Here is a 55,811-nt window from a genome sequence, read left to right on the forward strand (position 1 = left end):
GGGTCCGGCTGCCGCTCGCGCGCCTCACGGTGGTCTCGCCGCTCGCCGGGTCGCTCGGGCAGTTCGAGGACATCCTCCGCGAAGAGCTGAACGTGAAGTCCGTGGAGCTCGTCCCGCTCGCCGAGGACACGGCCGTGGAGTATGGCATCGCCCACCGCCTGAGCGTCAACGCCCGCGCGGCGGGACCGCGCCTCGGCAAGGACGTGCAGAAGGCGATCCAGGCGGCGCGCTCCGGCGACTGGAGCGAGGTCGGCGGCGTCGTCACGGCCGGCGGCATCGTCCTGGAGCCGGCGGAGTACGACCTCGTGCTCGAGACGACGGGACGTCCGGAGGGGGAGGCGCTCGCGATCGTCCCCACCGGCGGCTTCGTGCTGCTCGACACGCAGACCACTCCGGAGCTGGAGGCCGAGGGACTGGCGCGCGATGTGATCCGCGCCGTGCAGGAGACGCGCAAGAACGCCGGCTTCGACGTGAGCGACCGCATCCAGCTGGTCCTGCGGTTCGGGGACGACCTGGACACCGCGGCCGTGGTCTCCGCCTTCGAACTGGCGGGCGTCGCCGCGGAGACGCTGGCGGAGGAGTACTTCGTCGTCGATGCGCAGGGAGACTCCATCTTCGGGCACGGAGCGGTTCTGGCCGCGGCCGGAGGAGTGACGCCCGAGTACACCGCGGAGATCCCGAAGGGGACCTACGCCAACCGCGGCGACTTCACGATCGCCGTCACCAGGATGGGAGCAGGCGCATGAGCGACAAGGATCGGGCGGACGCCGTCTACGAGGCCCTGCTGAGCCGTGCGGGGGAGCGCTGGGTGCAGCCGCGCAAGGAGCGCACCGCGCGCATCCTCGCCTTCCTCGACGACCCGCAGCGCACCTACCGTGTCGTGCACATCACCGGCACGAACGGCAAGACCTCGACGGCGCGCATGATCGAGAGCCTGCTGCGCGCGCATGATCTGCGCACCGGGCTGTTCACGAGCCCTCACCTCGAGCGCTTCACCGAGCGGATCATGATCGACGGCGAGCCGATCGCCGACGAGGCCGTGGCCGACGCGTGGGACGAGATCGAGCCGTTCGTCGACATCGTCGACGCCGAGTTCGAGGCCGCAGGTGACGCGCCGCTGACGTTCTTCGAGCTGCTGACCGTGCTGGCGTTCGTCGCGGTGGCGGATGCTCCCGTCGACGTGCTCGTCCTCGAGGTCGGCATGGGCGGGGAATGGGATTCGACCAACACCGCCGACGGCGACGTGGCGGTGTTCGCGCCGATCGACCTCGACCACGCGGACCGGCTGGGTGACACGATCGCAGCGATCGCCGAGGTCAAGGCCGGCATCATCAAGGAGGGCGCTGCCGTGGTCTCGGCCCAGCAACCCGCCGAGGCCGCCGAGGTGCTGCGCCGCGTCGCCGCCGAGCGCCACGCGACCATCGTGTTCGAGGGCGAGGAGTTCGGGCTCACCGATCAGAAGCTCGCGGTCGGCGGGCAGCTGCTGACCATCCGCGGGCTCGCGGGGGAGTACGCCGAGGAGTACCTGCCGCTGTACGGCGCGCACCAGGGCCACAACGCGGCCCTGGCGGTCGCCGCCGTCGAGTCGCTGATCGGGGGCGCCACGCAGCCCATCGCCGGCGACATCATCTCCGACGGCCTGCAGGGCACGACGTCGCCCGGCCGTCTCCAGCTGCTGGGGGTCGCGCCGACCGTGATCGTGGACGCCGCGCACAACCCGCACGGCGCCGCGGCCCTCGCCCAGGCGCTGGACGACAGCTTCGACTTCGACGAGTGGGGCCTCGTGCTCGGGGTCCTCTCGGACAAGGACGCCGCGGGCATCGTCGACCGGCTCGCACCCGCCGTGGCGCACGTGTTCGCGACCGCGCCCGACTCCGACCGGGCGAGCGATGCGGATACGATCGCCGACCTCGTGGAGCAGACCGGCCGCCGGGCGACCGTGCATCACTCCCTGGCCGAGGCCGCGGATGCCGCGCGGGAATGGGCGGCCTCGTCCGACCGTCGCGCCGTCGTCATCGCCGGCTCGGTCGTGCTCGCCGGCGAGGCCATCTCCCTCTCCGAGGAAGAGGACTGGAAGTCGGGGTGGCGCGCATGAGTGCGGATGCCGCGCCCGCGCGGGCACCTCGCCCGCCGCGCACGCTCGTGCAGAAGCTGGCGCCGATCGTGCTCGGGTTCGAGGCGATCGTGGTGTTCCTCGCCGGACTGACGGTCTTCGGCCTGCGCTCCCTCCCCGCGGGAATCGAGCAGTGGTGGGGGATCGTCGGCGGAGGCGTCCTCGGACTCGCCTGCATCGTCGTCGCCGGCATGATCACGAAGCCCTGGGCCATCACCGCAGGATGGGTGATCCAGGTCATCGTGGCGCTGTCGGCCATCCTCGTGCCGGCCATCCTGCTCGTCGTCCTGATTTTCGGCGGCATGTGGGCGTATGCGACCATCATGGGGGCCCGACTGGACGCACGACGCCCGGCCGAGCCCTCGACCGAGACTCAGACAGAGAGTGAATGACATGGCCACCGAAGAAACCCTCGTCCTCGTCAAGCCCGACGGTGTCGCCCGCGGCCTCACCGGCACGATCCTCGCCCGCATCGAGGCGAAGGGCTACGCGCTCGTCGACATCCGCCTCGTCGAGCCCGACCGCGACCTGCTCGCCGAGCACTACGCCGAGCACGAAGGAAAGCCGTTCTACGAGCCGCTGCTCGAGTTCATGCTCTCCGGCCCGTCGGTCGCGATCCGTCTCGCCGGCAACCGTGTGATCGAGGGCTTCCGCTCGCTCGCCGGGACCACCGACCCGACCACCGCCGCACCCGGCACGATCCGCGGCGACTTCGGTCGCGACTGGGGCCTGAAGGTGCAGCAGAACCTCGTGCACGGCTCGGACAGCCCCGAGTCCGCCGCACGCGAGCTGGGCATCTGGTTCGACTGAGACCCGTACACGAAACCCGCCGTCGATCCGAGGATCGGCGGCGGGTTTCGTCGTCGGCGGGGACGGGGCGGATCAGAAGATCATGCCGATGACCTCGCCGAGCAGGTCGAGGCCGCGCAGCTGCACCAGCAGGATGATGAACGCGTAGGCGAGGATCGTCGCGAGGGGGACCCACGGCATCAGCCGGTTCGCGCGCTCCTGGACCTTCTCGTTGCGGGTGAAGGTGCCGTTCCGCGTCAGATGGAGCATCGTCGCGAAGAAGGTGGGGATGGTCACCGACCAGGTCGCCATGCACCAGGGGCACAGCACGCCGAGGTTGGAGGCGTACAGGCTCTGGCCGATGAGCCAGATCACGAAGCCGAAGGCGAAGGTGACACCGGCGCCGAACGCGAGCCAGAACCAGCGCGGGAAGCGGGCGCCGGCGAGCAGAGCGACGCCGACCACCAGCGGCGCCATCCACAGCGTGACTCCGAGGATCGGGTTCGGGAACCCGAACACCTCACCCTGCCAGGAGTTGAGGTTGACGTCGCACTGGATCATCACGCTCACGTAGCAGTTCGACACCGCGTCGGGATTCTCCAGCTTGGTGATCTTCTCCATGATCAGCTGGAAGGCGGCGAACCAGCCCACCACACTCGCGAAGATCAACCAGACGGCGTAGACGACGGGGCGGGTGCGCTGCTCGCTCATACTGGGGATTATCCCAGTGACGGCTATGGATGGGGCGAGAACAGGCCGGGGAAAACGCGCTGGTCACGACGGGATGCCGTGAACCGGGCCACAAGGTGCGATAATGGCCTGTGATGCGATGAACGGCCCTGCCGCGACACGCGTCGACGCAGACTTCGGGGCCCCATGCCCCACGCGGTCAGAGCCATGAGCCGGTCGCACACCGAGTGAGTTCGCGGGACCCGCGGGTACCGCATGAGATTTCACGGAGCACCCAGTGCCCCGTGCAGGGAGTAAGCCAGAGATGGCCGATGAGAACAATGACAACAACGCCCCTACCCTCGACTTCCCGGCTGACGCCGCGGAACCGCTGACGGAGCCCACCGCTCCCGACGCCGCCGACCCGGACGGGCCGGCGAACGAGGCCGAGGAGTCTTCGGACGAGGCCGAGGTCGCCGCGGACGCTGCGGCTGACGACGTCGCGGCCGGTTACGCCGCCGCCGAAGACGCCGCCGCCGCTGCGGACGACGCGGCAGCCGCCGCCCGGGACGATGCCGCCGCCTCGGCCGCGACCGTCGAGGCCGCCGCCGAGGTCACGGAAGAGGCCGACGCCTCGACCGAGGCGCCGTCGGATGCGGCTGTCGAGGCCATCGCCGAGGCGATCGTCGAGGAGTCCGCCGCCGAGGAGCAGCCCGCCGCGGAGCAGCCCGCCGCGGAGGAATCCGCTGTCGAGGCGCCTGCCGCCGAGGAGCCCGCTGTCGAGGCGCCGGCTGCGGAGGAGACGGCCCCCGCCGCTCCCGAGGCCGTCACTGCCGTGACCCTGGGACTCCTGCCCGAGGTCTTCGTCTCGCAGGTCTCCACGCAGCTGCACTTCTACGCTCCCGAGGTCGTTCCGCTTCCGGCTCGCCCGGGCCGCGAGGAGCGCATCTTCGATCGCATCGCCGAGCGCGACCAGGAGGAGCCGGCATCCGGCCGCCGTGGTCGTCGCCGTCGTGGAGGGGCGGAGGGCGACGAGCAGCGCGACGAGCCTCGTCAGCGTCAGCGGGTCGTCGAGTACATCACCGAGCCGAAGGCCATCAAGGGCTCCACGCGTCTCGAGGCGAAGAAGCAGCGTCGTCGTGACGGACGGGATGCGGGGCGTCGTCGCCCGGTCGTGACCGAGGCCGAGTTCCTCGCCCGCCGAGAGTCGGTGGACCGCAAGATGGTCGTCCGCTCCAAGAACGGCCGCACGCAGATCGGCGTCCTCGAGGACGGCGTCCTCGTCGAGCACTACGTCGCCCGCAACCAGGATGCGTCGCTCATCGGCAACGTGTACCTCGGCCGGGTCCAGAACGTCCTCCCCAGCATGGAGGCCGCGTTCGTCGACATCGGCCGCGGCCGCAACGCCGTGCTGTACTCCGGCGAGGTGGACTGGGACGGCGTCGAGACCGGCAACCAGCCGCGTCGCATCGAGCTCGCCCTCAAGCCCGGCGACCGCGTCCTCGTGCAGGTCACGAAGGACCCCGTCGGGCACAAGGGTGCCCGTCTGACCAGCCAGATCTCCCTCCCCGGCCGCTACCTCGTGTACGTGCCCGGCGGGTCGATGAACGGCATCAGCCGCAAGCTGCCCGACAACGAGCGGGCCCGCCTCAAGCGCATCCTCAAGGAGGTGCTGCCGGAGTCCTCCGGCGTCATCGTCCGCACGGCTGCCGAGGGCGCGACCGAGGACCAGCTGACGCGCGATGTGCAGCGCCTCACCTCGCAGTGGGAGCACATCCAGAAGCAGGTGGAGAACCAGCAGGCCCCGGCTCTCCTGCACGCGGAGCCCGACCTGCTCGTCAAGATCGTCCGTGACGTCTTCAACGAGGACTTCACGAAGATGCTGATCCAGGGTGAGGACGCGCAGCAGACGATCCGCGCCTACCTGGAGAGCGTCGCGCCCGACCTGCTCGAGCGCGTCGAGGCCTACGAGGACGAGACCGACCCGTTCGACGCGTTCCGCATCACGGAGCAGATCGAGAAGGCCCTGGACCGCAAGGTCTGGCTCCCCTCGGGCGGATCGCTCGTGATCGACCGCACCGAGGCCATGACGGTCGTCGACGTCAACACCGGCAAGTTCGTCGGCTCGGGCGGAAACCTCGAGGAGACCGTCACCAAGAACAACCTCGAGGCCGCGGAGGAGATCGTCCGCCAGCTGCGTCTGCGCGACATCGGCGGCATCATCGTCGTCGACTTCATCGACATGGTGCTCGAGTCCAACCGCGACCTCGTGCTGCGCCGCCTCATCGAGTGCCTGAGCCGCGACCGCACGAAGCACCAGGTCGCCGAGGTCACCTCGCTCGGCCTCGTGCAGATGACCCGCAAGAAGCTCGGCCTGGGCCTCCTGGAGACCTTCAGCGAGGCGTGCGAGGTCTGCGCCGGTCGTGGCGTCATCGTGCACCACGACCCGGTCGTGAAGCACCGCTCCAGCAACAACGGCGGCGGCAACGGCAACGGTAACGGCAACGGCCAGAGCGGCCGCCGTCAGCGTGGCAACGGCGGGAACAACGGCGGCAACGGTCAGAGTCAGAATGCGCCCGCGGCCCCGAGTGTCACCCACAGCATCACCGAGGGCGCGAAGTCCGCTCTCGCGCAGATCGCGGCTTCGACGATCGCTCCGGCGGCCGATGGGTCGTCCGAGGGCGCGGTGGCCGAGGCTCCCGTCGAGGCGCCCGTGGCCGAGCGTCCGAAGAAGGCCCGCAAGAAGCGTGGCTCTGACCGCAAGTCGCCGAAGTCGCCGGCGGAGGCGCTGCTCGATTCGGTCCTCGATGCCCTTCCCGAGCCCAAGGCTCCGGGTCAGGGTCGTGGTCGTCGTCGGGTGAGCACGGCCGCGCTCACCGGCACTCCCGTCTCGGTGAACTCCGAGACGTCAGCGCCGGCGGTCCCGGCCGCGGACTCGGAGTCCTGAGGCGATCAGACGGCGCACCAGCTCCTTACCGCCCACATGCTGGGCACCGGCCGCGATGAGCCGGGGGACGAGGTCCTCCGGCACGTCGTAGTGGTCGAGATCGAACGCGCGCGCGGGGACGTCGTTCGCCTTCGCGAAGGCGTGCAGCTCGTCGACGCTCGCATCGCTCACCAGGTGCGCCCACAGGCGTCCGTGTGCGGGCCAGAGCGGGTCGTCGACGAGTACGGTCACCTCGCCAGCCTACGACCGCGCCGAGCGGCGGGGCCTGCGCGGCGCCGACGACGCGTCGGAGTCGGCTCGCTTTGCGACACTGCCCCGCATCCGGTAAAGTAGTCCCTTGGTGCGTATGCCGCGTCGTCCTCGTCGGCCGAAGCGGAGAGCCTTGCGTTCGCGCCCGCCGTTCTGCGGCGCATGCAAGCAACAGTCTTCCCCGTGAGATCTCGGAGCCGCGAGCTCCCCAACGAAACAGGTATGAAGTGGTTTACGCAGTAGTGCGCGCCGGTGGGCGGCAGGAGAAGGTCGAGGTCGGCACGATCGTTCAGCTCGACCGTGTCAAGGCTGCCCAGGGCGAGAAGATCGAGCTGGCCGCCGTGCTGCTCGTCGACGGCGCCACGGTGACCACCGACGCTGACTCGCTGGCGAAGGTCAAGGTCACGGCTGAGGTCATCGGCAACCTCCGCGGCCCGAAGATCATCATCCAGAAGTACAAGAACAAGACCGGCTACAAGAAGCGCCAGGGCCACCGTCAGGAGCTCACGCGCGTCAAGATCACCGGCATCAAGTAAGCCCGAGGGGACTAGGACATGGCACATAAAAAGGGCGCAAGCTCAACCCGTAACGGTCGTGACTCCAACGCTCAGCGCCTCGGCGTGAAGCGCTTCGGCGGTCAGCAGGTCCTCGCCGGCGAGATCATCGTCCGCCAGCGCGGCACGCACTTCCACCCCGGCGTCAACGTCGGCCGTGGCGGCGACGACACGCTTTTCGCTCTGGCCGCCGGTGCGGTCCAGTTCGGCGCGAAGGGCGGCCGCAAGGTCGTCAACATCGTCGCCGCAGCTGAGTGATCACAGCGCGACACTAAACATCCGGTTCGGGGCGGGCTTCGGCTCGCCCCGTCCGTGTATCTGCACACCGTAAGAACCACAGGATCCAGGGGAACTCGCACATGGTCACGTTCGTCGACACCGTCACACTGCACCTGCGTGCGGGTAAGGGCGGCAACGGCTGCGTCTCCGTGCACCGTGAGAAGTTCAAGCCGCTCGGCGGCCCCGACGGCGGCAACGGCGGTGACGGCGGCGACGTCGTGCTCGTCGCCGACCCGCAGACCGGCACGCTGCTGTCGTACCACCACTCCCCGCACCGGTCCTCCGGCAACGGCGGCCCGGGCATGGGCGACCACCGCTCCGGATTCCTCGGCGAGACGCTCGAGCTCCCGGTCCCGGTCGGCACCGTCGTGAAGAACACCGCCGGCGAGGTGCTGATCGACATGATCATCCCGGGGGAGCGCTACGTCGTCGCCAAGGGCGGCATGGGCGGGCTCGGCAACGCCGCTCTCGCCTCGCCGAAGCGCAAGGCTCCCGGCTTCGCGCTGCTCGGCACGCCGGGCCACGAGGGCGACATCGTCCTCGAGCTGAAGACCGTCGCCGACATCGCGCTCGTCGGCTACCCGTCCGCGGGCAAGTCGAGCCTGATCGGCGCGATCTCCGCTGCGCGCCCCAAGATCGCCGACTACCCCTTCACCACGCTGCACCCGAACCTCGGTGTCGTGCAGGTCGGGGACTTCCGCTACACGGTCGCCGACGTGCCCGGCCTCATCGAGGGTGCGAGCGAGGGGCGCGGACTGGGACTGGAGTTCCTGCGCCACGTCGAGCGCTGCTCCGCCCTGCTGCACGTGCTCGACTGCGCCACGCTCGAGCCGGGCCGCGACCCGATCTCCGACCTCGACGTGATCCTCGCCGAGCTCGGCGCCTACGAGGTTCCCGAGGGGCAGACGCCCCTGCTCGAGCGCCCGCAGTTCGTGGCCCTGAACAAGGTCGACGTCCCCGAGGCGCGCGACCTCGCCGAGCTCGTCCGTCCTGACCTGGAGGCCCGCGGGTTCCGGGTGTTCGAGATCTCCACGGTCTCGCACGAGGGGCTGCGCCCGCTGACCTTCGCCCTCGGCGAGCTCGTCGAGAAGCACCGCGCCGAAGCCGCCGTCGAGGCGCCGGTCGAGCGCGTCGTGATCCGGCCGCGCGGCTCCAAGAAGGAATTCTCCATCCGGGTCGAGGGTGGCACCTACGGCAACGTCTACCGCATCCTCGGCGAGAAGCCGGTGCGCTGGGTGCAGCAGACCGACTTCCAGAACGAGGAGGCCGTCGGCTACCTGGCCGATCGTCTCGAGAAGCTCGGCGTCGAGGATGAGCTCTTCCGCCTCGGAGCGGTGCAGGGCTCGACCGTCGTGATCGGCGAGGGCGACAGCATCGTCTTCGACTGGGAGCCCACCATGACGTCGGCGGCCGAGCTGATGAGCGCGCCCCGCGGCACCGACCCCCGTCTCGCACCCAACGCGCGCCGGACCACGTCCGAGCGCCGCGAGCAGTACTACGAGCGCATGGACGCCAAGGCCGAAGCGCGCGCAGAGGTGGAGGCGCAGCGCCTCGCCGCGTACCGCGAGGACGGCGAGTGACCGCACGCACCCGCGCGGACCTGGCGTCCGCATCCCGCATCGTCGTGAAGGTCGGCTCGTCGTCGATCAGCGGAGAGTCCTCCTGGAGGATCCCCATCATCGTCGAGGCCCTGGCCGCCGCTCATGCGCGGGGCGCCGAGGTCGTGCTGGTGTCGTCGGGTGCCATCGCCTCCGGCATCCCCTTCCTCCGGCTGGACGCACGACCCACCGACCTCGCCACGCAGCAGGCCGCCGCCGCGGTGGGGCAGAACATCCTCATGTACCGGTACCAGGAGTCGCTCCGTCCGTTCGACATCGTCGCCGGACAGGTGCTCCTCACCACCGGTGACCTCGAGAACCCGACCTCGCGGTCCAACGCCCGTCGCGCGATGGAGCGTCTGCTCGGTCTGCGCACGCTGCCGATCGTCAACGAGAACGACACGGTGGCGACGCAGGAGATCCGCTTCGGTGACAACGACCGGCTCGGCGCGCTCGTCGCCCAGCTGATCGAGGCGGATGCGCTCATCCTCCTCAGCGATATCGAGTCGCTGTACACGAAGCCGCCCACGGACCCGGGAGCCGAGCCGATCGACATCGTGGCGCCGGACGCCGACCTCACCGGACTCGAGTTCGGAGCGACGGTCGTGAACAGCGTCGGCACCGGGGGAGCAGCCACCAAGGTCTCCGCGGCACGGCTCGCCGCGGCCTCCGGCATCGGTGTCCTCGTCACGAGTGCCGACCTCGTCGATCAGGCGCTGTCCGGGGCCGAGATCGGAACCTGGTTCGAGCCCGCGACCTCCTAAACTGGGCGGATGACCGACCAGACCCCGCAGGTGCGCCTCGAGCGCGCCAAAGAGGCCTCTCGTGCCACGGCAGCTCTCACCAGCGATGACAAGACCCGCGTGCTCGAAGCCGTCGCGGTCGCCTTGCTGGAGGCCGCGCCGCGCATCATCGAGGCGAACGACCGTGACATCGCGCGCGGACGCGAGGACGGTATCGGGGAGTCCCTGATCGACCGGCTGCGGCTGGACGAGAAGCGGGTCGGAGCGCTGGCCTCCGCCGTGCGCGACGTGGCGGCCCTTCCGGACCCGGTGGGTCGTGTGGTCGGCGGACATCGGATGCCGAACGGTGTGGCGCTGGAGCAGGTGCGGGTGCCCTTCGGCGTGGTCGGCGCGATCTACGAGGCGCGACCCAACGTGACGGTCGACATCGCGGCGCTCGCGCTCCGCTCCGGCAACGCCGTGGTGCTGCGCGGGGGGAGTGCCGCCCGCGAGTCCAACACCGTGCTCGTCGAGGTGATGCGCGCGGCGGTCGAGGGTGCGGGGCTCACCCCGGAGGCCATCCAGACGGTCGACGACTTCGGGCGCGAGGGGGCGAAGGCGCTCATGCACGGTCGCGGTCTCATCGACGTGCTGGTTCCCCGGGGCAGCGCGGGGCTCATCGAGACCGTCGTCACCGAGTCGACCGTGCCGGTCATCGAGACCGGTGCCGGGAACGTGCACATCTTCCTCGACGAGACGGCACCCGACGACTGGGCGCGTGACATCGTCGTGAACGCCAAGGTGCAGCGGCCGAGCGTGTGCAATGCGGTGGAGACCGTGCTCGTGCATCGTCAGGCGGCGCCGCGGCTGGTCCCGCTGGTCGCCAGCGCCCTGCAGAGCGAAGGCGTGGCGATCCATGGCGACGACATGGTCGTGGGGCTCATGTCGAACGTGATCCCCGCCGTCGAGGAGGACTGGGAGACCGAGTACCTGAGCCTCGACATCGCGATCAAGGTCGTCGAGTCCCTGGACGAGGCGCTCGACCACATCCGGCGCTACAGCACCGGGCACACCGAGTCGATCATCACGACCGACACGCGCAACGCCGAGCGCTTCCTGGCCGAGGTGGACTCGGCCGTCGTGATGGTGAACGCCTCGACGCGCTTCACGGACGGCGCCGAGTTCGGATTCGGCGCGGAGGTCGGCATCTCGACCCAGAAGCTGCACGCGCGGGGCCCGATGGGGCTCTCCGAGCTGACCAGCACCAAATGGCTCGCGCGTGGGTCGGGGCAGACCCGCGCCTGAGGGCTAGACTGGGGGACGCTGTACCCCACAGGATCCCGAACAGCACGCACGAAACGGAGTCAGGATGAACCTCGTCGCACAGATCGCGATGGCCGCTGCCGAGACCGAGCACCACGGCAACGTCGCGCTCGAGACGGTGATCTTCGGAGTCATCGCGGCGACCGTGTTCGCCTTCCTCGGGCTCGTGACGCTCTCCTACAAGAACGTCGCCAACCGCCACTCGGCGAAGGCCGAGGCATGGGCCGCGAAGCACGGCAAGGATGGCCACGAGGCAGGACACGGCCACTAGGCCCCCATGAACGACGCTGCGACCACGCGCACCCCGCGCATCGGCGTGATGGGCGGAACGTTCGACCCCATCCACCACGGCCACCTGGTCGCAGCCAGCGAGGTCGCGAATTCCTTCGGACTCGACGAGGTCGTCTTCGTGCCGACCGGTCACCCGTGGCAGAAGTCGGGGGTCTCGCCGAGCGAGCACCGCTATCTGATGACGGTGATCGCGACCGCCTCGAACCCGCAGTTCACGGTCAGTCGGGTCGACATCAACCGCGAGGGTCCCACCTACACGATCGACACACTGCGCGATCTGAAGCGCGATCGACCGGATGCCGAGCTCTTCTTCATCACCGGAGCCGACGCCGTAGCGCAAATTCTCAGTTGGAGGGACCATGATGAGTTGTGGGAGTTGGCCCACTTCGTCGCGGTCTCTCGGCCAGGACATGTCCTGAGCACAGACGGCCTCCCGAGCGACAACGTCAGCCAGCTGGAGGTGCCGGCTCTGTCGATCTCGTCGACGGACTGCCGTGAACGCGTTCGCGACGATCAGCCGGTCTGGTACCTGGTCCCCGACGGAGTCGTTCAGTACATCGCGAAGCATCATCTGTATCGGAGCAAGGCATGAGTACATCGGATCAGCAGGAGCAGGGTCCGCTGACGCGCAAGCAGTTGCGCGAGATCCGGTTGACGGGTTCCACCCCGGTGATCTCCAGTGAGGAGGCCGCTGCGGCGGCCGAGGCGGCGCCCCCCGCGCCCCCACTGCCGCGTGCCGCCGAACCCGTCGAGATCGAGCCGGCGCCCGAGCCGGTCTCTCCGGAGGCCGGTGGCGTTGCCCCACTGACGCGGCGCCAGGCGCGTGAGCAGGAGAAGGTCCGCACCGCATCCGTGCCGGTCATCGGCGAGAGCGACGCCGCCGAGGCCGAGGTCGAGGCTCCCGCCGCGCAGCCGATCGAGGAGCCTCAGGCCCCCGAGACCCCCGCCCCCGCCCCCGCCCCCGCCCCCGCCCGTGCGGCGGAGGCGCCGACGATCGTGTCGGGTGTTCCGGACTTCAGCGACACCGCGGGAGACGACGACGATGACGAGGGGGACGACGAGGTCGCGGTCGCCCCGGTCTCCGCTTCCGCGGCGGTCGACGCCGTGGGCGAGGTTCCGCTCGAGTCGATCGAACCCGCCACCGTCGAGACGCCCGGCAGCGATGTCGAAGAGGTCCTCGGACTGTCGGACGAGGACGCCGAGCCCGCCGCGGATGACGATGTGCTCGCGGACGACGATGTGCTCGCCGACGTCGAGGTCTCCGACGACGAGGTCGTCGCCGAGGACCGGCCCACGGTCAACTCCGCGTTCGGGGAGGGGCTCCTCGCGGATGCCCCCGAAGAGCGCTCCTCCTTCCGTCCGTCGTTCGACGAGCTGCTCACGGTGGGAGACTCCACCGGTTCGCAGCACTCCGCACCGAACGCGCTGATCTTCACGCCATCTCCCGGCGAGGGCTCGCTCTCGGGCCCCGTCGCGTCCACCGGGGAGATCCTGGTGACCGGCTCCTACGAGCTGCCGCACGGCATGGGCTCGCAGGGTCACGCGCTCGGGACGACCGACGGCAAGGATGTCGACGCCGTCCTCATCGACGGCGAGCTGCCTCCGGCCTCGTCGCCCACGCCGATCGCCGCCAGCTCGGCGGTCAGCACCATCAAGCCCGCGGGCGAGGTCATCCGACCTCCTGCCCCCGAGAAGGGGAACCGACTGATGGTTACCCTCGCCATCATCGCGGGCGGACTCGCCCTCGCGATCGGCGTCGTTCTCGTCATCGCCTTCACCACGAAACTGATCTGATGCAATCACCTGAAACCGCCGAAGAGATGCTGCGTCTCGCAGCACAAGCCGCCGTCGACAAGGGCGGTGAGGATCTCGTCGCACTCAACGTCTCCGAGCCCCTGCCGCTGGTCGACATCTTCCTTCTCGTCACGGGAAACAGCGAGCGCAACGTCGCCGCGATCGCCGACGAGATCGAGGATCGCCTGATCGAGTCGGGTCACAAGCGCGTGCGCCGCGAAGGTCGCGCGGAGGCCCGCTGGGTCCTGCTCGACTTCGGCGACCTGATCGTGCACGTGTTCCACCAGGAGGAGCGCGTTTACTACGGCCTCGAGCGCCTCTGGAAGGACTGCCCCGTCGTCCCGATCGACGTCGCCGAGCCGGCCGCTGCCGACCCGAGCTGACATGACGACGCACCTGATCACCGGTGCAGGCTCCGGCATCGGCGCGGCTGTCGCCCGCCGACTGCTGGCTCGCGGCGATGACGTGGTGGCCCTGGCGCGTGACGCCGGGCGCGCGAAGCAGATCGCCGCCGACCTCTCCGGGGCGTCGGTGCTGGTGGGAGACCTGTCCCAGCCGGGACGACTGTCGTGGGCGCTGTCGAAGCAGCACCTGCCGGATCGCATCGACTCCCTCGTGCACGCGGCGGGTGTCGTCGATCTCGGCGCGGTGGCGGAGCTTCCCGCGACCCTCTGGGAGCAGCAGCTCGCCGTGAACCTCGTCGCGCCGGCGGAGCTCACCCGCCTGCTGCTGCCCGTCCTCCGGGTGTCGCAGGGGCAGATCCTGTTCGTGAATTCCGGCGCGGGGCTCCGCGCCAACGCCGGCTGGTCGGCCTACGCCGCGTCGAAGCACGGCCTCCGGGCTCTGGCCGACGCGCTGCGGGCGGAGGAGGCGGAGCACGGGATCCGCGTCACCTCGGTCTTCCCCGGACGCACGGCGACCCCGATGCAGGAGCGTGTGCACCAACAGGAGGGTCAGGAGTACGAGGCCGACCGCTTCATCGACCCTGAATCGGTGGCGACCACGATCCTCACGGCCCTCGACCTTCCGCGCGACGCGCAGATCACCGACCTGTCGATCCGTCCGGGGGTCTGAGGCAGGGGCGCCGGGCCGTCCCTGCGCATACCCCTCCCGGTGTCAAGGGGCTTCCCAGGCCGCGGTCCGTGGCGCACTCTCTTTGGAGAGAGAGTCCTGGAGGGCCCCGAAAATGTCTGAACTTCCGGATCCGCGGTTCATGCTGAATCGCATCACGGCGTCGGAATGGGTGATCAACGACCTTCGTTACTCGCCCAATGACCCGCGCCACGTGGTCGCGTGCGTGTACGAGCTCGCCGAGACCGAGGTCGAGGTGACCTGGCTGCGTGATCTGCCGCTCGCCACGCGCTACGGAACCGTCTTCGAGGTGCTCGAGGACGTCGAGAGGATGCGTGGATCGAGCAGGGCGACGCGTCCGATCTCCATTCCGCATCGGCCGCCGCTGATGGCGACCTAGCCGCACGAACGGCACGGACCGTGTATGACGAAAGCGCACCCCCTTGATCGCCGAGGGGGTGCGCTTCCTCATGCGCCGTGCGGCGGTCCGCGTTCCGGCAAGCCGCAGGCCGGGGCGGAGCCGCTGCAGGGGGCGGAGCCGCTGCAGGGCTCAGAGCAGCTGCAGATCGGTGATGCAGGTCCGATCGTCCGATGACGTGGTGGACAACGGCACGGAACCCGTGAGGCCCGCGCTCTCGACGGTCAGCGTCGCCTCGATGCCCCGAGGCACCCAGACGCCGGTGAAGCCGTTGTCATGGGTTCGGCGCGTCTCATCGAGGAGGACCGATCCGTCAGCGGCGGTGAGGACGATTCGCAGCTCGGTGTCGGAGAGCTCACCCACGCACGTCGTGAGGCTGTGGAAATGGCAGTCGTGGGTCTGCGCACGGAACGGCGCGATGGAGATGTACACCGCGTCGTCGGGCATCGGCAGCCGGCCCTCCCGACCGCTCTCGTCGCGCAGCACGAGCGCATCGGGTTGCACCGACGCGAGGAAGTCGGTCGGCCTCTCCGCGACGGGCATCGCGTCGAGGCGTTCGATCACCGTCGCGACGTCGAGTCCCGCGAGATCGTGCGCTGCGAGCAGCTCCTGTGCGGCAGCCGCCGGGTCGTCGTCCGCCGCGGGGGCAGGGGCGGCGCATCCGGCCAGGGTGATGCCGGCGACGGTCAGCGCGGCGAGTGCTGCGGACAGCCTCCGTCGTCGTGGAGATGCGGGACGCAGAGCTGCGGGACGGGGAGCTGCGGGACGGGGAGCTGCGAGAGAAGCGGCAGTGGGGGGACTGAGGGGGTGGTTCATGGCATGGTCCTTCGAGCGGGGTGGGACCGGTGCCGGGCGGGGCTGCGCCGACACCGGCCCCGGAACGGATCAGAGAGCGGAGAGGAGGTCCTTCATCTCCTGGATCTCGTCGGTCTGGGCGTCGACGATCGTGTGGGCGAGCTCGACCGCCTCGGGGTCGCTCCCGTCATCGATCTGCGCCTGTGCCATCTCGACGGCGCCCTCGTGGTGCACGATCATCTGCTCGAGGAACAGTCGGGACGCCTCAGGACCGTCGGCGGCGCGGAGTGCGGTGAGGTCGTCCTCGCTCATCATCCCGTCGCCGTGGTCCATCCCGCTGGCCTCGCGGTCGTCGGGGCTGATGCCCCATTCGTCCAGCCAGCCTTCGAGCTGTTCGATCTCCGGGCCCTGAGCGGCCTTGATCCGCTGGGCGAGCTCGGTCACCGCGGGGTCGATCCCCTCGGCGGCGAGCACGATGTCGCTCATCTCGATCGCCTGCTCATGGTGGACGATCATCATCGAGGCGAACATGGCGTCGGCCTCGTCGGCGCCGGCGGACGGCGATGATGAGCCGTGGTCCATGCCGGGCATGGAACCATCGTCGGCGGCGGTCGCGCAGCCGGACAGCAGCAGGGCGGCGGACAGGGCGAGTGCGGACGTCGCCGCAGCACGAATCTTCATGGGTGTTCTCCAATACGCATAGTCGTTGCGCACACGCCGGACGGCGGCGCGCGAGTGTGAGAGGCGGGGAGCCGAGGCGCGCGAGCGCGGGCTCCACGAGCCGCTCAGGTGCGACTGATGCAGAGAACGTGAAGAGAGGGGGCGCGGGGGAGAGGCCGTGCGGCGAGGGCGTCGATGAGGGGCGACCGGAGGAGGATTTCCGTCCGACCCCGAAGCACACCGGGCGCGACGAGGAGCACGAGGGCGAGGAGGAGCGCGAGGACGCACATCATCGCCATGCCGCTGTGTTCGTCGGTACCGCAGCCCGCGCAGGACATCTCTGCCGTGCCGGTGGAGGTTCCGGACGGGTGCGCCTGCGCGGTGCCGTGGTGCGCCGATGCGGGGTCAGCCGCGGACATCGCCACCGCTGCCGGTGCGTCGGCCGCTGCGGTCCCGTGCAGATTCAGGGTGTGCATCCCCAGCAGCCCGAGGATGACTGCGGCGACGAGCAGTACGCCCGCCAGCACGCCCCGGAAGACGCTCGAGGAGCCCCTCCCGGACCGCGTCGCCGCCACCGATGCCATGAGAGCAAGTCTAGGCGCGCGGGTGACGACGACCGCTCCGGTGCGGAGCGGCGCCGGTCCGCTCAGGCGTCGGCGTCGGCGCCGTCATCCGTCTCTGCGGCGACGCGGTCGGCCTCCGCGCTGTCGATGAGCGCGTCATCGACGTCCGGATCGAGGACGCGCTCACCGTCGACGTCCTGGGTCGGCACGCCGGCCGGGTCGTCGTCGTGGGGGATCGGCGGCACGGGGGGAATGATCGGGTTCGACATGATCGCATCCTTTCGTCGAGGTGCGTTCACGGTAGAACGTGCAGCGTGCAGGCTGAATCGGGTTGACGCTCGTGAAGACTCGCGCTAGCGACGCGGGAACGAAGAAAGCCCCCGGAGAACCGGGGGCTTTTTCTGTGGACCTGAGGGGACTCGAACCCCTGACCCCCTGCATGCCATGCAGGTGCGCTACCAGCTGCGCCACAGGCCCAGACGCTGTTCCGAACCAGCCGGAGCAACTTGAAAAGAGTACTACACGAATCGACGCGAGCACCAATCGGGGCGGGTATCCCGGGCGCGTCCTCGTGGGAGCGCGGTATCGAGGAACAAGCACACGGCGCCGGGCGTTGGAATCGGCGTGAGCATCCTCGACAGTCTGGTGATCGGCGCAGGGCAGGCCGGCCTCTCGGCATCCTTCCACCTCTCGAGGCTGGGCATCTCGCACGTGGTCCTCGACGCCGACGAACAGCCCGGCGGCGCCTGGCAGCACCGGTGGGACGCGCTGACGATGCGCGACGTGCACGGAGTCGCGGAGCTGCCCGGCGACACCCCGCCGCCGCGCGACGGCGCCCGCGCCAACGAGGCCGTGCCCGCATATTTCGCCCGGTATGAAAAGAAGCACGCGCTCCCGGTGCTCCGCCCCGTGCACGTCGAGCGCGTGGAGGATCGGGACGGACTGCTCGTCGTGCGGGCCCGCGAGGGCGAGTGGACGACCCGCACTGTCGTGAACGCGACCGGCACCTGGTCACATCCGTTCCTCCCGCACTTCCCCGGCATGGAGACGTTCGTCGGGGAGCAGCTGCACACCGTGGACTACCCGGGGCCGGAGCACTTCATCGGCAAGCGGGTCCTCGTGGTGGGCGGGGGAGCGTCCGCCGTGCAGTTCCTCGGTGCGCTGGCGCCGATCACCGACACGCTGTGGGTCACCCGCCGTGAACCGGTGTGGCGGAACGACGACTTCACCCCGGAGGCGGGGGCTGCGGCCGTCGCCCTCGTGGAACAGCGCGTCGCCGCCGGGCTCCCTCCCGAGAGCGTGGTCAGCGTGACCGGGCTGATGCTCCGTCCGCAGGAGCGCGAAGCCGAGCGTCTCGGTGCCTACGCCGCCCGACGTCCCCTGTTCGAGCGGATCGAACCCGATGGGGTGCGCTGGGCGGACGGCAGCTTCGAGCGGGTCGACGTGATCCTGTGGGCCACCGGATTCCGCCCGGCGATCAGTCACCTGGCTCCCCTGCACCTGCGCAGTCCGGCCGGAGGCATCCAGCTGGACCGGAACGGGCGCGGCACGACCGCGGTCGCGGATCCTCGTGTGCAGCTGGTCGGCTACGGGCCGTCCGCGAGCACGATCGGCGCGAACCGCGCCGGGCGCTCCGCGGCGAAGGGCGTGCAGCGTGCTCTGCGGTCGGCCGGTGCGAGCGTCACCAGCGGTTGAGCACCTCTTCGGCGAATCCCTCGATGCCGTCGACCTGCACCCGCGTTCCGGTGCCGTCGAGCGCCCAGCCCGTCCAGACGCCGAACAGCTGATCGGTCGAGCTCGCGATCACCAGTGCATTCGTGTGCGAGTGCTTGTTGTAGAACGGCGTGAAGGTGAGGTCGGCGCTCGTCCCGTGCACGTGCCAGGGGCTCATGAAGCGCGCGGGGTCGTAGTCCCACACGAGCTCCTCGCTGATCTTCGACAGACGGCCGTCGACGAGGAGCGCGTTCTCGGTCGCGCCGGAGCCGTCGGTCCACTTCGCACCGAGCTGCAGCCCGATGACGCGGCCGTCGACGACACCGCTCGCCGCGGCCCAGTTCCAGCGCACCCGGTACGGCCAGCGCCCGCGCCCGTGGTCGAGCACCGCCCAGCTGCCCACGGGCACGTCGTGTGTGACGCCGTCGATCGTCACGGTTCCGGTCGTCGGACGGGCCACATCCTTCACCGTGTACTGGAACCGACGGATGTCCTCGCCCTGCCGCCACGGCACGACGACGCCGAGGGAGTCGTGTCCCGCGGGACGGCCGGCGTGCAGGTCGAAGGACACGCGGGGTGCGGTGCCGCGCAAGCGGGTCCCGTCGAGGGCCTCATCGATGTCGATGGTGATCCGACGGGTGCGTGATCGAGCGGGACCCGCGCCGAGAGACGCCGGCAGCGTCGCGCTGCGTCCTCCGGGGGAGATCACCGTCGCGCCGATGTCGTCGCCGGTCGCGCGGTCGAGGACCCACACCTCGTGCAGCGCCATGTAGTCGACGCACGAGACCGTGAGGGAGATGATGTGCGACGGGGCCATCACGTTCCAGTACTCCCACCGCTTGTTGCGCCCCCAGTGGCCGCGGCCCGGGATCCCCGAGGTGTCGTGAAGCGGTGTGCGCGACCACCCCAGCGCCTCGCGGTTGAACGCCCCGTCCGGCGTGGTGAGAGACACGTGCGCGGTGATCTCGCGCTCGATCAGCGGTGTGGGCATCGTCGTCCTGCTGTCGGGTGGGATACCGTCTCGGGTCGGCATCGTTGACCCGAGTGTAGAGGACCGATCCACGGACGATGGGGGACGGGGCGGAATCCCTGTTCGGGAGGACGCCATCGCCTGGATACCCTGAGGGCATGCTCCGCTTCGTCTTCGTCGTCGTCTGGCTGCTGCTGTCCGCCTGGCTCGTCGTCTGGGTCGGGGAGGGCCTGTTCGGAGTCGATCAGCGGCAGTCGATCCTCCCCTTCGCCGGAGAGGACACGCTCGGCGGGCCGATCATCATCGGTGTCGCCTGGGGGCTGCTCCTGACGTTCGGAGGGATGCTGTCCGGGCTCGGCCGTCGCAGGAAGGTCCGGGGTGAGGCCGAGATCGGTGTCGGCACGATCGTCGAGGTCTCGCGCACCGGCATGACGGTCAACGACGTGCCGCAGTACGACCTGTTCATCCGGGTCGCCCCGCGTGCCGAGGAGGACTTCATCGCCCAGCTGCGGATGCTGGTGGACCCCGCGGACGCCGCGGGTCTCCAGGTCGGACTCCCCGTTCCCGTGCGCTACAGCCTGACCGACCAGGACACCGTCGAGCTCGCCGACCTCAGCGACCCGGCCGTGCGCGACGCCATGCTGCACTGGCGGATCGAGCGGGGGCTGATCGACCCGGCACAGGTGCGCGCGCGGACGAGCGGGACGCAGGTTCCGGCATCCGTCCTCGAGATCCGCCCGACGGGTCGGCGCCGCGAGGGGCAGAGCGAGCTCGCCCTGCGCGTGCTGATGGCTCCGGAGGACGCGGCGACGTGGGAGGCCGATAGCACCCTGTTCGTGTATCCGCAGGCGATCCCGCATCTGCAGGTCGGCGCGCCCGTCTGGGCGTTCTACCGGCGGGAGGATCCGCAGACGGTCGCGGTGACCATCGAGAAGGAGGCCGGACGATGAACCCGATGGACACGCTCATCTGGCTGCTGAACTTCCCGGCCGCGCACGGCTACGTCATGGTGTTCATCGCCGGCTTCTCGATCCTCGGCCTGTTCGCGCTGTCCGTGCGGGGAGCGGTGCCCGGTGGCGACCTTCGAGCCATCCGAGAGCGGGAAGGGCTGCTGCGTGCGGGAGATCGCCCGCGCGGTCGGATCACGGGACGCGTCATCCGCGTCGTCGCCCGGATTCTCGCCCTCCTGATGCTGGGCTCGCTCGTGATCGGGATCCTCAGCCTGACCGGGGTGCCCGTGACCCGCGCGTACATCCACGACAACGGCCGCCCGACGACCGCGACGACGGACGGCGACTGGGTGACGTTCACGACCGCGGAGGGGGTGGAGTACACCCTGGAGAGCAACTTCTTCACGCCCGCGGTGTATCCGGACCGGGACGCGCAGTTCCCCGGCGGACAGCCCGTCGTGGTGCGCTATCTGCCCGGCCACCCGCAGGCGTTCGTGATCGACAGCGAGCAGACCCCGCGCTGACGTCGGGGACGGCGCGTAGGGTGAGGGTATGTCGCGCATCATCGTGTTCGGCGGCCACGGCCGCATCGCCCTTCTGCTCGCGCCGCTCCTCGTCGCCCGAGGAGACGAGGTCACCGCCGTCATCCGCAATCCCGCGCACACGGCCGATGTCGAGGCGGGCGGCGCGAAGGCGCTGGTCGCCGACGTCGAGGCCCTGAACGTCGAGGAGCTCGCCGAGATCATCGGCGGTCACGACGCGGTGGTGTGGTCGGCCGGTGCGGGCGGCGGCTCTCCGGAGCGCACGTACGCCGTCGACCGCGATGCGGCGCAGCGGTCCATGGACGCGGCCGAGCGCGCCGGCGTGCGCCGCTACGTGATGGTGTCGTGGCTCGGATCGACCGCAGATCACGGCGTCCCCGAGGACGACTCCTTCTTCCCCTACGCCGATGCCAAGTGGGCGGCCGACGAGCACCTGCGCGGCACGGGCCTGGAGGGCACGATCCTCGCACCGGGGACGCTCACCTTCGACGAGCCGACCTCGCGGATCCAGACCGACCCCGACGGACGCGGCGCCGTCGCTCGTGCCGACGTTGCCGCGGTCATCGCCGCCTCCCTCCACGAGCCCTGCACGATCGGACGGACGATCCGCTTCGGCAACGGCGATGCGGCCTCGGCGGTGCCGATCGCCGAGGCGCTCGCCTGCTGAGCCGGACCACGTCGTCGGAAGCCGTGATGTCCCGGTCTCGCAGATGGCTCGTGGGCGGCCTGGCGGTCGCGGCGCTGAGCGGACTGTGCGTCGCACCGATCGCCTCCGCGGCGCCCCCTTCCCCGGGAGTATCCGCCGCCGCGGCATCGAACCCCGACACGGGCGTCGCGGCACGCGCGGCCGCGATGGTGAAGGAGATGTCCGTCGCGGAGCGGGCCTCGACGGTCGTGATGGGGCATGTGGCGGGGACGGACCCCGCAGCACTCCGGTCGTACATGGCGTCCGGACTCGGCGGGTTCATCCTCATGGGGGCCAACATCCCCGGCACCGAGGCCGAGCTGCAGAGCCTGACGTCCGCGTTGACCGTCGACCCCGAGCTGCCTCCGCTGGTGGCGGTCGATCAGGAAGGGGGCCTGGTCTCGCGATTGAGCGACGACGACCACGCGGCCTCCACGTCGCTGAAGGGTCTTCCGGTCGCGGACACCTCTGCCGCGTTCGCTGCGCGGGGAGCGCTGGTCGCCCGCGCGGGGATCACCGTGAACTTCGGCACGATCGCCGACGTCACCTCCGACCCCGGTACGTTCATCTACGGCCGCGCGTTGGGCACCGACCCGAAGAGCGCCGCCGACAGGGTCGCCGCCGCGACGTCGGCGCAGGAGCAGTTCGTGGCCTCGACCCTCAAGCACTTCCCCGGGCACGGCGCGGCGCCGGGCGACTCGCACCATGCCATCCCGACCACGTCGATGGGGCTCGCCGAGTGGCGTGACACCGAGGCCGTACCGTTCGCCGCGGGAATCGACGCCGGAGCCTCCCTGCTCATGTACGGGCACCTCGCCTACACCGCGGTCGACCCGCTGCCGGCGTCGCTCTCTCCGAAGTGGCACGAGATCGCCCGGGACGACCTCGGCTTCGAGGGCGTGGCGGTGACCGACGACCTCGGGATGCTGCTGTCCTCGGGAGATCCCGCCTACGCCGATCCGGTCGCGAACGGTGTGGCTGCGGTCGCCGCCGGGAACGACCTCGTGCTGATGATCGCGGGCTCCGACGCGCAGACCGCGGGGAAGATGGCGGCGGGCATCGCTGCGGCGGTCGAGTCGGGGAGCCTCCCTGCCGCTCGACTCGACGAGGCCGCGACCCGCGTCGTCACCCTGCGTCTGCAGCTCTCCGCCGCCACGGCGCGCTGGGCGGTCTGCGCCGATTGCGAGCCCGCGAGCTGACGTTCAGGCCGCCTCGCGGGCGCTCTCGCCGAGCCAGGCGTCCAGCAGGGCGGCGCGCAGGACGGAGCCCCGTTCGGCGAAACCGCGCTGGCGGCGGACATACTCCGCCTTCCCCTCGGGGGTCTCGATGGGCACGGGCGTGACATCCCACGCGGAGAGGTCGTAGGGCGCGGCCTGCATGTCGAGCAGGCGGATGTCGCGCGCGAGCTCGAACGTGTCGAGGAGGAGCTCGCCGGGGATCAGCGGCCCGAGCTTCATCGCCCACTTGTAGAGGTCCATCCCCGCGTGCAGGCAGCCCGGCTGCTCGAACAGCGGCTGATCGTCGCGGCTCAGGGGTGTGCGGTTGCGCGGAGTGGCGTCCGGGGTGAAGAACCGGAACGCGTCGAAGTGGGTGCAGCGCAGCTCGTGTCCCTCGACCACGGCATCGGTGCCGGCCTGCCCGAGCCGCAGGGGGACGGCGTGCCGGTGCTCGTCGGCGCGGTAGACCATGGCCCACTCATGCAGCCCGAAGCAGCCGAACTGTCCGGGACGCGACGCCGTGCGGCGCAGCATCCGCTCCACGAGGCCGGCGAGCTCCGCCTTCTCCGTGGCGAAGGCGGCCGCGTCCGGAACGACGGAGCCCTCCACCGTACCGGCGGCGTACCAGCGCCACGAGAGACGCTCGGCGGCGTCCTGCAGCTCGATGCCCGCGCCGGGGTGCCAGCGCCGTAGCTGCGCGGGCTTGTACGCGTAATAGGTGAACAGGAAGTCCCACACCGGATGCTTCTCGGAACGGCCGGCGCGCTCGCGATGCGCGGCGGTCAGTGCGTCGGCGCGCTCCTGGTGCGCATGCTCGCGCGCCAGCCACTCATCGCGGGGGAGGGCCATCTCAGTGCCTGTCCATTCCGAACCTCGTCAGTGGAGGATTCCGACTTCGCCGAGCCGATCCCGCAGGCCCGCGCCGTCTTCGGCGCTCACCCAGGGCGCGGTGTCCTCGGAGTGCGGCTCGGGACCGGCGCGGCCACCGGCGAGCACGGCCTCGGCAGGGAGCAGACGACGGATCGCGACGCCGGCGACGGAATCGGGATGCTCGTCCATGAACTGGCTGTAGATCGACTCATCGTGCTGGCCGTCGTCACCGATCAGCAGCCACTTCACATCGGGGAACTCGGTGGCCAGCCGGCGCAGGTTGGTGAGCTTGTGCTCGCGCCCGCTGCGGAACCAGCGCTCATGAGTGGGGCCCCAGTCCGTGAGGAGCATGGACCCGGCCGGGAAGAGGTGACGGCCAAGGAACCGCCAGAGGGTCGGAGCGACGTTCCACGCCCCCGTGGACAGGTAGACCATCGGCGCCCCGGGGTGCTGTCGCAGCAGCTGGTCCAGCAGCACGGCCATCCCCGGCACGGGGAGTCGGGCATGCTCGTCGAGCACGAACGAGTTCCAGAAGGCGATGAAGGGGCGGGGGAGCGCCGTCACCATGACGGTGTCGTCGACGTCGGACACGACACCGAACGTGGTGCCTTCGGCCACGACGAACACCCGGGCCTCCACGGGATCCTGCCCCTCGACGGAGAAGGTGAACGTCTGCCAGCCGGGCTCCAGCTCCACGCGGATCATCGCGTCGACGACGCCGCCCCGGTCGGCGGCCACCTGGTGCGTGGTGCCTCCGATGTGCACGCTCACGGCGGCGAATCCCACCGGGATCCCGACGAAGCTGCGCCAGCCGCGCACGCTCGCCGGCTCGCCGTCACGCGTACGACGCTGCGGGGGGACGATCAGCACACGACCGACGACTCTGACCCAGCCCGGACCGCCGTATCCGGGGAACGGGAGGATCGTCGCGACCCGGCCGCGACGGCGCGCACGACCCTCACGCCAGACATGCAGGCGGTGCTCGAGTCGCGCGAACCAGTGGATCCGGGGCGCCGGGGGTGCGGAAGCCATTGCCTCAGTCTTTCACGTCGGCGTCGGCCTCTGCCTCCGGAGCCTCCAGATGACGGGCCTCGAGGCGCTGCAGCAGCTTCTTGCCGAGGTAGGCCAGGAGCAGGAACAGCGCGATCACGCCGACGAAGATGTACCCCGCGTAGTGCACCCGGTCCACGAGCTCGCGGAAGCTGCCGGCAGCGAGGGAGGTCACGCTCACGTAGGCGGCGGCCCAGAGCATGCAGGCGGGGGCCGTCCAGGCCAGGAACCGACGGTAGGGGTACTCGCTCATGCCCACGGTGAGAGGGACGAGAGAGTGCAGCACCGGGAGGAACCGGGACAGGAAGATCGCGATGCCTCCGCGGCGGGCGAGATAGTTCTCGGCGCGGACCCAGTTGTGCTCGCCGATCTTGCGGCCCAACCAGGAGACGCGGATGTGGGGGCCGAGCCAGCGCCCGAGCCAGAAGCCGATGCTCTCGCCGATCAGCGCGCCGATCACGACGGCGACTCCCATGGCGATGCCCTCCCACGGGGTGGCCACACCCATGGAGGCGATGATGACGATCGTGTCTCCGGGGACGATGAGGCCGATCAGGATGCTGGTCTCCAGCATGACCGCGACGCCGGCGACCAGCGTGCGCGTGACCGGATCGATCGACTGCACGGTGTCGAGAAGCCAGAGCAGGAGGTCGTCCACGTCTTGAGAATACGGGAGCGGCCCGGTCCTAGGCTGGCAAGGTGCCTGAACCCCTGACCGCTCGATCGCTTCCCGCCTGGGTGGAGCCGTCGTCGATGTTCGCGCTGCTCGAGGCCCGGTCGGCCGACGTGTTCTGGCTCGATGCCGGGGCGGATGCGACCGAGGGATGGAGCTTCGTGGGGACGGGGGAGCGCTCGACGCTGCCGGGAGACGTCCGGGTGGACGCCGCCCCCGCGGATCCGGCGCTGCCGCCGTTCTCCGGGGGATGGGTGGGCTGGCTCGACTATGAGAGCGGGGCCGCTGCGGCCGGTGCCCCGGTGACCGAGCCCGAGGATGCCGGGGGCCGCTGGCTGTCCGTCACGCACCTGGTCGCCTTCGACCATGCGGCGCGGCAGGCGTGGGCCGTCGGCGGCCGAGAGGCGGAGCTCTGGGCGGCGGAAGCGGCGACGGAAGCGGCGACGGAGTCCGGCGCCGGGGAGGACAGCCGTCCGTCGACGGGGGCCGACGGGCGAGCGGACGGTGCGCCCCGCACGGCCGAGGCCCGGCATGACCCCCAGGAGTACGCGGCGCTGATCGAGCGCTGCCGTGACCTCATCCGGGCGGGCATCGCCTACCAGCTGTGCCTGACCACACGCTTCACCGTGCCCGGCGCGCACGACCCCGTCGCCGTGTACCGGCGTCTGCGGGCCGCGACTCCGGCGCACCACGGCGGATTCATCCGGATCGGCGACCGCACACTGCTGAGTGCGAGTCCCGAGCAGTTCCTCCATGCCTCGGGGGGAGTCCTCCGGACCCGACCCATCAAGGGCACCAGACCCCGCAGCGCCGGCCCGGTCGAAGACGCCGCGCTCGCCGCAGAGCTCGCGGTCGACCGGAAGGAGCGCGCGGAGAACGTGATGATCGTCGACCTGATGCGCAACGACCTCTCCCGTGTGAGCGTGCCCGGAACCATCCGCGTCGACGGCCTCTGGGTCGTGGAGAGCTATCCGGCCGTGCACCAGCTCGTCAGCACGGTGAGCGGTGTGGCCGCCGAGGGGACCACAGTCGGCGGTCTGCTCGCGGCGACGTTCCCCGCCGGGAGCATGACCGGCGCGCCGAAGCTCTCGGCCATGACGCGGCTGCACGGTCTGGAGGGCGGTCCGCGCGGTGTCTACGCCGGCTGCTTCGGCTACATCGGCGTCGACGGGTCGCTCGACCTCGCCATGGTGATCCGCAGCATCCTCATCGACGGGGAGCGCGCGATCGTCGGCGCCGGAGGAGGGATCACCTGGGGATCGGTCGCCGCCGCCGAGGTGGCCGAGGTCGCGACCAAGGCGCGGGCACCGCTCGCCGCCCTCGGCGCGGAAATGCCTGGGCTCTGGCGTTCCGATATCCTGAACTGATCCCGTTTTTCCTTCAGATTGGTCGTGCGTTCGTTGTCTGAGAACCTGTCCACCGCTCCTGCCGACGACGAGTCGATGTCGGCGCACGCCATCCAGACCAAATGGCAGAAGTATTGGGCGGAGAACGGGACGTTCCTCACGGGTGGCGATGACGACACTCGCCCCCGCAAGTACGTGCTCGGCATGTTCCCGTATCCGTCGGGCGACATGCACATGGGGCACGCGGAGAACTACGCCTACGTCGACATGGTCGCGCGCTTCTGGCGTCACCGCGGCCACAACGTGCTCAACCCCATCGGCTGGGACTCGTTCGGCCTGCCCGCCGAGAACGCGGCGATCAAGCGCGGTGCCGACCCCCGCGAGTGGACGTACGCCAACATCGACCAGCAGAAGCAGAGCCTGAAGGAGTTCGGCACCTCCTACGACTGGACGCGAGTCCTGCACACCTCCGACCCGGAGTACTACCGCTGGAACCAGTGGCTGTTCCTGAAGCTGTACGAGCGGGGTCTGGCCTACCGCAAGAAGAGCGCCGTCAACTGGTGCCCCAACGACCAGACCGTGCTCGCGAACGAGCAGGTCGTCGACGGTCGCTGCGAGCGCTGCGGCGCCGAGGTGATCAAGAAGAAGCTCACCCAGTGGTACTTCCGCATCACCGACTACGCGGACCGTCTGCTCGACGACCTGAACCAGCTCGAGGGCTTCTGGCCGCACAAGGTGCTGCAGATGCAGCGCAACTGGATCGGCCGTTCCATCGGCGCGGACGTCGACTTCGTGATCGAGGGGCGCGCCGAGCCGGTGACGGTCTTCTCGACGCGGCCCGACACCCTGCACGGTGCGACGTTCTTCGTGGTCGCGCCCGACTCCGACCTGGCCTCCGAGCTCGCGGCCGACGCTCCGGTCGAGGTGCGTCAGCGGTTCCAGGCGTACCTCGAGCAGGTGCAGAAGGAGACCGACATCGCGCGGCAGTCGACGGACCGCCCCAAGACCGGCGTCTTCCTGGAGCGCTATGCGATCAACCCGGTCAACGGCGAGAAGCTGCCCGTGTGGGCGGCCGACTACGTGCTGGCCGACTACGGGCACGGCGCTGTCATGGCCGTCCCCGCGCACGACCAGCGCGACCTGGACTTCGCTCGCGCGTTCGACCTGCCGGTCAAGGTCGTCGTCGACACGACGGCCCCCGTCACGGGTGCCATGCCGGTGATCGAGGTCGATGAGGAGGGCGTGCCGATCGACACCGCCGCCGTCCTCGACGAGCAGAGCCCGGCGTCGACGGGCATCGCCCTCACCGGCGAAGGTCGCATGATCAACTCCGGCGCGCTGAACGGTCTGTCCAAGCGCAACGCGATCGCCCGCGCGATCGAGCAGCTGGAGGCCTCCGGCACCGGGCGCGCCGCCAAGAACTACCGCCTGCGTGACTGGCTGATCTCCCGCCAGCGCTTCTGGGGCACCCCGATCCCGATGCTGCACGCCGAGGACGGCCGGATCATCCCGGTGCCCGAGGACCAGCTGCCGGTGAAGCTGCCCAGCGTCGAGGGCCTCGACCTGTCGCCGAAGGGCACGTCGCCCCTCGGCGCGGCGGAGCGCTGGGTGCGCACCACCGACCCCGAGACGGGCGACCCGGTGCTGCGCGACACCGACACCATGGACACGTTCGTGGACAGCTCCTGGTACTTCCTGCGGTTCCTGTCGCCGAACAGCGACACCGTGGCGTTCGACCCGGCTCAGGCAGACCGCTGGGCACCCGTCGACTCGTACATCGGCGGTGTCGAGCACGCGATCCTGCACCTGCTGTACGCGCGCTTCATCACGAAGGTGCTGTTCGACATCGGGCTGATCGATTTCACCGAGCCCTTCACGACCCTGATCAACCAGGGCATGGTGCTGCTCGACGGCTCGAAGATGTCCAAGAGCAAGGGCAACCTCGTCGAGTTCGCCTCGAGCATGATCGACCCCGGTGCCGACGTGGTCCGTGTCGCCCTGGCGTTCGCCGGTCCGGTGGAGGACGACATCAACTGGGAGGACGTCTCGACGGCCGGCGCGCAGAAGTTCCTGGCGCGTGTCCTTCGCATCGCTCGCGATGTCTCGTCGCCGGTCGACGTGGTGTTCGACGGGGGAGACGCCGCGCTCCGTCGCGCGACGCACAAGCTGCTGTCCGAAGCTCCCGCACTCGTCGAGCAGACGAAGTTCAACGTGCTCGTGGCCCGTCTGATGGAGCTGGTGAACATCACCCGCAAGACCATCGACGGCGCTGCCGGTGCGGCGGATCCCGCCGTGCGCGAAGCGGCTGAGACGATCGCCGTGATGCTCGACCTCTTCGCCCCGCACACCGCCGAGGAGGTGTGGGAGATCCTCGGTCACGAGCCTTCCGTCGGTCTCGTCGCGTGGCGCTCCGCCGACCCGGCGCTGCTGATCGAGGACACGATCACCGCCGTCGTGCAGGTGGGCGGCAAGGTCCGTGCGCAGCTCGAGGTCCCGGCGCGCATCGGCGAGTCCGAGCTCGAGGCGCTGGCGCGCGCCGACGAGCGCGTGATCCGGTCGATCGGCGACCGCGAGATCGTGAAGGTCGTCGTGCGCGCCCCGAAGATCGTCAGCTTCGTCGTCAAGGGCTGACCCGCTCAGACACCGACGTCCGCCGCAGGCCCACGACGCACGCCTCACCGCGTGCCGTGGGCCTGCGGCGTCATCCCCGTCGTTCGGCGGTGCGCCCGCGCGCGTCGCGGACGACCTCGACGACGAGGACTGCGAGCACGGGCACAGTCACCCCGAGCACCGCACCCAGGGCGACGTCGTGGACGTAGTGGACGCCCTGTGCGACGCGACCGAGCGCGACCACGGCCGCCAGGGCGATCGCCGACCACGTGATCCATGAGCGACGCACGACGAGAGCGATCACGGCGGCGGCTCCGAACGCGAGCGTGGGCTGCGCGAAGACGATCTTTCCGCCCTCGCTGAGGAGGTAGGCGAGAACGACGCCCGCGCCTGCGACGACAACGCGGGGTCGCTTCCCGGAGTCGCGCCACCACGCGTGGGCGAGGGCGGCTGCCGTGGCCGCGGCGAGCAGCACCAGGCCCACTTCGGAGATCAGCTCGACGCCGGGGACCCGTGCCCCCACGGAACCCAGCCAGCGCGTGCTCAGCACGCTCAGGCTTCCGGGGAGGGGGACGATCGCCAGGAGGACGGCGAGTGCGGCGACGAGTGTCAGGGGCACGACGATCTGCGCGGAGACACGAGAAGAGGGCATACCTTCGACGGTACGGAGAGCGAACGGCAGCGGAGTCCGTCGGTGGATGTATCCGGGTCGCCCTCGAGGACGATGTTCGCGGGACTGCGCCCCTCGACGCATCCCCATGCAGGCTGGCTCTGCACGGCGTGAGAAGTCGGCGGGTTGTGCACCGGTCAGGGGTTCGGGGCGCGGGGCGGTGTGACGGTCCTCCTAGCGTGGCCGGATGGCATCGCAGTCCGCACCTCCATCGCCAGCATCACCACCGCCAGTACCTCCGCAGCGACGCCGATTGCGCCTCAGCATCGGTGCCGCGGTGGTCCTCGCCCTGGTCGTGCTGTCCGCCGCGGTGGGGCTCGGCATCCTGCGTGGTCAGTCGGCGCCGATGGAGTCCGTGCCACTGACGGATGCCGGCGCGACCGGGGAGCCGACGGGGGAGCTCTACGTGCATGTCCTGGGCGCGGTCGCGCGTCCCGGGCTCTACGTGCTCGAGCTGGATGCCCGTCTCGTCGATGCGCTGGCCGCCGCGGGTGGGACGACCGACGACGCTGACCTCGCCGCGGTCAACCTGGCGCGGGTGCTCGAGGACGGGGAGCAGGTCATGGTGCCGACCGTCGGTGCAGCGCCGGGTACGCCGGGTGCGGCCCCTCCGGGCGATGGACGCATTGACCTCAACACCGCGGACCAGGCGGCCCTGGAGACACTGCCGCGTATCGGACCCGCGCTGGCCGAGCGAATCATCTCCTGGCGTGAGGAGAACGGGCGCTTCCGCGCGGTCGACGACCTGCTCGCGGTGCCGGGCATCGGAGAGAAGCTGCTCGCGGGTCTGCGCGACGGGGTGAGGGTGTGAGGGGATGAGACGGCGTGATTTCCGTCTGCTCCCGCTCGCGTCGGCGGGCTGGGGAGCCGCCTTGCTGTGCGTGTTCATCCCCTCGGCGTCCTGGGCGTGCGCGACCGGCTGCGGTCTCGCGGCAGTAGCGGTGCTGGCCGCTCTCACCTCTCGGCGGTGCCGTGGTGGGGTGGCGTCCGCCTACGGCGGGTTGGCGGTCGTGATCCTCGTCGTGGCGGCGGGGATCGCGGCGACGGTGGGGTCGGTGCTCCCTGCGCGCGAGTACGCCGCATCGTGGGGAGGTCGGGTCGTGGAGCTCACCGCGGAACTCACCTCATCCGCCTCGGTCGGTCAGGACGGACGCCTCTGGATCGAGGCGACGACGACGACGCTCGGCTCCCCGGGGGAGACGGCCTCGTCGAGCGCGCCGGTGCGTATCGGGGTCGAACCGGTAGAGGGGTCCGATCTCGGGGCGGTGGTGCGCGTGGTGGGTGAGGCCGAGTCGACGGATGCCGGCGAGCGTTCGGTGCTCGTGGTCTACGCGAGTCGTGCCGAGATCATTCAGCCCGCGGGCGGGGTGTTCGGCTTCGCAGCGACCCTCAAGCGTGTCTTCGTCGAGCGGTCGTCGGAGTTGCCCGAGCCCGGCGCCGGGCTGCTCCCCGGACTCGCCGTCGGCGACACCCACGCGGTGACACCGGAGCTGAACGCCGACATGCGCACCAGCGGCCTCAGTCACCTGACCGCGGTCAGCGGAGCGAACTGCGCCATTGTGGTCGGCGCGCTCTTCTGGCTGACGGCGTGCTGCGGAGGAGGACGAGGCTTACGGGTGGTCGTGGCTGTCGCCGGCCTGGCCGCATTCGTGGTCCTGGTGACCCCGGAGCCGAGCGTGGTGCGAGCGGCGGTCATGGCCGCCGTGGGCATGCTGACGGTGCTGTCGGGCAGGCCGAGCGCGGGTGCCGGCATGCTCTCGCTGTGTGCGGTCGGGATCCTGCTGGCCGACCCGTGGCTGGCGGCCACGCCCGGGTTCGCGCTGTCGGTCGCGGCGTCGGGTGCCCTGATCCTGCTCGCGCCGCCTCTCTCGCGGGGGTTGAGTCGGGTGATGCCGGAGCCGGTGGCGCTGGCCGTCGCGGTCCCGCTCGCCGCCCAGCTGGCCTGCGGCCCGATCATCGCGCTCTTCTCCGAGCAGCAGTCGTTGATCGGTATCGCCGCGAATCTGATCGCCGCGCCCGCCGCCCCGATCGCGACCGTGATCGGCCTGCTCGCGTGCCTGGCCGCACCAGTGCCCGTGTTCGCGGATCTGCTCGCGTCGTCCGCCTGGCTTCCGGCCGCGTGGATCGCGACGACCGCCACGACGACGGCACGACTGCCCGGCGCACAGTTGCTGCTGCCGGCGGGGCTCCCGAGCTCCGTCCTCGTCGCCGTCGTCAGCGCGTGCGTCGCGATCGTCCTGATCCGGTTCGCCCGCTCGCCGCGGAACGCGCCGTCCGGGCGGGGAATGCGGATCGTGCACCGGGGAGCGGCGGCCGTCCTCATCGTCGTGCTCTCGCTCGCGGGTTCGCGCATGCTCCTCGACGGGCCGCTGACCACAGCGACAGCACCCGACGGGTGGGCGATCGCCGCCTGCGACGTCGGGCAGGGCGACGCCGTGCTGGTGCGCGCCGAGGCCAGAGTGGCGCTGATCGACGCGGGACCCGATCCCGGGCCGCTGTCGGCCTGCCTGAGGTCCCTCGGTGTCGATCGCATCGATCTGCTGGTTCTCACGCACTACGACCTCGACCATGTCGGCGGGGTGGCCGCGGTCCGCGGCCGGGTGGGACTGGTTCTCCACGGCCCCGTGGTCGAAGACGACGAACGACGTCTCCTCGACGACCTCGCGTCCGCAGGGGCACAGCTCCATCAGGCATCCGCCGGTCAGCACGGCATGCTCGGCACGGCGGCGTGGCGCGTCCTCTGGCCGCAGCCGCACGCAGCGGCATTCCCCGAGGGCAACGACGCGAGCGTGGTGATGGAGTTCGACGGCGGAGGTGTACCCCGTTCGCTCCATCTCGGTGACCTCTCTGCGGCACCCCAGCGCATGCTGCTGCGCACGGCCGGGCTCGGCCGGTACGACGTCGTCAAGGTCTCCCACCACGGCAGCGCCGATCAGGCTCCGGAGCTCTACGAAGCGGTGCAGGCCCGTGCGGCTCTCGTCAGCGTGGGCGCGGACAACGACTACGGCCATCCGCGCACGGAGACCCTCGACCTTCTGGGTGCGACCGGTGCGCGCACGCTGCGCACGGACCAGCACGGGCGCATCCTGCTCGGCCTCCACGACGGAGCACTGCGGGTCTGGACCGAGCGTGCCCCGCCATGACCGGGAGGGGAGCGGTGTCGGCGACCGCCGGTAGGCTGGATCCATGGCAGCTTCGCGTCCCTCTCCCCGCGGTGGCGCGAAGCCCACCAAGATCCCCCAGGTGTCGTGGCGCGAACCGCATCCCGCGCCGATCGTGCTCGTCTCCGGTCCTGAAGAGGTCTGCGCGGAGCGGGCGATCGCCGGAGTCCGCGACTACCTGCGCGCCGAAGACCCTGCCCTCGAAGTGAGCGACGTCCGCGCCGATGACTACGCGCCCGGCACGCTGCTCTCGCTCACCTCTCCGTCGCTCTTCGGCGAACCGCGCCTGGTACGCGTGTCCGGGGTGGAGAAGTGCTCCGATGTCTTCATCCAGGAGGCCGTGTCGTACCTCGACAACCCCCAGGAGGGGGCGACGGTCGTGCTCCGGCACACCGGTGCGAGCGTGCGCGGCAAGAAGCTCCTCGACGCTCTTCGCGCCGGCACGGGTGGGGGCATCGAGATCGCGTGTCCGGCGATCAAGCGCGACGGCGACCGCGTCGACTTCGCTGCAGGGGAGTTCCGCACCGCCAAGAAGCGCATCGCCCCTCCGGCCCTGCGCGCGCTGGTCTCCGCGTTCGCCGACGACCTGACCGAGCTGGCGGCCGCCTGTCAGCAGCTCATCGGCGACGTCGAAGGCGACATCACGGAAGAGGTCGTCACCAAGTACTACGGCGGCCGGGTCGAGGTCTCGGCATTCGTGGTCGCCGACACCGCCATCGCGGGGCGCTATGGCGAGGCGCTCATCGCCCTCCGCCATGCTCTCTCGTCCGGCGCCGACCCGGTGCCCATGGTCGCGGCCTTCGCGATGAAGCTCCGCACCATGGCCCGCGTCGCCGGGAACCGTGAGCCGAGTCGACAGCTCGCACAGCGTCTGGGGATGAAGGACTGGCAGGTCGACCGGGCCCGCCGTGACCTGGCCGGCTGGAACGAGCGGTCGCTCGGCATGGCGATCCAGGCGACGGCGCGTGCCGATGGTGAGGTCAAGGGTGCGGCCCGCGACCCGATCTTCGCGCTCGAGCGCATGGTCACGGTCATCGCCACGCGCCAGCCCTTCGGCGAGTAGCCGACGACGCACGGGACGACCCGATCTGCTGCTCGGCGCGACCCGGAGAACGAAGAAGGCCCGCCCCGAAAACGGGACGGGCCTTTCTCAGAGGTCTCGACTCAGAGAGAAGCGACCTGCTTGGCGAGAGCCGACTTGCGGTTCGATGCCTGGTTCTTGTGCAGGACGCCCTTGCTGACGGCCTTGTCGAGCTTGACGGCAGCCTTCTTCAGGCCGGCCTCGGCGGCAGCCTTGTCGCCGGCGGTGACGGCCGTGCGGGTCGAGCGGATGAGCGTCTTGAGCTCGCTCTTCACGGCCTTGTTGCGCTCGTGAGCCTTCTCGTTGGTCTTGTTGCGCTTGATCTGCGACTTGATGTTTGCCACGTGTGGACGCTTTCTGTACAGGAGTGTTCGGAATGCCGGCAGCAGAAGAGGGCTGCTGCACAGCGGTCGTGAGGGAAGAACCCACACGCAAGCCAAGAGTCGAGTCTACCAGCAGACGGGGTGCTCGCGCGAAACGGCACCGAGAATGCGAGACTCGGTCGCGCTTTCGATGGTACCGGGTGCAGAATCATCACTATCCCGACACTGATGTCAAGGAGCCACATGACCCCCGAACCCGTTCGTCCGTCCGCGCCCTCCGGGCTCCGCTGGTCGGCCGCGACCTCCGCCTTCCAGATCGAGGGGTCGCGCCCCACCGGGGAGACCGGACGATCCATCTGGGACGACTTCCTCGAAAGGCCGGGCGCGATCGTCGACGGGTCGACGGCGGACCCCGCGTGCGACAGCTACCGGCATCCGGAGGCGGACGTCGATCTCGCCGCCGGCCTCGGGCTCGATCGCTACCGGTTCTCGATCCCCTGGGCGCGCGTGCAGCCGGATGGCCGCGGGCAGGGGGACGGAGGTGCGCTCGATCACTACTCGCGACTGGTCGACCGTCTCCTCGACGCCGGCGTCACTCCGTTCCCGACGCTCTTCCACTGGGAGATGCCGAGCGAGATCGAGGCCGACGGAGGCTGGCTCGCGCGCGACACGGCGGAGCGCTTCGCCGACTACACGGAGATCGTGGCCGGCCGCCTCGGCGACCGCGTCGCGCACTGGTACACGCTGAACGAGCCGGCGATGACGACACTGCAGGGATATGCCGTCGGTGCTCTCGCGCCGGGGAAGCAGCTGCTCTTCGGCGCGCTGCCGACCGCCCACCACCAGCTGCTGGCGCATGCCCGCGCGGCCGCCGTGCTGCGTGCGCGGGGCGCCACCGCGGTCGGACTCGTCAACAACCACACGTGGGTCCTGCCGCTGCATGACTCGGCCGAGGACCGGCAGGCCGCCGCGATCTACGACCTCATCCACAATCGGGTCTTCAGCGAGCCGCTCCTCGCGGGCGCCTATCCCGACCTGGAGGCACTGGGACTGCCGCCGATGCCGGTGCACGACGGCGACCTCGCCGCCATCGGGGGTTCGATCGACTTCTACGGCATCAACTTCTACAACCCGACGACGGTCACCGCGGCCGCGGCGGAGAGTCCGATCCCGTTCGACATCGTGCCGACGCCGGGCGTGCCGGTCACCGGCTTCGGCCCGGAATGGCCGATCATGCCCGAGGCGCTGCGCGATCTCCTCGTGGACCTGCACACGCGACACCCGCACCTGCCGCCGGTGATCATCGGAGAGAACGGCGCGTCCTTCCCGGAGCCGGAGCGGGCGACCAGGGTCGAGGATGCCGATCGGATCGCGTACCTGTCCGGACACATCGCCGCCGTCGGGGAGGCGATCGACGCCGGCGTGCCGATCGAGGAGTACACGGTGTGGTCGCTCCTGGACAACTGGGAGTGGGCGGACGGATACACCCAGCGGTTCGGTCTCGTGCACGTCGATTTCGAGACGGGGCAGCGAACGCCCAAAGCCTCGTACGACTGGTATCGGGAGCTGATCACGAGCTCGCACGCCGCGACGACCGAGACGACCGTGACGGAGGGGACGCGATGACCGAGGTGGCGGGGACCCGCACGGTGCGGGTGGGTGCGCGATGGATGTCGCTGTTCACCCTGGCCTGGCTCGCGATCTGGACGGTGCAGCTGACGCCCGTCCAGCTGCTCCTGCCGCTGCAGCTCGATACGCCGGAGGACGACTGGATCCGCGGAGTCGTGTCGTCGGGGCTCGTGCTGGGGATCGGCGGACTCGCGGGCATCATCGCGGGACCGGCATCCGGTGCGCTCTCCGACCGTGTGGCCGCGGGGCGGCACCGTCGTCGTCCGTGGGCGATCGGCGGCGTCCTGCTGACGGCCGTCTGCCTCGTTCTCACTGGCTATGCCGACGGCCCGTGGGCCGTCGGCGCGGGCTGGGTCGGCGTGTCGATCGGCGTCGCCGTCTCCTCCGCGGCCTTCACGGCGCTCATCGCCGATCAGCTGCCGTCGACGCAGCGGGGTGCCGCCTCCGCTGCGGTCGGGTCGAGCCAGGCCGTCGGGATCGTCGTCGGTGTCGGTCTCGTGGTGCTCCTCGGCCTCGGCATCCGCGAGGGGTATCTGCTCCTGGCGGCGGTGATCGCCGTCGTCGGCACCGTCACCGCCCTGCTGCTGCCCGATCCGCCGAGCACCGAGGCGATGCGCCCGAAGCCCGTCGGACGCCGTCGCCTCGCCTCGCTGCGCGACCGCGACTTCGCCTGGATGCTGTCCGGACGCCTGGTGACGAACATCGGCAACGCGCTCGGGACGGCCCTCTTCCTGTTCTTCCTGCTGCACGGGCTCGGCCAGCCGAACGCGGTCGCGCAGGACAACCTGCTGCTGCTGATCATCGTCTACACGGTCTTCGTGGTGATCGCCTCGGTGGTCACGGGACTGGTGTCGGACCGCACCGGCAATCGCCGCACGCTCACCGTGGCCGCGACCGTCGTCCAGGCGGCGTCCGGCGTGGCGATCGCGCTCGTGCCGACGTTCGAGATGACGATGGTGGCCGCCGCGCTGATGGGACTCGGCTACGGCGCCTTCTCGACCGTGGGACTCGCCTTCGCCGCCGATCTGCTCCCCGATGAGCAGGACCACGCGCGGGACCTCGGCATCGTCAACGTCACGGCCGCGCTCGGGCAGCTGATCGGGCCCGTCCTCGGCGCGGGACTGGTCGCGCTCGTCGGCGGCTTCTGGCTCGTCTTCGTCGCCGCCGCGGTGCTGTCGCTCGTGGGAGGAGTGCTCACCGCGTTCGCGCGTCAACCCGCGCGGTCATGAGTCAGTTGCGTCCTGCTCCACCGTCGCGATTGCGAGCCGCAGCACCGCGTTGAAGATCGGCGGTCGCATCGCCGTGACCAGATGCGTCGTGCGCGGCACGATGACCAGCTCGGCGTGCGGGGCGAGTCGTCGGAACAGGGATTCGTTCAGGCGCAGCTGGTCGTACTGACCGTTCACGAACCAGAGCGGAACCGTGATGCGGGGGAGGGCGGCGGCGATGTCGAGGGCGGCGAGACTGCGCAGCGCGGCATCCTGGGTGTCCAAGGCGTAGCCGCCCGCGGCGAAGTCCGACCGGGTCTCCTCGGGGATCGTCGCCTCGAGGATCCGTCCGGTGAGCCACATCCCCCGGTCGGGGAGCGCGTCGACGGCGCGGGTGAAGAGTCGGTAGGCGGCCAGCCCCGCGCCGTGGGGGAGCGAGGTGCAGGAAGCGGCGATCAGCGCGGCCACCGGGGGCTGCTGGGCGCCGCCGACGTACGCGAGGCACAGCAGCCCACCCATCGAGTGCCCGACGAGCACGACGGGTCCGTGCTCGGCCGCGGCGCGGACGGCGACGTCGATCGTGTGCAGCGCCTCGTGGAGCGTGAAGTCCTCGGCCATCCGGGTGCCGTGTCCGGGGAGATCGACGGCGGTGGATGCATAGCCGTGCGCATCGAGGTAGCTGAGCTGGGCTCGCCACATCGTGGACGAGGTGCGGATGCCGTGGACGAGGACGATCTGGGCGCTCACGCGTTCAGCCTAGAACCCGTGCCTGTGCCCGCACCGCTCGTCGCTCACCCGATCAGACGCCGCTCACCCGATCAGACGCGCAGTGGTGATTCCCAGCGCCACGGCGACCGCCAACGCGACCATCGGCCACCACACGACGCGCACGGAAGGGCGATCGCCGCGATCGGCAGGGCGACCGACCTCGTCGCGAGCCTGCTCGATGGCTTCGACCACCCCGACGAACGCGCGGTTGCGCGGTGGCTTCGGGGTGTCCGGATCGCTGCGGGCGGGGCGCACCGTGGGCGAGCCCCAGGCGCGGATCACGGTGCCGTCCCGCAGCGTGATGACGAGCTGGTAGCGCACGTGGAGGTCGGCGATCTCGCGCCAGGGGAGCGTGTGCGTCCGGACCATGTTGACCACGGTCAGCCCGGACGGTTCGACGATCAGGCAGGGCCGGATGAGCAGCGCCCAGCACACGAGCAGCAGCGCGCACATCCAGGGCAGCGCCAGCAGGATCGTCGACCACTCGGCGCGCACGGCCGCATCGAGCAGCATGTACGCGAACAGCGCGGCCAGCACACCGCTGATCCACCATCCGGACGCACCGCGGATGACGATGCGGTCGGCGCTGCGCGTGCTCACTCGACTCTCCGCGTCACGCGGGCTGCAGGATTTCCTGCTCCGCCCAGTGGCAGGAGACGTCGCGTCCCTCGACCGTGCGCAGCTCCGGGGACCTGGTCTCGCATTCGGCCTGCTGCTCGGGAGGAAGGATCGCGTACAGCGGGCACCGCTTGCGGAACGCGCACCCCGTGATCGACTCCGTCGGCGACGGCAGGTCTCCGGAGAGGAGGATGCGTTCGCGCGAGCGTTCGATCTGCGGATCGGGGATGGGCACGGCCGACAGCAGCGCACGGGTGTACGGGTGACGCGGATTCTCGAAGATCGCGTCCGCGTCGCCGTACTCGATGATCCGCCCGAGGTACATGACGGCGACGTCGTCGGCGATGTGGCGCACGACGGCGAGGTCGTGGGCGACGAAGAGGTACGAGAGCCCGAGCTGCTGCTTGAGGTCTTCGAGCAGGTTGATCACACCGGCCTGCACCGAGACGTCCAGGGCCGAGACGGGCTCGTCGAGGACGAGGATCTTCGGCTCGACGACGAGCGCGCGTGCGATGCCGATGCGCTGACGCTGGCCACCCGAGAACTCGTGCGGGTACCGCTGCGCGTAGCTCGGTTCGAGCCCGACGAGTTCGAGCATGCGGCGCACGCGCCGGGAGATCTCCTTCGCGGGCACGTCGTGCACCGTGAGCGGTTCGCCGATGAGCTCCTCGACCGTCATGCGGGGGTCGAGCGACGCCGCCGGGTCCTGGAACACGATCTGGATGTCCGTCCGGAGCGCGCGGCGCTCGGAGGGCGACAGTGACGCGGTGTCGATGCCGTTGACGGCGATGCGCCCGGACTGGGGCTTGGCGAGCTCCATGACCTCCATGACGGTGGTCGACTTGCCGCAGCCCGACTCCCCGACGAGGCCCAGGGTCTTGCCGCCCTGCAGCGAGAAGCTGACGCCGTCGACGGCACGCACGGTGCCGACGCGGCGACGGAAGACCGTGCCCTTGGTGAGGGGGAAGTGCCGCTCGACGTCCTCGACCTCGAGGACCGTGCCGCGCGTCTCGACCTCGCGCACGATCTCCTCGACCGGTGCGGGCGGGGAGAACACCTGATCGCGGGGGAGCCGACCGTCGACGATCTCCTCGGAGCGGATGCACGCGGCGGACTGCAGGGGAGCGACGGGCACGAGCTCCGGCTCGATGTCGTGGCACGCCGAGATGACGGCGGGGCAGCGATCGGCGAACGGGCAGCCCTTCGGTACCTCGGTGAGCAGCGGGGGACGCCCTTCGAGGGGCACCAGACGCGCGGAGCGGTTGTCGACCATGTTCGGCATCGAACGCAGCAGACCGATCGTGTACGGCATGGCCGGGCGAGCGAAGAGCTCGTCGACGGGCGCGGTCTCGACGATGCGGCCCGCGTACATGACGGCGACGCGATCCGCGTTGCCGGCGACGACGCCGAGGTCGTGGGTGATGAGGACCACGGCGGCGCCGGTGATGTCCTTGGCGGTCTGGAGCACGTCCAGGATCTGCGCCTGGATGGTGACGTCGAGGGCGGTCGTCGGCTCGTCGGCGATGATCAGCTTCGGGTCGTTCGCGATCGCGATGGCGATCATCGCGCGCTGGCGCATTCCTCCGGAGAACTCGTGCGGGAACGACTTCACCCGTCGCCGCGGCTCCGGGATGCCGACGATGTCGAGCAGCTCGATCGCCCGGGCGTCGAGCGCCTGGGCGCTGAGGCCCGGCTGGTGCAGCTTGAGGCCCTCGATGATCTGCTGGCCGATCGTGTAGACCGGCGTCAGCGCGGAGAGCGGGTCCTGGAACACCATCGCGATGTCGGAGCCGCGCATCTTCGACAGCTGGCGGTCGGAGGATCCGAGGAGCTCCTTGCCGTCGTAGGTGATCGATCCCGTGACGTTGGCGGTGCTCGGGAGCAGGCCCATGACGGCCATCGACGACACGGACTTGCCCGAACCGGACTCGCCCACGATCGCGAGGAACTCGCCGCGGTTGACCTCGTAGCTCACGCCGCGCACCGCGTGCACGGTGCGGGCCTTCGTCTCGAAGGTGACATTGAGGTCGCTGACGCGAAGCAGAGGTTCAGGCACGGTTGTTCTCCGAGGTCGGGTCGACGGCGTCACGCAGTGCATCTCCGAGCAGACTCGAGGCGAGCACAGTGGCGACGAGGAGGATCGCCGGTGGGATGAAGAGCCAGGGGCGGGTGGTGGCGGCCGCGCTTCCCGCGGCGAGCAGCGTGCCCAGGGACACGTCGGGGGGCTGGATGCCGAAGCCGAAGTAGCTCAGCGTCGTCTCCGCGAGGATCGCCGCGCCGACACCCAGGGTCGCATCGATGATCAGCAGCGAGGCGACGTTGGGGAGGATGTGGCGGCGGATGATCGTGAATCCGCCGACGCCCATGAACCGCGCGGCCTTGACGTAGTCGCGCTCGCGCAGCGACATCGTCTGACCGCGGATGACGCGGGCGAGCACCATCCAGCCGAACAGCGGGAGGAACACGACCAGGGCGACCCAGGCGAGGTTCTTGAACAGCGGGCTGAGCAGCACGAGGATGTAGAAGCTCGGCAGCACCAGGAGCAGGTCGATGATCCAGACGATCACGCGGTCCCAGACCCCGCCGACGTATCCGGCGATGGCGCCGACCACACCGGCGATGATGGCCGTGAGCGGACCGACGATCAGACCGATGAGCAGCGACTTCTGGAGGCCGGCCATCGACTGCGCGAAGATGTCCTGGCCGATGGTGTCGGTGCCGAACCAGTGCTCGAGGCTGGGCCCCTTGTTGAACGACAGGTAGTCCTGGTCCGTCGCGGACCACGGGTACAGCAGCGGTCCGACGTAGGCGAGCAGGAACATCAGGACGAGCACACTCGCACCGATCCAGGCGCGCTTCGTGGAGAAGGTGCGCTTGAGGATCAGCCGCCAGCGCGGGAGAGAGGGAGACTCGTCGTTCTCCGGCTCGAGCGGCGGAGCGTCGAGCTGCGTGGGATCGAGCGTCATGTCACATCCTCACTCGAGGGTCGAGGGCCGCGTACAGGACGTCGGCCAGCGTGCCCGCGATGAGCACGAGGATCGCGGCGAACAGGATGGAGCCCGTCGCTGCGTTGATGTCGTTGTTCGACACGGAGTCGATGAGGTACTCGCCCATTCCGTGCCAGCTGAAGATCTTCTCGGTCACGGCCGCGCCCGTCAGGATGGTGCCGAACGAGTAGGCGAAGAACGTCGACATCGGGATCAGGGCGACGCGCACGCCGTGGCGCATGATCGCGGCTCCGCGGGTGCGCCCCTTCGCGCGGGCGGTCCGGATGAAGTCCGACGAGAGCACATCGAGCATCGCGCTGCGCTGGTACCGCGAGTACGAGGCCGCGGCGGTCACGGTGAGCGCGATGGTGGGCAGCAGCAGATGCGCTATTCGATCGCCTAACACGGGCCAGAAGCCGGTGACCCCGACGCTGTATTCACCCGTGAAGTTGATGAGCTGCTGGCCGGCGGCGTTGTTGAGCCAGGTCGCGCCGATCATGAGCACGACCGCGATGACGAAGATCGGGGTGGCGAGGATCGTGAACGAGGCGTAGGTGATGACCTGGTCGCTCGCCCGGTACTGCCGGATGGCTCCCCACACGCCGAGGAGGATGCCGAAGACGGCGCCGAGGATGGAGCCGATGATGAGCAGTCGCAGGCTGGTGCCGGCGCGCTCGAAGATGTCGGCCGTGACCTGGGTGCCGCGGGTGGAGACGCCGAGGGAGCCGGTCGTGACGAACTGGACGAGCCAGTCCATCATCCGCTGCAGCAGGGAGACATCGGGGTTGGCGCCGATCTTGTCGAGCGCCGCGTCGATGGTGGACTGCGGGACCGGGGGGTTCTTGCCGAGGAACCGTGCCGCCGGCTGAAGAGTGGTGGAGACGAGTGCGTAACCGGCCAGCGTGGCGATGACGGTGAGGATGAGATAGTTCACCAATCGCTTGGCGATGAATCCGATCATGGAGCTCCTTCGGCGCGGGATCGCCGCGCACCCGACGTCTGTTGCGGCCTGGCTACTCTAGGCACGCCCAGGCCGTCTGTCCAAAACACCGCCGTGTCTTCGTCGACCGCGGTGAGCTGACTGTTCAGCCTCCTCATCGTGCCATGTCTGTCGGAGTCGGACGTGCACGACACCGATTGAACGACAACTACATAACGATCCGGACAACACGCACGTGACATGTCGGTATGCGGGGTGATCATCGATGGTGTTGCTCCGTAGCCGGTCGCGGCCTTCGCCTCCCGGTTCGGACGAGTCCTGTGCAGTTGCACGAAACGACAGAAGGGGGAGATCGATGAAGTCGAGCTCCAAGAAGTGGGCGGCTCTCGCCGGTATCGCCAGCGTCGCGCTGGTGATGACCGCGTGCGCGCCCGGTACGACCGGGGGAGACAAGGGCGGCAGTGAGTCGCCGTCGGCGCTTCCGGCCACGGGTTGGGTCGCCGCAGACCGCGACGCCATCAAGGACGGCGGGACGCTGAACCTCCCGCTCGACGAGACCCCGGCGAACTGGAACCTGTACAACCTCGATTCCGGCACCGTCGACGACAACACCATCTCGAGCCTCTTCCTGCCCGGATTCGTCGTCGTCACCGAGGACGGCAGCTGGGAAGCCGACCCGAACTACGCGACCTCGGTCGAGCTCAAGAGCGAAGACCCCCAGGTCGTCGAGGTCAAGGTCAACCCCGACGCAGTCTGGTCCGACGGCACGGCCATCGGCGTGCAGGACTTCCAGGGCATGTTCAACGCCCTGAACGGCAAGAACGAGGCGTACGCGCCGACGTCGACCAACGTCTGGTCCGACATCGAGTCCGTCGAGGCCGGCGAGAACGACCAGGACGTGCTGATCACGTTCGCGAACAAGAACGCGGACTGGCCGTCGATCCTCTCGGGCATCTACCCCCGCTGGCTCACGGCGACGCCGGAGAGCTTCAACACCGCGTGGGCGACCGGTCCCTTCGCTCCTGACGGTTCGACCTACGTCTCCGGCGGCGCGTTCGTCGTGAGCAAGTTCGACCCGACGGGCAAGACGATCACCTTCGAGCCGAACGACAAGTGGTGGGGCGACAAGCCGAAGCTCGACACCATCAACTTCAAGGCGACGGACCGCTCGACGGTCGGCCAGGCGTTCGCCAACAAGGAGTTCGACGCGGTTCCGATCAACTCGAGCGTCGACACGCTCGAGTCGGCGAAGGCCCGCTCCGACTCGTCGATCCTGAGCTCGAAGGGTGTGACGTACAGCCACGTCACGCTCAACGGAACCGCCGGCGTCTTCCAGGACGTCGAGGTGCGTCAGGCATTCGCGAAGTCGCTCGACCGTCAGATCATGGCGCAGGCCGTCATCGAGCCGCTGGGCGTCGAGCCCGAGGTCCTCAACAACCTGATCTTCCTCAACGGCCAGAACGGCTACGAGGACGACAGCGCGGACATCGCGTTCGACATCGACGCCGCCAAGAAGCAGCTGGAGGACGCCGGCTGGGTCGAGGGTGACAAGGGCATCCGCGAGAAGGACGGCAACAAGCTGACCGTCCGCCTCGTGATCCCCTCGGAGACCCCGAACTCGGCGATCCTCTCGCAGCAGATCCAGCCGATGGCCGCCAAGGCGGGCTTCGACGTCAAGATCGACACGGTTCCGTCGGCGGACTTCTTCACGAAGTACATCACGACGCAGACCCGTGACTTCGAGGCGACGATCTTCGCGTGGCAGGGTACGCCGTACCCGATCTCGTCGACGGAGTCGATCTTCAACCCGGCCGACTCGGGGCAGAACTTCCCCGGTGTCGCGGACGAGCGTCTGGACGACCTCTGGACGAAGGCGAACGCCGAGCTCGACGTGGATGCACGTCTCGACATCGCGAAGGAGATCGACAAGATCATCATGAGCGAAGCTGTGACGATCCCGCTGGCGGCACGTCCGAACCAGTACGCGGTCGCCAAGGGCGTCGTGAACTACGGTCCCTCGCAGTTCGAGTCGGTCACCGGCACGAACCACTGGGAGAACGTGGGCTGGGCCAAGTAAGCCCGATCCACTCCCCAGAATGGGCGGTCCCTCCGGGGGCCGCCCATTCTGCTACCCGGCCGACGGCGGCGAGTCGGGCATTCGTGCCCGGTCACCGTAGAATCGAGGAGACATGTCCCCACGCGCTCTCACTCCGCTTCAGCCTGCCTCGACGCCGGCTGCGCAGATCCGTAATTTCTGCATCATCGCCCACATCGATCACGGCAAGTCGACCCTCGCCGACCGCATGCTCCAGATCACCGGCGTGGTCTCGGATCGCGACATGCGGGCGCAGTACCTCGACCGCATGGACATCGAGCGCGAGCGCGGCATCACGATCAAGAGCCAGGCCGTCCGCATGCCCTGGGAGCTCGACGGGCAGACGGTCGCGCTGAACATGATCGACACCCCCGGTCACGTCGACTTCACCTACGAGGTCTCCCGCTCGCTCGCGGCCTGCGAGGGCGCGATCCTGCTCGTGGACGCGGCGCAGGGCATCGAGGCCCAGACGCTGGCGAACCTCTACCTGGCGCTGGAGAACGACCTCCACATCATCCCGGTGCTGAACAAGATCGACCTCCCGGCGGCCGACCCGGAGAAGTACGCCAAGGAGCTGGCGTCGCTCATCGGCGGCAAGCCGGAGGACGTGCTGCGGGTCTCGGGCAAGACCGGCGTCGGGGTGGAAGACCTCCTCGACCGGCTGGTCCGGGACATCCCGGCCCCGACGGGCGACGCCGATGCGCCGGCACGCGCGATGATCTTCGACTCGGTCTACGACGCCTACCGCGGCGTCGTCACCTACGTGCGCATGGTGGACGGCAGCCTCTCGCCGCGCGAGCGCATCCAGATGATGTCGACCGGCGCGAACCACGAGGCCCTCGAGGTCGGCGTGTCGAGCCCCGAGCCGACCCCGACCAAGGGTCTCGGCGTCGGCGAGGTGGGCTACCTCATCACCGGCGTGAAGGACGTGCGTCAGTCGAAGGTCGGCGACACGATCACCACCTCGCGGAAGCCGGCCTCCGAGGCCCTTCCCGGCTACACCGACCCGAAGCCGATGGTCTTCTCGGGTCTGTACCCCATCGACGGCAGCGACTATGCGGAGCTGCGCGAGGCTCTCGACAAGCTGAAGCTCTCCGACGCCTCGCTCGTGTACGAGCCGGAGACCTCGGTCGCGCTCGGCTTCGGCTTCCGCTGCGGGTTCCTCGGACTGCTGCACCTCGAGATCATCACCGAGCGCCTGGCCCGCGAGTTCAACCTCGACCTCATCACGACCGCGCCCAGCGTGATCTACGAGGTGCTCACGAGCGACACCGGCGAGACGGTCACCGTCACCAACCCGAGCGAGTACCCCGACGGGCGCATCGGCTCGGTGTCGGAGCCGATGGTCAAGGCCGCCATCCTGCTGCCGAAGGACTACGTCGGCACCGTGATGGAGCTGTGCCAGTCCCGTCGCGGGACGCTGCTCGGCATGGAGTACTTCTCGGAGGAGCGCGTCGAGCTGCGCTACAACATGCCCCTCGGCGAGATCGTGTTCGACTTCTTCGACCAGCTGAAGTCGAAGACGCAGGGCTATGCCTCGCTCGACTACGAGCCCTCCGGCCAGCAGGAGGCCGACCTGGTGAAGGTCGACATCCTCCTCCAGGGCGAGAAGGTCGACGCGTTCAGCTCGATCGTGCACCGTGACAAGGCCTACGCCTACGGCACGATGATGGCCGAGCGCCTGCGCAAGCTCATCCCTCGCCAGCAGTTCGAGGTGCCGATCCAGGCGGCGATCGGCGCCCGGATCATCGCGCGCGAGACCATCCGCGCGATCCGCAAGGACGTGCTCGCCAAGTGCTACGGCGGTGACATCACGCGTAAGCGCAAGCTCCTCGAGAAGCAGAAGGAGGGCAAGAAGCGCATGAAGATGGTCGGTCGCGTCGAGGTCCCCCAGGAGGCGTTCATCGCGGCGCTCTCCGGCGACGTCGAGGGCAAGGACAAGAAGTAGCGGCACCTGCTCGCGCCCGGGGATGTGACTCCGCGCGGCGCGTGGGGGTGTTCGCTCAGGTAACGCGAAGTAGGGTGGAAGTCATGCGGCGCGGGACTTTCCGAGACGACACGGTGGACTATGCGGCCGTGGGTGCGACCCATGCTCCGGATCTGATGCAGTACCCGCCGGAGCGCAGCATCCCGGCGGAGGAATCCTGGCGGATCGGCAGCGGACTCGAGAGGTTCCAGACCGCCGGAGAAGCACTTCTCTCCTGGACGGCGCAGCGTGCCGCCGGTCTGTCCGTCGAAGACGTGCGTCCCGCTCCGGGACCCGCCTACGCCGGTGTCAGCTTCGACGCCGAGGGCAACGCGATCGCGCCGAGCAAGCGCGACGTCGAACAGCGATACGACGCCGAGGGCATGCCGTTCGTCGGCGCGGGCATGACCCTGCACCTGCGCGGTCGGATCGGCGGGATGCGGGCGGACTCCGAGCTCCGGGTGATCTCGGTCACGGAGGAGAAGCGGCGCATCGGCTTCGTGCTCGGCACCGTCGGCGGATCCGTCGTCAGCGGCGAGGAGTCCTTCGACGTCGACTGGCGTGAGGACAACGACGAGGTGTGGTTCACGGTCCGCGCCTTCGACGCGCCGAACGGACTCCTGTACCGCACGGTGCCCGCGCTCGTGAAGCGTCGCCGTCGCGAGCTGTTCGCACGCTACCTCCGCGCGATCTCCCCGCTGTACGCGACGCCCGTCTGATGGCGGGACCGCTTCCCCTCGGAGACCCCGCGCCGACGGACGGGCACCTGCCCGTCGACCTCCCGATCGACACGAGCGTGCCGTTCTCGGCGTACCTGCACATTCCCTTCTGCACCGTGCGCTGCGGATACTGCGACTTCAACACCTACACGTCGACCGAGCTCCGCGGCGCGAAGCAGGAGGACTACGCCTCGACGCTGATCTCCGAGATCGCTCTCGCGCGCCGAGTGCTCGGCGACGCCGGAGCCCTGCGTCCGATGGACACGGTCTTCTTCGGCGGAGGCACGCCGACGCTCCTTCCCGCGGGCGATCTCGCACGCATGCTCGAGGCGGCGACGTCGGCGTTCGGCCTGGCCGCGGGAGCGGAGGTCACGGTCGAGGCGAATCCCGACACGGTGACGCCCGCGGTGGCGCGAACGCTGGCGGCGGCCGGCGTCACGCGGATGTCGGTCGGCATGCAGTCGGCCGTGCCGCACGTGCTGGCCGCCCTCGACCGCACTCACCGTCCGGAGAACGTGCGCACCGCGGTCGCTGCGGCGAAGGACGCGGGTCTCGCGGTCAGCGTGGACCTGATCTACGGGGCGCCGGGGGAGTCGCTGGCCGACTGGGAGGCCTCTCTCGATGCCGCGCTCGCCCTCGAGTCCGACCACATCTCCGCCTACGCGCTCATCATCGAGGACGGCACGAAGCTCGCCCGACAGATCCGTCGCGGCGAGGTCCCGACCCCCGACGACGATCTGCAGGCCGACATGTACGAGCTGGCGGACGCGCGTCTCGCCGCCGGCGGATTCGACTGGTACGAGGTCAGCAACTGGGCACGCACGCCTGAGCAGCGCTCCCGGCACAACCTCGCCTACTGGCGCGGGAGCGACTGGTGGGGCTTCGGTCCCGGAGCGCACAGCCATATGGCCGGGTTGCGCTGGTGGAACGTGAAGCACCCGGCGGCGTACGCGCAGCGGCTCGCGGCATCCGAATCCCCCGCCGCGGGGACGGAGCGACCGGACAACGAGTCGCGCACGCTCGAGCGCATCCTGCTGCTCAGCCGCATCCGCGAGGGGATCGCCGTCGAGGAGGTCCCGGTCACGAATCGGAGCCGCGTCGCCGGACTGATGGCCGACGGGCTCGTCGACCCGGTGGCCGCGGTACAGGGGCGCATCCAGCTGACCCTGCGCGGACGGCTCCTCGCCGACGCGGTGGTGCGCGAGCTCACCGACTGAGCGCGCTCCGCATCAGCCGGGGAGCAGATCCATCCCGGCGGTCCGCCGCTGCGGCACGGTCTGGCTGTCCGTGTCGAACAGACGCGTCAGCCGCCCGCTTCCGTACGCGGGCCAGCCGGGGTCGCCCTGGGTGACGAAGCGCACCCAGGCCGCGTTCATCTCGCGGGCGAGCTCCCGCGGCGCGTCCGGTCCGGCCATGCGCCTCGCCTCCTCATCGCCGAGGCGGTCGAAGACGAATCCCAGTTCCAACGCGTGCGCGGCGCGCAGATCCCGCACCGGGCTCGGCCAGGCGAACTCGTAGACGTGGGTGGTCTCCGGTCGCGCGGCGGCGACGCGGCTCAGCGGCGCGCGCAGCATCATGTCCGTCACGAGCTGCCCGAACACCTCGCCGGTGCCGGCCCCCGGGAACGCGCGGCGGTACGCGGAGACCGCTCGGCGCGGGATCCGTGAGAGGAGCCGGGCCGCCTGCAGCTTGAGCTCGCTGATCCCGGCGAGAGCCTCCGGCGGGAACCAGAGCCGGTATTCATCGGTGTTGCTGCCGATCAGCAGCGGCGTGTCGATCCCGCCGAGCACCTCATGCGGGGAACGCGGGAGGCTGTCGGGGTCGATCGCGAACTGGAACCCGGGTGCCCCGCCGAGAGGGGAGGACCCCGCCGACTGCGCCTTCCGGGCATCGAGCAGCTGCTCGGGCGTGAGGGCGGCGAACGCGTCGCGATCGGCCCGCACACCGAGCCGCTTCGCGAGCTGCGCCGTCACGCGTCCCGCCTTCTTCGCGGTCTGCGCCCGGAGCGGTCCGGACTCGATGATGGCCCGGCCGATCAGCGCCCTCGAGTCGTCACGAGCGAGAAGACCGGCGACGATCGCCCCGCCGGCGGATTCGCCCATCGCGGTGATCCGCTCGGGATCGCCGCCGAACGCCGCGATCTCGCGATGCACCCATTCCAGCGCGGCGGCGGCGTCGCGGAGGCCGAGGTTGCGGGGTGCGCCGTCGAGCACCGAGAACCCCTCGGACCCCAGGCGGTAGTTGATCGAGACGAACACGATCCCGGCCTTCGCGAAGACCGTGCCGTCATAGAGGGGCAGCGCGGCGGTACCGCGCTCGAGCGCCCCGCCGTGGATCCACAGCAGCACGGGAGCGGCGGATGCTCCTGACGGCGCCCACACGTTCGCCGTCAGGATGTCGTCGCCCTCGATGCGCACGGAGCCCAGGAGCTCGCCGATCGCACCCGCGTAGGGAACCTGGGGCGGAGTGGGCCCGAACTGCGTCGCCTCGCGGACCCCGTGCCAGGCGGTGACGGGCTGCGGGGCTCGGAAGCGGTTCTCCCCGAACGGCGCGTCCGCATAGGGGATGCCGAGATAGCGGACGATCCCGTCCTCCTCGGAGCCGCGGACGAAGCCGCTCGACAGGGAGGCCTGGGGAGAGGTGGTCATGAGCGTCATCCTAGGGTCGCCCGCCCAGTACGGAGAATCCCGAGCTGCACGGGGTAGGATTGGCACTCTGAACGTCCGAGTGCCAGCGGGAGGGAAGGCGATGGTCACAGAGCGAGGACTCCAGGTTCTCCGCGCGATCGTGCAGGACTACGTCGAGACCCACGAACCCGTCGGCAGCCGCTCCATCGTCGACCGGCACTCCTTCGGCGTCTCGGCGGCGACGATCCGCAACGACATGGCTCTGCTCGAGGACGAGGAGCTCATCACGGCTCCGCACACCTCGTCCGGCCGGGTGCCCACCGACAAGGGCTACCGCGTCTTCGTGAACCACCTGGCCCAGCTGCGTCCGCTCTCGTCGGCCCAGCGCTCGGCGATCGAATCGTTCCTCGGCGAGCCGGCCGACCTCGACGACCTGATGGTGCGCACCGTGCGCGTGCTGACGCAGCTGACCGGACAGGTCGCGCTCGCCCAGTATCCGTCCTTCGCCCGCGCCCACGTCACGCACGTCGAGCTCGTGGCTCTCGCGCCGAACCGACTCCTGATCGTGCTGGTGACCGATGCCGGCGGTGTGTCGCAGCGCATGGCCGTCCTCCCCGAGATGATCGACGACACCGAGATGGCCGTGCTGCGCGCGCGTCTGTCCGCGCTCATCACCGGGCAGGCGATCGGCGAAGCCTCCGACCGTCTCCAGGCGCTGCTCTCCGCGGAGGAGACGCCGAAGGACCTCGTGCTGCGCGCGATCGCCGGCGTCGTCATGGACGAGCTCGGCAGTTTCCGGCAGGAGCGTCTCGTGATGGCGGGCGCCGCGACGCTCGCGCGGCGGGAACAGGACTTCCGCGGCAGCATCCATCCGCTCCTCGAGGCGATCGAGGAGCAGGTGACGCTGTTGCGGCTGATGAGTGAGATGGTGACCGACGAGCATGGGCTCGCGGCGAGCATCGGCACGGAGAACGCTCCGTTCGGGCTCGGCGAGGCATCGATCGTCGCCAGCAACTACGCCGCGCCCAGCGGCACGGCGCGCGTCGGCGTGATGGGGCCGACACGCATGGACTACCCGAGCAACCTCGCCGCAGCACGGGCCGTGGCCCGCTACCTGTCGCGGATGCTCGACGAAGACGAGGCCGGCCGCTGACGCGGTCGCCACCAGGACACACGCAGAAGGGCGATTGTGGCGGACCACTATGAGGTTCTCGGGGTGTCCCGAGACGCTTCCACCGACGAGATCAAGAAGGCGTATCGACGCCTGGCGCGGCAGCTGCACCCGGATGTGAACCCGGGAGAGGACGCTGCGGAGAAGTTCAAGCTCGTCACGCACGCGTACGACGTGCTCAGCGACGACGAGTCCCGTCGTCGCTACGACATGGGCGGCGGAGACGGCGCGGCCGGCAACTTCGGCGGGTTCGGCGGCTTCGGGGACATCTTCGAGACCTTCTTCGGGGCGGCGCAGGGCGGCGGTCGCGGCGCGCGTCCGCGCTCGCGCCGCGAGCGTGGTCAGGACGCCCTCGTCCGCGTGACGCTCGACCTGGGCGACGTCGTGTTCGGCGCCCACCGGGACATCGAGGTCGACACCGCCGTGCTGTGCGAGACCTGCCAGGGGTCGTGCTGCCAGGAGGGCACCTCGCCGGTCACGTGCGACATCTGCGGCGGCTCCGGTCACGTGCAGCGCCAGGTGCGCAGCCTGCTCGGCAACGTCGTCACCTCGCAGCCCTGCGGCACGTGCGAGGGCTACGGCACGACCATCCCGTACCCCTGCGGCACCTGCGGCGGACAGGGTCGTGTGCGCTCGCGCCGCACCGTGTCGCTCGACATCCCCGCCGGCGTCGAGACGGGCCTGCGTCTGCAGCTGCCCGGTTCGGGAGAGGTCGGCAAGGCCGGCGGCCCGAACGGCGACCTGTACGTCGAGGTCACCGTCAACGCGCACCCGGCGTTCAGCCGTGAGGGCGACGACCTGCTCGCCACGCTCGAGGTGTCGATGACGGATGCCATCCTCGGCACCGAGACCACGATCCAGGGGCTGGACGGCGAAGTCGACCTCGAGATCCGCGCCGGCGTGCAGTCCGGAGACGTGCTGACCATCAAGGGCCGAGGCATCACCCCGCTCCGCGGCACCCAGCGCGGCGACCTGCGGGTGGGCGTGCAGGTACTGACCCCGACCAGGCTGGACTCCGCGCAGCGGGCGCTGATCGAGGACTTCGCGAAGAAGACCAAGGCGCCGGATCCGCAGCTGGCCCAGTTCCAGCAGGGCCTCTTCTCCAAGCTCCGCGACCGCTTCCGCAGCCACTGATCATGGCCCTGCACTTCCTGGTCGAGTCGTCCACGGATGCCGCGGTCGGAGACCTCGTGTCGCTCGCCGGTGCCGAGGCGAAGCACGCCGCCGTCGTGCGTCGGCTCCGCGTCGGCGAGGCCGTCACGGTCGGCGACGGAGCGGGTGTCTGGCTGACGGGCTCTGCCGAGGAGGTCTCGCCGACACGTGTCGAGGTCCGCATCGCGGAGCGCGTCGAGCACGCCGCCCCCGCGCCCAGAGTCGTGCTGGTGCAGGCCCTCGCGAAGGGGGACCGGGACGAGCTCGCTGTGCAGGCGGCGTGCGAGCTCGGCGTCGACGAGATCGTGCCGTGGCAGGCGAGTCGCAGCGTGTCCCGCTGGGAGGGTCCCAAGGCCGTGAAGGGCCGCGAACGGTGGGCGACCATCGTGCGCGAAGCCGCCAAGCAGGCCCACCGCGCGTGGCTCCCCGAGGTCGCCGCGCCGGTCTCGACGAAGCAGCTCGCGGAGCGGGCGGGTTCGCAGCGGGTGCTCCTGCTCGATCCCACGGCATCCGTCCGTCTGTCCGAGATCGAGCCGGACGGACGCGATCTCGTGCTGGTCGTCGGACCGGAGGGCGGGATCTCGGACGAGGAGCTCGATCGGCTGACCGAGGCGGGCGCCGAACGCGTTCTCCTGGGCGACACGGTGCTCCGCACCTCGACGGCGGGACCGGCGGCCATCGCCGTGCTGTCGGTGGCTCTCGGCCGGTGGTGACCCCGCTGCGGCGCGGCGAGAGGCCCAGGGCTGCGACGACGTGGCGATCAGTAGACTTGAAGGCATGACGGAACCTTCGATCTTCACGCGCATTCTGAACGGGGAGATCCCTGCCGAGATCCTCGGTGAGACGGACCGCCTCTTCGCGCTGCGTGACATCGCGCCGCAGGCGCCGGTGCACCTCCTCGTGGTGCCGAAGACCGCGGAGTACCGCGACGTGACCGAACTGGCCGCCGGGGACCCGTCGCTGCTCGCCGAGATCGTCGCCTTCGCGACGGAACTGGCCGCGGAGCACACCGAGGACGGCGACTTCCGTCTCGTCTTCAACACCGGCGCGAACGCCGGACAGACCGTATTCCACGTCCATGCCCACGTGCTGGCCGGCGGATTGACCGAGAAGAGTGTCGGTGCCTGAGAACCACGAGCCGCAGGAGCGCAGCCTGGGCGGTCGACCGCCCGAGTCGGTCGAGAAGATCTATGCCGACGGCGTCGCCATGGTGCAGCTGCTCGGACCGCAGGACCGCCTGTTGCGGATGCTCGAGAAGGAGCACCCCGACGTGCAGGTGCTGGTGCGCGGCAATGAGATCACCCTCAGCGGCGACACCGACGCGGTCGCGAAGGCGCGAGCCCTGGTCGACGAGCTGCTGGCGATGACCAGGGCCGGACAGGACCTGGCGCCGAGCGACGTGTCCAGCTCCGCGCGCATGCTGCGGCAGGAGGGCGGCCCCCGCCCGAGCGAGGTGCTCGGAGAGGCGATCCTGACCACCCGCGGCAAGGTGATCCGTCCGAAGACCCTCGGGCAGAAGGAGTACGTCGACGCGATCGAGGAGAACACGATCGTGTTCGGGATCGGCCCTGCCGGAACCGGCAAGACCTACCTCGCCATGGCGAAGGCCGTGCAGGCGCTCCAGCGCAAGGAGGTCACCCGCATCATCCTGACCAGGCCGGCTGTCGAGGCGGGGGAGCGGCTCGGGTTCCTCCCCGGCACGCTCACCGACAAGATCGATCCGTACCTGCGTCCCCTCTACGACGCGCTCAACGAGATGATGGACCCCGAGATCGTCCCGCGCCTGATGGCGACCGGAACGATCGAGGTGGCGCCGCTCGCCTACATGCGCGGCCGCACGCTGAACGATTCCTTCGTCGTGCTCGACGAGGCGCAGAACACGACGCCGGAGCAGATGAAGATGTTCCTCACGCGCCTGGGCTTCGGCACGCGGATGGTCGTCACCGGCGATATCACCCAGGTCGACCTCCCGCAGGGCTCCTCGGGGCTCCGCCTGGTCACCCGGGTGCTCGACGGCATCGATGACATCCACTTCTCACGACTCACCAGCGACGACGTCGTGCGGCACTCGCTGGTCGGTCGCATCGTCGACGCCTACAGCGAGTACGACGAGAAGCGCACCGCGCAGCGGTTCGAACGCGAACAGGCGGCCGAGTTCGCCAACCGCGCCGACCGCAGGGGAGCACAGCGCCCCGGACCCCGTGACCGCATGCCGAAACGAGGACTCTCATGATCGAGATCAACAACGAGTCGGCGATCGACGTCGACGAGACCGTGCTGCAGCGACTGACGGACTACAACCTCGCGCAGCTGCATGTCAGCCCCGATGCCGAGGTGGCCATCGTCCTCGTCGACGAGGGCGCCATGGAGGCGCTCCACGTGCAGTGGATGGACGAGCCGGGCCCCACGGACGTGCTCAGCTTCCCGATGGACGAGCTCCGTCCCGGCACCGAGGACCGGCCGACCGCTCCCGGCCTGCTCGGCGACATCGTGCTGTGCCCGCAGGTCGCGGAGGCGCAGGCGCAGGCCGCGCACCACACCCTGATGGACGAGCTGATCCTGCTCACCACCCACGGGCTGCTCCACCTGCTCGGTTTCGATCACGCAGAGCCCGACGAGGAGCGTGAGATGTTCGGTCTGCAGAAGGAACTGATCCAGGGCTTCGCGGCGGCTGAACGCCGACGATGACAGCCGTCCTCCTCCTGATCGCCGCCGTTCTGCTGGTCGCGTTCGGCGGTCTCATGGCCGCGATCGACGCCGCGTACGGTGTGGCCTCCCGAGCGAACCTCGCCGACATGGCGACGGAGGGGCGCCGGGCCAAGGCTCTCGGTCGCATCGCGGCCGACCTCGACGCGCACGTCAACGCGGTCGCCTTCATCCGTGTGCTCGCCGAGGTCACGGCCGCTGTCCTCGTGACGGTCGCCTTCACGATGCTGATCGACAACAACTGGTGGGCGATGCTCGCCGCCGCCGTCCTGATGACCGCGATCACCTTCGTCCTCGTGGGGGCGAGCCCGCGATCGTTCGGACGCCAGCACGCCGAGGGGATGATCCGCGGCACCGCCTCCATCGTGCGCGGACTCCGCATCTTCCTGGGGCCGCTGGCCCAGGGGCTCGTCGTGCTCGGCAACCGGGTGACCCCCGGCACCGGCCGCAGCTCCTTCGCGAGCGAGGACCAGTTGCTCAGCATGGTCGACGAGGCCGCCTCGAACGATCTGATCGAGGAGGACGACCG

57 protein-coding genes and 1 tRNA gene (2 of these 58 only partly in view) are annotated in these 55,811 nt (G+C 69.9%); 39 read left to right on the plus strand and 19 right to left on the minus strand.

The window, feature by feature from the left end; genetic code table 11:
- The 4 genes in view from ileS to ndk are tightly spaced (at most 1 nt apart) and all read left to right on the plus strand, a layout consistent with a single transcriptional unit that may run on beyond the window.
- Positions 1-746, plus strand: partial view of an isoleucine--tRNA ligase gene (ileS, locus tag AC07VM_RS14295; protein WP_494911876.1) — the final stretch only. It extends 2,650 nt beyond the left edge of the window; only the last 746 of its 3,396 coding nucleotides appear in the window; the start codon falls outside the window, past its left edge; the stop codon is at positions 744-746.
- Positions 743-2,095 carry a bifunctional folylpolyglutamate synthase/dihydrofolate synthase gene (locus AC07VM_RS14300; RefSeq protein WP_267414994.1) on the plus strand — a complete coding sequence of 451 codons (1,353 nt, stop codon included), beginning with the start codon at positions 743-745 and terminating at the stop codon, positions 2,093-2,095. Before ileS ends, AC07VM_RS14300 begins: the two co-directional genes overlap by 4 nt.
- A complete protein-coding gene (locus AC07VM_RS14305; RefSeq protein ID WP_416383313.1) occupies positions 2,092-2,505 on the plus strand; it encodes a DUF4233 domain-containing protein in 414 nt (137 codons plus the stop codon). The genes AC07VM_RS14300 and AC07VM_RS14305 overlap by 4 nt, the downstream gene beginning before the upstream one ends.
- A gap of 1 nt (position 2,506) precedes the next feature.
- Positions 2,507-2,923, plus strand: coding sequence for a nucleoside-diphosphate kinase (ndk, locus tag AC07VM_RS14310; RefSeq protein WP_029261664.1), 417 nt, complete (start codon positions 2,507-2,509; stop codon positions 2,921-2,923).
- Positions 2,924-2,995: 72 nt separating this feature from the next.
- Here the strand turns inward: ndk and AC07VM_RS14315 are convergent, their stop codons facing one another.
- The gene (locus tag AC07VM_RS14315) at positions 2,996-3,613 is read right to left on the minus strand and encodes a vitamin K epoxide reductase family protein (protein ID WP_494911877.1); all 618 of its coding nucleotides are present in this window, start codon (positions 3,611-3,613) and stop codon (positions 2,996-2,998) included.
- 283 nt (positions 3,614-3,896) lie between these two features.
- Here AC07VM_RS14315 and AC07VM_RS14320 point away from each other — a divergent pair, with 283 nt between their 5' ends.
- Positions 3,897-6,518 carry an Rne/Rng family ribonuclease gene (locus tag AC07VM_RS14320; protein ID WP_494911878.1) on the plus strand — a complete coding sequence of 874 codons (2,622 nt, stop codon included), beginning with the start codon at positions 3,897-3,899 and terminating at the stop codon, positions 6,516-6,518.
- Here AC07VM_RS14320 and AC07VM_RS14325 read toward each other — a convergent pair.
- Positions 6,480-6,749: a DUF4031 domain-containing protein gene (locus AC07VM_RS14325; protein ID WP_267414990.1), complete on the minus strand. Its 270-nt coding sequence runs from the start codon at positions 6,747-6,749 to the stop codon at positions 6,480-6,482. The two genes, AC07VM_RS14320 and AC07VM_RS14325, sit on opposite strands and share 39 nt — an antisense overlap.
- Positions 6,750-6,994: 245 nt before the next feature.
- On the opposite strand from AC07VM_RS14325, the gene rplU reads away from it, so the two are divergent.
- The 11 genes from rplU (at position 6,995) to AC07VM_RS14380 (ending at position 14,799) form a co-directional block, all read left to right on the plus strand.
- Complete coding sequence (rplU, locus tag AC07VM_RS14330; RefSeq protein WP_028501602.1) at positions 6,995-7,303, plus strand: 50S ribosomal protein L21; 309 nt, start codon at positions 6,995-6,997, stop codon at positions 7,301-7,303.
- Between the two features lie 18 nt (positions 7,304-7,321).
- Positions 7,322-7,579, plus strand: a complete 258-nt coding sequence (rpmA, locus tag AC07VM_RS14335; protein ID WP_028501603.1) for a 50S ribosomal protein L27 — start codon at positions 7,322-7,324, stop codon at positions 7,577-7,579.
- Between the two features lie 101 nt (positions 7,580-7,680).
- Complete coding sequence (gene obgE / locus AC07VM_RS14340) at positions 7,681-9,180, plus strand: GTPase ObgE (protein WP_494911882.1); 1,500 nt, start codon at positions 7,681-7,683, stop codon at positions 9,178-9,180.
- Positions 9,177-9,962: a glutamate 5-kinase gene (gene proB / locus AC07VM_RS14345; protein ID WP_267414988.1), complete on the plus strand. Its 786-nt coding sequence runs from the start codon at positions 9,177-9,179 to the stop codon at positions 9,960-9,962. Before obgE ends, proB begins: the two co-directional genes overlap by 4 nt.
- 9 nt (positions 9,963-9,971) lie before the next feature.
- Positions 9,972-11,225: a glutamate-5-semialdehyde dehydrogenase gene (locus AC07VM_RS14350; RefSeq protein ID WP_494911883.1), complete on the plus strand. Its 1,254-nt coding sequence runs from the start codon at positions 9,972-9,974 to the stop codon at positions 11,223-11,225.
- Positions 11,226-11,289: 64 nt separating this feature from the next.
- Positions 11,290-11,514 carry a hypothetical protein gene (locus tag AC07VM_RS14355; RefSeq protein WP_267414986.1) on the plus strand — a complete coding sequence of 75 codons (225 nt, stop codon included), beginning with the start codon at positions 11,290-11,292 and terminating at the stop codon, positions 11,512-11,514.
- 6 nt (positions 11,515-11,520) lie between these two features.
- A complete protein-coding gene (gene nadD, locus AC07VM_RS14360) occupies positions 11,521-12,126 on the plus strand; it encodes a nicotinate-nucleotide adenylyltransferase (RefSeq protein WP_267414984.1) in 606 nt (201 codons plus the stop codon).
- Positions 12,123-13,328 (plus strand): hypothetical protein, encoded by a 1,206-nt coding sequence (locus AC07VM_RS14365; RefSeq protein WP_494911885.1) that lies wholly within the window; start codon positions 12,123-12,125, stop codon positions 13,326-13,328. The genes nadD and AC07VM_RS14365 overlap by 4 nt, the downstream gene beginning before the upstream one ends.
- Positions 13,328-13,711 (plus strand): ribosome silencing factor, encoded by a 384-nt coding sequence (rsfS, locus tag AC07VM_RS14370; RefSeq protein WP_267414982.1) that lies wholly within the window; start codon positions 13,328-13,330, stop codon positions 13,709-13,711. The genes AC07VM_RS14365 and rsfS overlap by 1 nt, the downstream gene beginning before the upstream one ends.
- A gap of 1 nt (position 13,712) precedes the next feature.
- Positions 13,713-14,402, plus strand: coding sequence for an SDR family oxidoreductase (locus AC07VM_RS14375; protein ID WP_267414981.1), 690 nt, complete (start codon positions 13,713-13,715; stop codon positions 14,400-14,402).
- A 112-nt stretch (positions 14,403-14,514) separates the two neighbouring features.
- Positions 14,515-14,799 carry a hypothetical protein gene (locus tag AC07VM_RS14380; protein WP_267414980.1) on the plus strand — a complete coding sequence of 95 codons (285 nt, stop codon included), beginning with the start codon at positions 14,515-14,517 and terminating at the stop codon, positions 14,797-14,799.
- A gap of 150 nt (positions 14,800-14,949) precedes the next feature.
- On the opposite strand, the gene AC07VM_RS14385 is transcribed toward AC07VM_RS14380, so the two are convergent.
- The 5 genes from AC07VM_RS14385 to AC07VM_RS14405 all read right to left on the minus strand — a co-directional run bounded on the left by AC07VM_RS14385 (position 14,950) and on the right by AC07VM_RS14405 (position 17,312).
- Complete coding sequence (locus tag AC07VM_RS14385; RefSeq protein ID WP_494911887.1) at positions 14,950-15,633, minus strand: CueP family metal-binding protein; 684 nt, start codon at positions 15,631-15,633, stop codon at positions 14,950-14,952.
- Between the two features lie 69 nt (positions 15,634-15,702).
- Entirely contained in the window at positions 15,703-16,293 is a 591-nt protein-coding gene (locus AC07VM_RS14390; protein WP_494911888.1) for a DUF305 domain-containing protein, read from the minus strand.
- Positions 16,294-16,397: 104 nt separating this feature from the next.
- A complete protein-coding gene (locus AC07VM_RS14395; protein ID WP_494911889.1) occupies positions 16,398-16,856 on the minus strand; it encodes a DUF6153 family protein in 459 nt (152 codons plus the stop codon).
- A 62-nt stretch (positions 16,857-16,918) separates the two neighbouring features.
- Positions 16,919-17,104, minus strand: a complete 186-nt coding sequence (locus AC07VM_RS14400) for a hypothetical protein (RefSeq protein WP_494911890.1) — start codon at positions 17,102-17,104, stop codon at positions 16,919-16,921.
- Positions 17,105-17,239: 135 nt separating this feature from the next.
- Positions 17,240-17,312: transfer RNA gene (locus AC07VM_RS14405), tRNA-Ala, on the minus strand.
- A 147-nt stretch (positions 17,313-17,459) separates the two neighbouring features.
- Between AC07VM_RS14405 and AC07VM_RS14410 the strand changes: the two genes are divergently transcribed.
- Entirely contained in the window at positions 17,460-18,530 is a 1,071-nt protein-coding gene (locus AC07VM_RS14410; protein WP_494911892.1) for an NAD(P)-binding domain-containing protein, read from the plus strand.
- On the opposite strand, the gene AC07VM_RS14415 is transcribed toward AC07VM_RS14410, so the two are convergent.
- Positions 18,517-19,539 carry a DUF2804 domain-containing protein gene (locus AC07VM_RS14415; RefSeq protein ID WP_494911894.1) on the minus strand — a complete coding sequence of 341 codons (1,023 nt, stop codon included), beginning with the start codon at positions 19,537-19,539 and terminating at the stop codon, positions 18,517-18,519. The two genes, AC07VM_RS14410 and AC07VM_RS14415, sit on opposite strands and share 14 nt — an antisense overlap.
- A gap of 137 nt (positions 19,540-19,676) precedes the next feature.
- On the opposite strand from AC07VM_RS14415, the gene AC07VM_RS14420 reads away from it, so the two are divergent.
- From AC07VM_RS14420 to AC07VM_RS14435, 4 genes are read left to right on the plus strand one after another with little or no spacing between them, the layout of a single operon-like run.
- Positions 19,677-20,468: a hypothetical protein gene (locus AC07VM_RS14420; protein WP_494911895.1), complete on the plus strand. Its 792-nt coding sequence runs from the start codon at positions 19,677-19,679 to the stop codon at positions 20,466-20,468.
- Positions 20,465-20,992 (plus strand): hypothetical protein, encoded by a 528-nt coding sequence (locus tag AC07VM_RS14425; RefSeq protein ID WP_494911896.1) that lies wholly within the window; start codon positions 20,465-20,467, stop codon positions 20,990-20,992. The genes AC07VM_RS14420 and AC07VM_RS14425 overlap by 4 nt, the downstream gene beginning before the upstream one ends.
- Before the next feature lie 28 nt (positions 20,993-21,020).
- Positions 21,021-21,677 (plus strand): NAD(P)H-binding protein, encoded by a 657-nt coding sequence (locus AC07VM_RS14430; RefSeq protein WP_494911898.1) that lies wholly within the window; start codon positions 21,021-21,023, stop codon positions 21,675-21,677.
- A 26-nt stretch (positions 21,678-21,703) separates the two neighbouring features.
- Entirely contained in the window at positions 21,704-22,894 is a 1,191-nt protein-coding gene (locus AC07VM_RS14435; RefSeq protein ID WP_494911900.1) for a glycoside hydrolase family 3 N-terminal domain-containing protein, read from the plus strand.
- 3 nt (positions 22,895-22,897) lie between these two features.
- Here the strand turns inward: AC07VM_RS14435 and AC07VM_RS14440 are convergent, their stop codons facing one another.
- The 3 genes from AC07VM_RS14440 to AC07VM_RS14450 are packed head-to-tail and all read right to left on the minus strand — an operon-like array spanning position 22,898 to position 25,490.
- Positions 22,898-23,761: a 3-methyladenine DNA glycosylase gene (locus AC07VM_RS14440; RefSeq protein WP_267414969.1), complete on the minus strand. Its 864-nt coding sequence runs from the start codon at positions 23,759-23,761 to the stop codon at positions 22,898-22,900.
- 27 nt (positions 23,762-23,788) lie between these two features.
- Positions 23,789-24,814: an App1 family protein phosphatidate phosphatase gene (locus tag AC07VM_RS14445; RefSeq protein ID WP_267414968.1), complete on the minus strand. Its 1,026-nt coding sequence runs from the start codon at positions 24,812-24,814 to the stop codon at positions 23,789-23,791.
- Between the two features lie 4 nt (positions 24,815-24,818).
- Complete coding sequence (locus AC07VM_RS14450; protein WP_267414967.1) at positions 24,819-25,490, minus strand: DedA family protein; 672 nt, start codon at positions 25,488-25,490, stop codon at positions 24,819-24,821.
- A gap of 41 nt (positions 25,491-25,531) precedes the next feature.
- On the opposite strand from AC07VM_RS14450, the gene AC07VM_RS14455 reads away from it, so the two are divergent.
- Positions 25,532-26,872, plus strand: a complete 1,341-nt coding sequence (locus tag AC07VM_RS14455) for an anthranilate synthase component I family protein (protein ID WP_494911902.1) — start codon at positions 25,532-25,534, stop codon at positions 26,870-26,872.
- 75 nt (positions 26,873-26,947) lie between these two features.
- Positions 26,948-29,482, plus strand: a complete 2,535-nt coding sequence (gene leuS / locus AC07VM_RS14460) for a leucine--tRNA ligase (protein WP_494912397.1) — start codon at positions 26,948-26,950, stop codon at positions 29,480-29,482.
- Positions 29,483-29,552: 70 nt separating this feature from the next.
- Here leuS and AC07VM_RS14465 read toward each other — a convergent pair whose 3' ends face one another.
- The gene (locus AC07VM_RS14465; RefSeq protein ID WP_494911903.1) at positions 29,553-30,113 is read right to left on the minus strand and encodes a phosphatase PAP2 family protein; all 561 of its coding nucleotides are present in this window, start codon (positions 30,111-30,113) and stop codon (positions 29,553-29,555) included.
- Positions 30,114-30,318: 205 nt separating this feature from the next.
- Here AC07VM_RS14465 and AC07VM_RS14470 point away from each other — a divergent pair, with 205 nt between their 5' ends.
- From AC07VM_RS14470 to holA, 3 genes are read left to right on the plus strand one after another with little or no spacing between them, the layout of a single operon-like run.
- On the plus strand, positions 30,319-30,942 hold the full coding sequence (locus AC07VM_RS14470; protein WP_267414965.1) for a ComEA family DNA-binding protein: 624 nt from the start codon (positions 30,319-30,321) through the stop codon (positions 30,940-30,942).
- Between the two features lie 4 nt (positions 30,943-30,946).
- The gene (locus AC07VM_RS14475; RefSeq protein ID WP_494911906.1) at positions 30,947-33,274 is read left to right on the plus strand and encodes a ComEC/Rec2 family competence protein; all 2,328 of its coding nucleotides are present in this window, start codon (positions 30,947-30,949) and stop codon (positions 33,272-33,274) included.
- A 43-nt stretch (positions 33,275-33,317) separates the two neighbouring features.
- Complete coding sequence (gene holA / locus AC07VM_RS14480; protein ID WP_494911908.1) at positions 33,318-34,355, plus strand: DNA polymerase III subunit delta; 1,038 nt, start codon at positions 33,318-33,320, stop codon at positions 34,353-34,355.
- A gap of 101 nt (positions 34,356-34,456) precedes the next feature.
- Here the strand turns inward: holA and rpsT are convergent, their stop codons facing one another.
- Positions 34,457-34,717: a 30S ribosomal protein S20 gene (gene rpsT, locus AC07VM_RS14485; RefSeq protein WP_267414962.1), complete on the minus strand. Its 261-nt coding sequence runs from the start codon at positions 34,715-34,717 to the stop codon at positions 34,457-34,459.
- 222 nt (positions 34,718-34,939) lie between these two features.
- Here rpsT and AC07VM_RS14490 point away from each other — a divergent pair, with 222 nt between their 5' ends.
- Positions 34,940-36,322 (plus strand): glycoside hydrolase family 1 protein, encoded by a 1,383-nt coding sequence (locus AC07VM_RS14490; RefSeq protein WP_494911910.1) that lies wholly within the window; start codon positions 34,940-34,942, stop codon positions 36,320-36,322.
- Positions 36,319-37,554 carry an MFS transporter gene (locus AC07VM_RS14495; RefSeq protein WP_494911911.1) on the plus strand — a complete coding sequence of 412 codons (1,236 nt, stop codon included), beginning with the start codon at positions 36,319-36,321 and terminating at the stop codon, positions 37,552-37,554. The genes AC07VM_RS14490 and AC07VM_RS14495 overlap by 4 nt, the downstream gene beginning before the upstream one ends.
- Here AC07VM_RS14495 and AC07VM_RS14500 read toward each other — a convergent pair.
- From AC07VM_RS14500 to AC07VM_RS14520, 5 genes are all read right to left on the minus strand, one after another.
- Positions 37,549-38,280, minus strand: coding sequence for an alpha/beta fold hydrolase (locus tag AC07VM_RS14500; protein WP_494911912.1), 732 nt, complete (start codon positions 38,278-38,280; stop codon positions 37,549-37,551). The genes AC07VM_RS14495 and AC07VM_RS14500 overlap by 6 nt on opposite strands.
- Before the next feature lie 63 nt (positions 38,281-38,343).
- Positions 38,344-38,901, minus strand: coding sequence for a PH domain-containing protein (locus tag AC07VM_RS14505; protein ID WP_494911914.1), 558 nt, complete (start codon positions 38,899-38,901; stop codon positions 38,344-38,346).
- Between the two features lie 13 nt (positions 38,902-38,914).
- Positions 38,915-41,017 (minus strand): ABC transporter ATP-binding protein, encoded by a 2,103-nt coding sequence (locus tag AC07VM_RS14510; protein WP_494911915.1) that lies wholly within the window; start codon positions 41,015-41,017, stop codon positions 38,915-38,917.
- Positions 40,968-41,885 (minus strand): ABC transporter permease, encoded by a 918-nt coding sequence (locus AC07VM_RS14515; RefSeq protein ID WP_267414956.1) that lies wholly within the window; start codon positions 41,883-41,885, stop codon positions 40,968-40,970. Before AC07VM_RS14515 ends, AC07VM_RS14510 begins: the two co-directional genes overlap by 50 nt.
- Position 41,886: 1 nt before the next feature.
- A complete protein-coding gene (locus AC07VM_RS14520) occupies positions 41,887-42,867 on the minus strand; it encodes an ABC transporter permease (RefSeq protein ID WP_267414955.1) in 981 nt (326 codons plus the stop codon).
- A 334-nt stretch (positions 42,868-43,201) separates the two neighbouring features.
- On the opposite strand from AC07VM_RS14520, the gene AC07VM_RS14525 reads away from it, so the two are divergent.
- The 4 genes from AC07VM_RS14525 (at position 43,202) to hemW (ending at position 48,843) form a co-directional block, all read left to right on the plus strand.
- On the plus strand, positions 43,202-44,923 hold the full coding sequence (locus tag AC07VM_RS14525; RefSeq protein WP_267414954.1) for an ABC transporter family substrate-binding protein: 1,722 nt from the start codon (positions 43,202-43,204) through the stop codon (positions 44,921-44,923).
- Between the two features lie 112 nt (positions 44,924-45,035).
- Positions 45,036-46,889: a translation elongation factor 4 gene (gene lepA / locus AC07VM_RS14530; protein ID WP_267414953.1), complete on the plus strand. Its 1,854-nt coding sequence runs from the start codon at positions 45,036-45,038 to the stop codon at positions 46,887-46,889.
- Between the two features lie 83 nt (positions 46,890-46,972).
- Positions 46,973-47,626, plus strand: a complete 654-nt coding sequence (locus AC07VM_RS14535; protein WP_267414952.1) for a DUF1990 domain-containing protein — start codon at positions 46,973-46,975, stop codon at positions 47,624-47,626.
- Complete coding sequence (gene hemW / locus AC07VM_RS14540; protein WP_494911919.1) at positions 47,626-48,843, plus strand: radical SAM family heme chaperone HemW; 1,218 nt, start codon at positions 47,626-47,628, stop codon at positions 48,841-48,843. Before AC07VM_RS14535 ends, hemW begins: the two co-directional genes overlap by 1 nt.
- Positions 48,844-48,855: 12 nt before the next feature.
- On the opposite strand, the gene AC07VM_RS14545 is transcribed toward hemW, so the two are convergent.
- Complete coding sequence (locus AC07VM_RS14545; protein WP_494911920.1) at positions 48,856-50,274, minus strand: carboxylesterase/lipase family protein; 1,419 nt, start codon at positions 50,272-50,274, stop codon at positions 48,856-48,858.
- A 100-nt stretch (positions 50,275-50,374) separates the two neighbouring features.
- On the opposite strand from AC07VM_RS14545, the gene hrcA reads away from it, so the two are divergent.
- The 7 genes from hrcA to AC07VM_RS14580 all read left to right on the plus strand — a co-directional run.
- Positions 50,375-51,406: a heat-inducible transcriptional repressor HrcA gene (gene hrcA, locus AC07VM_RS14550; RefSeq protein ID WP_267414949.1), complete on the plus strand. Its 1,032-nt coding sequence runs from the start codon at positions 50,375-50,377 to the stop codon at positions 51,404-51,406.
- 36 nt (positions 51,407-51,442) lie between these two features.
- Positions 51,443-52,558 (plus strand): molecular chaperone DnaJ, encoded by a 1,116-nt coding sequence (dnaJ, locus tag AC07VM_RS14555; protein ID WP_494911921.1) that lies wholly within the window; start codon positions 51,443-51,445, stop codon positions 52,556-52,558.
- Between the two features lie 2 nt (positions 52,559-52,560).
- Positions 52,561-53,289 (plus strand): 16S rRNA (uracil(1498)-N(3))-methyltransferase, encoded by a 729-nt coding sequence (locus AC07VM_RS14560; RefSeq protein WP_494911922.1) that lies wholly within the window; start codon positions 52,561-52,563, stop codon positions 53,287-53,289.
- 64 nt (positions 53,290-53,353) lie between these two features.
- The gene (locus tag AC07VM_RS14565) at positions 53,354-53,704 is read left to right on the plus strand and encodes an HIT domain-containing protein (protein ID WP_267414945.1); all 351 of its coding nucleotides are present in this window, start codon (positions 53,354-53,356) and stop codon (positions 53,702-53,704) included.
- A gap of 79 nt (positions 53,705-53,783) precedes the next feature.
- Positions 53,784-54,809, plus strand: a complete 1,026-nt coding sequence (locus tag AC07VM_RS14570) for a PhoH family protein (protein WP_267418555.1) — start codon at positions 53,784-53,786, stop codon at positions 54,807-54,809.
- On the plus strand, positions 54,806-55,264 hold the full coding sequence (gene ybeY / locus AC07VM_RS14575; protein WP_267414944.1) for an rRNA maturation RNase YbeY: 459 nt from the start codon (positions 54,806-54,808) through the stop codon (positions 55,262-55,264). The genes AC07VM_RS14570 and ybeY overlap by 4 nt, the downstream gene beginning before the upstream one ends.
- On the plus strand, positions 55,261-55,811 hold the 5' portion of the coding sequence (locus AC07VM_RS14580; RefSeq protein WP_494911923.1) for a hemolysin family protein. The gene runs 745 nt beyond the window's last position; only the first 551 of its 1,296 coding nucleotides appear in the window; it begins with the start codon at positions 55,261-55,263; its stop codon lies beyond the right edge, outside the window. Before ybeY ends, AC07VM_RS14580 begins: the two co-directional genes overlap by 4 nt.

It is taken from the genome of Microbacterium sp. GW821-FHT01D02, assembly GCF_059422585.1.

Coding starts and splice junctions, on each gene's coding strand:
- AC07VM_RS14300 (WP_267414994.1), top strand. CDS start 743: ATGAGCGACAAGGATCGGGCGGACGCCGTCTACGAGGCCCTGCTGAGC.
- AC07VM_RS14305 (WP_416383313.1), top strand. CDS start 2,092: ATGAGTGCGGATGCCGCGCCCGCGCGGGCACCTCGCCCGCCGCGCACG.
- ndk (WP_029261664.1), top strand. CDS start 2,507: ATGGCCACCGAAGAAACCCTCGTCCTCGTCAAGCCCGACGGTGTCGCC.
- AC07VM_RS14315 (WP_494911877.1), bottom strand. CDS start 3,613: ATGAGCGAGCAGCGCACCCGCCCCGTCGTCTACGCCGTCTGGTTGATC.
- AC07VM_RS14320 (WP_494911878.1), top strand. CDS start 3,897: ATGGCCGATGAGAACAATGACAACAACGCCCCTACCCTCGACTTCCCG.
- rpmA (WP_028501603.1), top strand. CDS start 7,322: ATGGCACATAAAAAGGGCGCAAGCTCAACCCGTAACGGTCGTGACTCC.
- obgE (WP_494911882.1), top strand. CDS start 7,681: ATGGTCACGTTCGTCGACACCGTCACACTGCACCTGCGTGCGGGTAAG.
- AC07VM_RS14350 (WP_494911883.1), top strand. CDS start 9,972: ATGACCGACCAGACCCCGCAGGTGCGCCTCGAGCGCGCCAAAGAGGCC.
- AC07VM_RS14355 (WP_267414986.1), top strand. CDS start 11,290: ATGAACCTCGTCGCACAGATCGCGATGGCCGCTGCCGAGACCGAGCAC.
- nadD (WP_267414984.1), top strand. CDS start 11,521: ATGAACGACGCTGCGACCACGCGCACCCCGCGCATCGGCGTGATGGGC.
- AC07VM_RS14365 (WP_494911885.1), top strand. CDS start 12,123: ATGAGTACATCGGATCAGCAGGAGCAGGGTCCGCTGACGCGCAAGCAG.
- rsfS (WP_267414982.1), top strand. CDS start 13,328: ATGCAATCACCTGAAACCGCCGAAGAGATGCTGCGTCTCGCAGCACAA.
- AC07VM_RS14375 (WP_267414981.1), top strand. CDS start 13,713: ATGACGACGCACCTGATCACCGGTGCAGGCTCCGGCATCGGCGCGGCT.
- AC07VM_RS14380 (WP_267414980.1), top strand. CDS start 14,515: ATGTCTGAACTTCCGGATCCGCGGTTCATGCTGAATCGCATCACGGCG.
- AC07VM_RS14385 (WP_494911887.1), bottom strand. CDS start 15,633: ATGAACCACCCCCTCAGTCCCCCCACTGCCGCTTCTCTCGCAGCTCCC.
- AC07VM_RS14390 (WP_494911888.1), bottom strand. CDS start 16,293: ATGAAGATTCGTGCTGCGGCGACGTCCGCACTCGCCCTGTCCGCCGCC.
- AC07VM_RS14395 (WP_494911889.1), bottom strand. CDS start 16,856: ATGGCATCGGTGGCGGCGACGCGGTCCGGGAGGGGCTCCTCGAGCGTC.
- AC07VM_RS14400 (WP_494911890.1), bottom strand. CDS start 17,104: ATGTCGAACCCGATCATTCCCCCCGTGCCGCCGATCCCCCACGACGAC.
- AC07VM_RS14415 (WP_494911894.1), bottom strand. CDS start 19,539: ATGCCCACACCGCTGATCGAGCGCGAGATCACCGCGCACGTGTCTCTC.
- AC07VM_RS14420 (WP_494911895.1), top strand. CDS start 19,677: ATGCTCCGCTTCGTCTTCGTCGTCGTCTGGCTGCTGCTGTCCGCCTGG.
- AC07VM_RS14425 (WP_494911896.1), top strand. CDS start 20,465: ATGAACCCGATGGACACGCTCATCTGGCTGCTGAACTTCCCGGCCGCG.
- AC07VM_RS14430 (WP_494911898.1), top strand. CDS start 21,021: ATGTCGCGCATCATCGTGTTCGGCGGCCACGGCCGCATCGCCCTTCTG.
- AC07VM_RS14435 (WP_494911900.1), top strand. CDS start 21,704: ATGTCCCGGTCTCGCAGATGGCTCGTGGGCGGCCTGGCGGTCGCGGCG.
- AC07VM_RS14440 (WP_267414969.1), bottom strand. CDS start 23,761: ATGGCCCTCCCCCGCGATGAGTGGCTGGCGCGCGAGCATGCGCACCAG.
- AC07VM_RS14445 (WP_267414968.1), bottom strand. CDS start 24,814: ATGGCTTCCGCACCCCCGGCGCCCCGGATCCACTGGTTCGCGCGACTC.
- leuS (WP_494912397.1), top strand. CDS start 26,948: ATGTCGGCGCACGCCATCCAGACCAAATGGCAGAAGTATTGGGCGGAG.
- AC07VM_RS14465 (WP_494911903.1), bottom strand. CDS start 30,113: ATGCCCTCTTCTCGTGTCTCCGCGCAGATCGTCGTGCCCCTGACACTC.
- AC07VM_RS14470 (WP_267414965.1), top strand. CDS start 30,319: ATGGCATCGCAGTCCGCACCTCCATCGCCAGCATCACCACCGCCAGTA.
- AC07VM_RS14475 (WP_494911906.1), top strand. CDS start 30,947: ATGAGACGGCGTGATTTCCGTCTGCTCCCGCTCGCGTCGGCGGGCTGG.
- holA (WP_494911908.1), top strand. CDS start 33,318: ATGGCAGCTTCGCGTCCCTCTCCCCGCGGTGGCGCGAAGCCCACCAAG.
- AC07VM_RS14490 (WP_494911910.1), top strand. CDS start 34,940: ATGACCCCCGAACCCGTTCGTCCGTCCGCGCCCTCCGGGCTCCGCTGG.
- AC07VM_RS14495 (WP_494911911.1), top strand. CDS start 36,319: ATGACCGAGGTGGCGGGGACCCGCACGGTGCGGGTGGGTGCGCGATGG.
- AC07VM_RS14510 (WP_494911915.1), bottom strand. CDS start 41,017: ATGCACTGCGTGACGCCGTCGACCCGACCTCGGAGAACAACCGTGCCT.
- AC07VM_RS14515 (WP_267414956.1), bottom strand. CDS start 41,885: ATGACGCTCGATCCCACGCAGCTCGACGCTCCGCCGCTCGAGCCGGAG.
- AC07VM_RS14520 (WP_267414955.1), bottom strand. CDS start 42,867: ATGATCGGATTCATCGCCAAGCGATTGGTGAACTATCTCATCCTCACC.
- AC07VM_RS14525 (WP_267414954.1), top strand. CDS start 43,202: ATGAAGTCGAGCTCCAAGAAGTGGGCGGCTCTCGCCGGTATCGCCAGC.
- lepA (WP_267414953.1), top strand. CDS start 45,036: ATGTCCCCACGCGCTCTCACTCCGCTTCAGCCTGCCTCGACGCCGGCT.
- AC07VM_RS14535 (WP_267414952.1), top strand. CDS start 46,973: ATGCGGCGCGGGACTTTCCGAGACGACACGGTGGACTATGCGGCCGTG.
- hemW (WP_494911919.1), top strand. CDS start 47,626: ATGGCGGGACCGCTTCCCCTCGGAGACCCCGCGCCGACGGACGGGCAC.
- AC07VM_RS14545 (WP_494911920.1), bottom strand. CDS start 50,274: ATGACCACCTCTCCCCAGGCCTCCCTGTCGAGCGGCTTCGTCCGCGGC.
- hrcA (WP_267414949.1), top strand. CDS start 50,375: ATGGTCACAGAGCGAGGACTCCAGGTTCTCCGCGCGATCGTGCAGGAC.
- AC07VM_RS14560 (WP_494911922.1), top strand. CDS start 52,561: ATGGCCCTGCACTTCCTGGTCGAGTCGTCCACGGATGCCGCGGTCGGA.
- AC07VM_RS14565 (WP_267414945.1), top strand. CDS start 53,354: ATGACGGAACCTTCGATCTTCACGCGCATTCTGAACGGGGAGATCCCT.
- AC07VM_RS14570 (WP_267418555.1), top strand. CDS start 53,784: ATGGTGCAGCTGCTCGGACCGCAGGACCGCCTGTTGCGGATGCTCGAG.
- ybeY (WP_267414944.1), top strand. CDS start 54,806: ATGATCGAGATCAACAACGAGTCGGCGATCGACGTCGACGAGACCGTG.